Genomic DNA, 57,671 nt, shown 5'->3' with positions numbered 1-57,671 from the left:
GCGAGGAACCCGGTACTGCTGTCGCTCGCGACCTTCGGCATCTCGTACGTCGCCCGCCCGGTCGGCGCGGTCGTCCTGGGCCACTTCGGTGACCGCGCAGGCCGCAAGAAGGTGATGATGTTCTGCCTGGTGCTGATGGGCCTGGCGACCTTCATGATCGGCTGCCTCCCGTCCTCGGCCACCGCCGGATCCGTCGGCCCGGCGCTGCTCGTGCTGCTCCGCGTGGCCCAGGGCATCTCCGCGGCCGGCGAACAGTCCGGGGCCGGATCCCTGACCCTCGAACATTCCCCCGCGCACCGCCGCGGCTTCTTCTGCAGCTGGACCCTGACCGGCACACAGGCCGGTTTCATCATCGCAAGCCTTGCCTTCATCCCGGTCGCCGCGCTTCCGGACGAGACCCTGTACTCGTGGGGTTGGCGAATCCCGTTCTGGTGCAGCCTGATCGTCCTCGTCGTCGCATACATCGTCCGACGGAAGCTCGAAGAGCCGGAGATCTTCGTCGCCACCAAGGAGGCGATCGACGAGGCCGAGATCACGCCGCCGCTACCCGTCGTCGACCTGTTCCGCACCCACTGGCGCGATGTGCTCCGAGTCGTCCTCTGCGCGTTCATCGCGGTCGTGAGCACCGTGTTCGCCGTCTTCGGTCTGGCGTACGCCACCACCCCAGAGATCGGAATGAGCCGCACCACGATGCTGTGGGTCGCGATCGCCGCAAACGCCGTCGCCCTGGTGTCCCAGCCGCTTTTCGGCATCCTCTCCGACCGGATCGGCCGCAAACCGGTCTTCATCGGAGGTGCGATCGGCTCGGCCGCAGGCATCTTCGGGTACTTCGCCGCGATCGGCAGCGGCAACGTGATCGCCGTCTTCGCCGCCGGGATCGCCCTGATGGGCGGTGTCTACGCCGCCACCAACGCGATCTGGCCCGCGTTCTACGCGGAGATGTTCTCGTCCCGGGTTCGCTACTCGGGCATGGCGATCGGCACCCAGGTCGGTTTCGCCCTGGCCGGGTTCGCCCCGACGATCGCGCAGGCCCTGCGCGGCGGCGACCCCCGCAACTGGATCCCGGTCGCGGCGTTCACCGCGGTCTGTGCGCTCGTCGCGGCGGGGTCCGCGGCCACCGCACGCGAGAACTCCCGCACCCCGCTCACGGAGCTGGACCGGAAGCTTCCACACCGGACCCTCGCCGAGGTCTGACCCGGCGGGACGAGAAGCGGCCCCGACCGTCCGGTCGGGGCCGCTTCTCGTCCCGCCCGCGCTCAGGTCGCGCGCAACTGTGCCGCGAGACGCACCGCGGCGTTCGCGTCGCCGTATCCCCGGTAGCCCCCGACCCGCTGCACCACCTCGAAGAAGAAGTCGGCGCCGACCGTGGGCGTGAACAGATGGAAGAACTCGCCGTCGCTGTCGGCGTCGTACAGGATGCCCGAGTCGGCCATCCGGTCGAGCAGCTCGCGCGAGAGCCCGAACCGCGCATCGAGATCATCGTAGTAGTTCGCCGGGATCGGCAGCGGCTCGAACCCCCGGGCCCGCATCGATGCGGCCGTGGTGAAGATGTCGGTGCAGGCGAACGCCACGTGACCGATCCCGCCGCGACGGGCGGCCCCGAGGTGCGACGAGACCGATCCGGGCACCATGCTCAGGGTCAGGCGCAGCGCCCCCGGGCCGCCGTCGGGCGCGGGTCGCTCGAGTGCCCGGTTGCGCAGCATGCCGACCGCATCGGTGACGTCGAGTCCCTCGCGCGGGGTCATCGCGAGCACCGAACGCAGCAGCAACATCACGCCGTCCCAGTTGTCGGCCGGGATCGCGAGTCCGACGTGGTCGACTCCGGTGAACAGGGACACGTCGTCCTCCCAGCCGCGTTCGCCGGGGTACAGCTCGAACGCCGCCTCCCAGGCCGCCGCGCTGGCGGGGCCGCGCACGTCCAGCGAGGTCGCGTCCGTCATGTCGAGCCGTACCACGTCGGAGGCGGATCCCCGCTCCGGCGTCGAGGCGCCCTCGGCGCCCGGCAGCCCGACCTCGCGCGCCCGCACCTCGAACGCCCGCGCCCGCTCCTCCCAGGACTCCGGGTCGGAGGACCGCACGCCGATCTGGGTGAGCACCGGCAGGTGCGCGGGCAGCCCGGGCGCCGTCCAGACCGTGCCCGCACTCGCGTCCACGACGACGGTGAGACCCCCGTGCCGCCACAGCTGCAGATCGTGCGCGCGGTGCACACCGGCGAGCCGGAACCCGAGTCGGCCGAGCACGGTGCGCAGGGCGTCGCTCTTGCCCGGACCCGCGGCAAGGCGCAGGGAGACAACGCCTTCGAGCGGCGAGGCCGACGGCGCGTCGAACAGTCGGGCCCGTCGGTCGTCGCGCGGCGGAGGTGCCGCCTCGGCCCGGACCCGGCGCGACACCTCGGCCTCCAGATAGCGCAGGGATCGGTGCGCATCGGCAGCGGTGCGGCCCGTGTCCGACCCCCGGAACGTGTCGTTGAAGATCTCCAGCGACCACGGGCCGCGGTACCCCGCCGCCTCCACGTGCGCACCGAACCCGGCGAGATCGAAGCTGCCCTGCCCGGGGAAGTTCCGGTAGTGCCTGCTCCACTGCAGCACGTCCATCGACATCGCCGGCGCGTCCGCGAGCTGCAGGAAGAAGATCTTCTCCCCGGGGATGTCACGGATCCCGGACGGGTCGTCGCCGCGCGAGAGGATGTGGAAGCTGTCCAGGCACACCCCGAGCGCCGGATGGTCCGCGGCCTCGACCACCCGCCAGGAGTGCCGGTAGGTGTTCACGTGGGCGCCCCACGCGAGCGCCTCGTACGCGATCCGGAGTCCGCGCCGGTGCGCGGCATCGGCGAGCACCGCCAGCTGCTCGGCCAGCCGGTCGTCCGCGCGCACCGCCTGCGGCAGGGTCGACGAGCAGACGAGCAGGGTGTCACACCCGAGGCGCTCCATCACGTCGAACTTGCGTTCGGCGCGAACGAGGTTGCGCGCGAACTCCTCCGGGTCCACGGAGTCGACGTCGCGGAACGGTTGGTACAGGTCCAGCGAGAGCCCGAGGTCGGCCGCCCTCCGGGCGAGTTCCTCCGCCGACCACGGCGAACTCACGAAGTCGGGTTCGAACACCTCGAGACCGTCGAATCCCGCGGCGGCGATCGCGGGCAGCTTGTCTTCCAGCGTGCCGCTCAGACACACCGTGGCGATGGACGTACGCACCCTGTCCACGGTCACCCCCTGCCGCAGACGTACTCGACGGCCAGGCCGTATCCCTCGATGCCCAGTCCGGCGATCACGCCGGTCGCGACCGGCGAGACCAACGAATGATCGCGGAACCCCTCACGGGCGTGGACGTTGCTGATGTGCACCTCGACGACGGGGACCTCGAGAGTGACCAGCGCGTCGCGGAGCGCGACGGAGGTGTGGGTGTAGCCACCCGGGTTGACCACCACCCCCGACGCCTCGGTCCTGGCCTCGTGCACCCAGTCGATCAGATCGCCCTCGTGGTTGGACTGCCGGGCCTGCACGGTACGGCCGAACCGCTCGGCGACGCCGGCACACAGGGTCACCACGTCGTCGAGCGTCTGGTGCCCGTAGACCTCTGGCTGACGCTGTCCCAGCAGGTTGAGATTCGGTCCGTTCAGGACGTAGACGGGTCCGGGGGTCGTCACGCTCGCCTCCACTAATGTACGAAATGGTGAGTTAATAGTTTGAGGATAGCGCCACCCCTTCCCCGCCACCAGGACCGGCCGAGGCCCACACACGACGAAGGCGCCCCCACCGATTCGGTGGGGGCGCCTTCACGGCGATCGTTCTCGCTACGCCGACTTGTCGCGACGCTCGCGATCGGCCTTGCGGGGCACGATCGTCGGCAGCACGTTGTCGTTGACGGTCTCCGCGGTCACGACCACCTTGGCGACGTCGTCGCGGCTCGGAATGTCGTACATGACCGGCAGCAGAACCTCTTCCATGATCGCGCGGAGGCCACGGGCACCGGTGCCCCGCAGAATCGCCTGGTCCGCGACCGCCTCGAGCGCGTCCGGGGTGAACTCGAGCTCCACCCCGTCCATCTCGAACAACCGGGTGTACTGCTTGACGAGGGCGTTCTTCGGCTCGGACAGGATCTGGACCAGGGAGTCCTTGTCCAGGTTCGTCACCGACGCCACGACCGGCAGCCGGCCGATGAACTCGGGGATCAGACCGAACTTGATCAGATCCTCCGGCATCACCTCGGCGAAGTGGTCCTGGGTGTCGATCTCGGCCTTCGACCGGACCTCCGCGCCGAAGCCGATCCCGCGCTTGCCGACCCGGTCCGAGACGATCTTCTCGAGCCCCGCGAACGCGCCGGCCACGATGAACAGCACGTTGGTGGTGTCGATCTGGATGAACTCCTGGTGCGGGTGCTTGCGTCCGCCCTGCGGCGGCACACTCGCCTGCGTGCCCTCGAGGATCTTCAGCAGCGCCTGCTGCACGCCCTCGCCGGAGACGTCGCGGGTGATCGACGGGTTCTCCGACTTCCGGGCGATCTTGTCGACCTCGTCGATGTAGATGATGCCGGTCTCGGCACGCTTGACGTCGTAGTCGGCGGCCTGGATCAGCTTCAGAAGGATGTTCTCGACGTCCTCGCCGACGTAACCGGCCTCGGTCAGGGCGGTGGCGTCGGCGATCGCGAACGGCACGTTGAGCATCTTCGCGAGGGTCTGGGCCAGGTACGTCTTGCCGCACCCCGTGGGCCCGAGCATCAGGATGTTCGACTTCGCGAGCTCGACGGTCTCACCGCGCACGTCGCGGCCCTTGTCGCCGGCCTGGATGCGCTTGTAGTGGTTGTAGACCGCGACCGCGAGGGTCCGCTTCGCGGCGTCCTGACCGATCACGTAGTTCTCGAGGAACTCGCGGATCTCCGCCGGCTTCGGCAGCTCGTCGAGCTTGACCTCGCTCGACTCGGCGAGCTCCTCCTCGATGATCTCGTTGCACAGGTCGATGCACTCGTCGCAGATGTAGACGCCGGGGCCCGCGATGAGCTTCTTCACCTGCTTCTGACTCTTGCCACAGAACGAGCACTTCAGCAGGTCTCCGCCGTCACCGATGCGTGCCATGTCGTCAGGTCCTACTTCCTTCTCAGCTGCACTCGCTACGGGTGCTGACCGTTCCGCGTGGGCTGGTGTCACGTGAACCTCGCCCGGCGGGCGACATCCCTGACTGTGACCGTACCCGCTGTCTCGGAACATGGTCGACTTGTTGAGCGTGTTTCACGCACAACCCGCCCGGACCGTCGAGGGTACGGGCGGGTTGCCGCGACCGCCACGCGAACCGCGTCACGCGGACCGCACGGCGGTCACCACGAGCCCGGCGTCACTTCTGGGCGGAGAGCTTCCGGTACGCGAGCACGTCGTCGATGATCCCGTACTCCTTGGCCTCGTCGGCCGTGAGGATCTTGTCGCGATCGGTGTCCTTGCGGATCGTGTCGGTGTCCTTGCCGGTGTGCTTGCTCAGCGTCGACTCCATCAACCGCCGCATGCGCTCGATCTCCGCGGCCTGGATCTCGAGGTCCGACACCTGGCCCTGGATGCCGCCGGTGGCGGGCTGATGGATCAGCACCCGGGCGTTCGGGAGGGCGAGCCGCTTGCCGGGCGTACCGGCCGCCAGCAGCACCGCCGCCGCCGACGCCGCCTGGCCGAGGCACACGGTGGTGATGTCGGCGCGCACGTACTGCATGGTGTCGTAGATCGCCATCAGCGCCGTGAACGAGCCACCCGGCGAGTTGATGTACATCGTGATGTCCCGGTCCGGATCCTGCGACTCGAGCACCAGCAGCTGCGCCATCAGGTCGTTCGCGGAGACGTCGTCGACCTGGTTGCCGAGGAAGATGATGCGCTCCTCGAACAGCTTGTTGTACGGGTCGGACGTCTTGACGCCGTAGCTGGTCTGCTCGGTGAACTGCGGCAGGATGTAACGCGCCTGCGGGGCACCGGCCGGGGCCAAGCCGCCGAGCGCACGGGGATCGATAAGGTTTGTCATCTGCTTCTCCATGAAGGGTAGGGGCGTCGGGGCGGGGCGTCGGCTAGTTGTTGCCGGTTCCGCCGGCCTGCCGGGCGCGCGAGATGACGTGGTCGACGAAGCCGTAGTCCTTGGCCTCGGTCGCGGTGAACCAACGGTCGCGGTCCGAGTCGGCCGTGATCTGCTCGACGGTCTGACCGGTGTGCTCGGCGATCAGCTCGGCCATCTCACGCTTGGTGTGCGCGAACTGCTCGGCCATGATCGCGATGTCGGAGGCGGTGCCGCCGATGCCCGCGGACGGCTGGTGCATCATGATCCGCGCGTGCGGGAGGGCGTACCGCTTGCCCCGGGTGCCCGCCGACAGCAGGAACTGGCCCATCGAGGCGGCCAGACCCATGCCGAAGGTCGCGATGTCGCACTCGGCGAACTGCATGGTGTCGAAGATGGCCATGCCTGCCGTCACCGAGCCGCCGGGCGAGTTGATGTAGAGAGAGATGTCGCGCGTCGGATCCTCGGCCGAGAGCAGCAGGATCTGGGCGCACAGCTTGTTCGCGATGTCGTCGTCGACCTGGGTACCGAGGAAGATGATGCGCTCGCGGAGCAGACGCTCGTACACCGAGTCGCTCAGGTTCAGACCTGACGTGGCCGAAGTCATGGCGGGGCCCTGCGAAGCCGCCGGGTTCTGTGAAGTCACGGTACCTGCCTTCTCCATCACTGATTCGTTGGTTCTCGACACAGACACTAACGAACAGGGACGGCCCCGGAGTCCCGGTGCCGTCCCTGTTCGCTGATGGCGTGAAAAACTAGCTCTCGTCGGACTCCGACGCCTCGGCCTCGGCGTCGGCCTCGCCGTTGCCGAACATCTCGTCGGTGTCGACCGCGGCACCGGTGGTGTCGGTGACCGTGAACCGGCCGACCACGGTGGCCAGCGCCTTGCCGCGCCGCACGTCGGCGAACACCGCGCCGAGCTGCCCGGCCTGCTGGATCTGCTGGATGAACTGATCCGGCGACATGCCGTACTGCTGCGCCTGGAACAGGATCCGCTCGGTCAGCTCCTGCTGGCCGACGTTGGTGCCCTCGGCCTCGGCGATCGCGTCGAGCAGCAGCTGCGTCTTGACGGACTTCTCGGCCGCCGCCTTGGCGTCCTTGTCGAACTCCTCACGCGAGGAGCCCTGCTCCTCGAGCAGCTCACCGAGCTTGTCCTCGTCGTGGTCGAGCCCGTGGATCGCGTCGTGCAGCGCGGCGTCGACCTCGGCCTTGACGACGGCCTCGGGCAGCGGGACCTCGACGGTCTCGAGCAGCGTCTCGAGAACCTTGTCGCGGATCTGGCCGGCCTGCTCGACCTTCTTCACGCGGGAAACCCGCTCGCGCAGGTCGGCGTTGAGCTCGTCGAGCGTGTCGAACTCGCTGGCCATCTGGGCGAACTCGTCGTCGGCCTCGGGCAGCTCACGCTTCTTGACGGTGTCGACCTTCACGGTCACGACCGCGTCCTTGTCGGCGTGCTCACCGGCGACCAGCTTGGTGGTGAACTCCTTCGACTCGCCGGCCTTCAGCCCGACGATCGCCTCGTCGAGGCCCTCGATCAGCTGACCGGAGCCGACCTCGTGCGACAGGCCGGTGGTGGAGGCCTCGGGCACGTCCTCGCCGTCGACGGTGGCGGACAGGTCGATCGAGACGAAGTCGCCCTCCTCGACGGCCCGGTCGACACCGACCAGGGTGCCGAAACGCTGACGCAGCGACAGCAGCTGCTCCTCGACGGCCTCGTCGGTGATCTCGATCGGATCGACCTCGACCGCGAGCGACGCGAAGTCGGGCAGGGTGATCTCCGGGCGGACGTCGACCTCGGCGGTGAACTCGAGGACGTCGCCGTCCTCGATCTTCGTGATCTCGATCTCGGGCTGGCCGATGACCTTGACCTCACCGGTGGTGACGGCCTCCTGGTAGCGGCCCGGCAGTGCGTCGTTGACGACCTGCTCGAGCACGGCGCCGCGGCCGACACGGGCCTCGAGCAGCTTGGCGGGGGCCTTGCCCGGGCGGAAGCCGGGAAGACGGATCTGCTGCGCGAGGGCCTTGTACGCCTTGTCGAAGTCGGGCTTGAGCTCCTCGAAGGGCACCTCGACGTTGATACGGACCCGCGTCGGGCTCAGCTGCTCGACGGTGCTCTTCACGGACATGCTCCTTCGTTGGTCTATCCGGGCGCGGGCACCTGACCTTCAGATGCCCGCTCTTCTTACGTTGTCCCTGGTCGGGGTGACAGGATTTGAACCTGCGACCCTCCGCTCCCAAAGCGGATGCGCTACCAAGCTGCGCCACACCCCGTCCCGTTCGCCCAGCACCGAACACCACGGCAATCGTCGCGGCATCAGCACCGAGTGGGAATCCTACGACCACCCGATTGGCGAATCCAAAGCGAGGTTATGTACAGTCTCCATCGCAGACGGCAGTCGTGGCGATCCCTCGATGTCGTGTGCGCGGGGATGTAGCTCAATGGTAGAGCCCTAGTCTTCCAAACTAGCTACGCGGGTTCGATTCCCGTCATCCCCTCCGACGTGGCGGAGCACCGCCATTCCAGGCCTCTCACCTGCAGCAGCGGGTGAGGGGCCTGTTCGCGTTCCGCGGCCCCGTCCGCGGCCGGAACCGCGGCGATGCCGACGGCCACCGACCGCCTCGCCGGTTCGACGCGAATTCACCGACCGACCCCTCTTCGAACGTGGACCGACCTAGGGTGAACGTGTTACAGAATCTGCCACCGCCCCAGTGAAGGAGTCCGCATGCACACCCCGCTCTGCGACGAACTCGGCATCGAGTTCCCCATCTTCGCGTTCACCCATTGCCGCGACGTCGTCGTCGCCGTCAGCAAGGCGGGCGGATTCGGGGTCCTCGGCGCGGTCGGATTCACGCCGGAGGAGCTCGAGATCGAGCTGAAGTGGATCGACGAGCACATCGGCGACCACCCGTACGGTGTCGACATCGTCATCCCGAACAAGTACGAGGGCATGGACTCGAACCTGTCCGCCGACGAGCTCACGAAGATGTTGCAGTCGATGGTGCCGCAGTCGACCCTCGACTTCGGCCGCAAGATCCTCACCGACCACGGTGTGCCCCTGCCCGACGACGGCAGCGAGAACGCGTTGCAACTTCTCGGCTGGACCGAGGCCACCGCCACCCCGCAGGTCGAGGTCGCGCTGCAGCATCCGAAGGTCACCCTGATCGCGAACGCCCTCGGCACCCCGCCGGCGGACATGATCGCGCACATCCACGACGCCGGCCGCAAGGTCGCGGCACTGTGCGGCTCGCCCTACCAGGCCCGCAAGCACGCCGACGCCGGCGTCGACATCATCATCGCCCAGGGCGGCGAGGGCGGCGGCCACTGCGGCGAGGTCGGTTCGATCGTGCTGTGGCCGCAGGTCGTCAAGGAGGTCGCACCGGTGCCGGTGCTCGCCGCCGGCGGCATCGGCAGCGGTCAGCAGATTGCGGCGGCGCTGGCCATGGGCGCCCAGGGCGCATGGTCGGGCTCGCAGTGGCTGATGGTCGAGGAAGCCGAGAACACCCCCGTGCAGCAGGCCGCGTACGCGAACGCGTCCAGCCGCGACACCGTGCGCAGCCGCTCGTTCACCGGCAAGCCGTGCCGCATGCTGCGCAACGACTGGACCGAGGCGTGGGAGCAGGAGGGCAACCCGGAACCGCTCGGCATGCCGCTGCAGTACATGGTCTCCGGGATGGCCGTCGCCGCCACCCACAAGTACCCGGACGAGACCGTGGACGTCGCGTTCAACCCGGTCGGTCAGGTTGTCGGCCAGTTCACCAAGGTCGAGAAGACGTCCGCCGTCATCGAACGGTGGGTGCAGGAGTACCTCGAGGCCACCGGCACCCTCGAGCGGCTGAACGAGGCCGCGAACGCCTGACCGGGCACGCACGTCAGTCGGGCAGGATCGGGACGCTCACCCCGCGGTCACGGCCGAGCGACGCGGCCCGCGTGATCGCGACCGACCCGAACCTGTCCCGCACCGTGTCCACCGCGGTGTCGAGCGCCGCGGCGTCACGGGCGGTGGCGTCGACCGTCCCGGACCCGGGATCGAACGGCAACGCCAACTGCTCGGCACCCTCGCGGTCGAGGTTGGTCAGCGCGACTCCGAGCAGGGTCAGCCCCTGCCCGAGGATCAGCGGCCGCGCCTCGACGAGCAGGGCACGAACCGCGGACAGGACCGTCTCGGTGCGTGCGGTCGCCTGCCCGAGCGTGTGCGAGCGCGTCGCACGGGTGAAGTCCGCGAACCGCATCCGCAGCAACACGGTGCGGCACACGCGGTCGCCGGCGCGCAAGCGCCGCACCACCCGGTCCACGAGGGCACAGGCGGTGGCGTCGATCTCGTCGAGGGATCGGGGCCGCCGCCCGAGCGCGTGCTGCGCCCCGATGGACCGCCGCCGCCGTCCGGTCTGCACCCGGCGCGGATCCCGCGCCCACGCCAGGGCGTGGAGGTGTCGACCCGACGCCCCTCCGACCACGGCGACGAGTTCGCGTTCGGGCAGCACCGCCATCTGCCCCACCGTCTCGATGCCGTAGTCGCGGAGCTTGCGGGACGTCACCGCGCCGACACCCCAGAGCCGCTCGACCGGTAACGGGTGCAGGAATTCGAGTTCGCGATCCGGGGGCACGAACAGCAGTCCGTCGGGCTTCCCGACGGCGCTGGCGACCTTGGCGAGGAACTTGGTGCGCGCGACGCCGACGGTGATCGGCAGTCCGACCCGCTCGCGGACCTCGCGGCGCAGCCGGGTCGCGATCTCGAGCGGTGTGCCCGACACCCGGCGCAGTCCCCCGACGTCGAGGAACGCCTCGTCGATCGAGATGCCCTCGACGAGCGGGGTGGTGTCGCGGAACACCTCGAACACCGCCTTGCTCGCCGCCGCGTACGCCGACATGCGCGGCGGCACCACCACCGCCTGCGGGCACAATCGCAGCGCCTGGGCGCCGCCGCCGGCGGTCCGCACCCCGTAGGCCTTGGCCTCGTAGCTGGCGGCGAGCACCACCCCGCCGCCGACGATCACCGGCCGGCCACGCAGCGACGGGTCGTCCCGCTGCTCGACCGATGCGTAGAACGCGTCGAGGTCGGCGTGGAGGATCGTCGCCTCACCCGATTCACTGGACACGAACACATGTTCGCATCGGCCACCGACAGGTTTCGCGATCGGCGAACGACGGCACCGTCCCGCACGCCGGTATCCTGTGGGTGTCCGATTTGTCCCCGTGTTTTTGTCCCTGCGTTCGAACCGCGGTCCGCACGACCAGGTTCGTCGGGAAGGTTTCGTGTGGAACTCCTTCTGATCGTTGTCGTCATCGGCGCCGTCGTCTTCCTGGTCATGAAAAGCCAGAAGAAGTCCGCCGGACACACCGCCGGCCAACTCGAGGACGCCAAGGCCGACGCCCGCCAGGCCATCGAGCGGCTCGGCGGCCAGGTCTACAACCTGACCGGCACGGACGACGCCTCCAAGCAGGCGCTCGCCGACGCGTCCGAGCGGTACACCGCCGCCGGATCGCAGATCGAGCAGGCCAACACCCCCGCCCAGGCGCGACTCGCCAAGCAGACCGCCCTGGAGGGTCTGTACTACATCCGCGCGGCCCGCACCGCGATGGGCATGGATCCCGGCCCGGAGGTCCCCAGCATCGACGGCCAGGCCGCGGCAGGCCGCGTCACCGAGGATCGGGACATCGACTTCGAGGGCAGGCAGGTCTCGGCGTCGCCCAACCCGTCGGCGCGGACCCCGAACTACTACCCCGGCGGCCGCGTCGCCGGCCGTCCGGTCCCGGCCGGCTGGTACTCCGAGCCGTGGTGGAAGCCGGCCCTGGTCGCGGGAGCGTGGGGCGTCGGCTCGATGGTGCTCTTCTCGGCGATGTTCGGCGGCATGTCCGGGGTTCCCTACAACGCAAACGAATTCGCCGACGGATACGGCGACGGCTACCAGGACGGCCTCGACGCCGCGAACGCGGGTGACGGCGGCGACATGGGCGGCGACACCGGTGACATGGGCGACGCCGGATTCGACGGGGGCGGATTCGACGGGGGCGGATTCGATTTCGGCGGCGGCGACTTCGACTTCTGAGTTACCTCCACGGCGAGCGGCCCGGGTCGTCCGACCCGGGCCGCTCGCTGCGTTCCTCGGTCAGCTCGGCTGACAGGTGGGGCACCAGAAGAGGTTGCGGCCCTTCATGACCGTGTGCAGCACCGGTGTGCCGCACACGCGGCACGGCTCCCCCGCACGCCGGTAGACGTATGTCCGCGGCCGGTCCGCCGCGTACGACGGTGCACCGTGATCGTGCTCCGGTCGGACGACGTGCATCACGCCGGCCCGGGCGCCGACGGCCATCAACTCGACCAGGTCCGCCCACACGGCGTCCCATTCCGCCCGACTGATCCGCGCACCGAGCCGGTCCGGGTGGATGCCGTGCCGGTACAGCACCTCCGCGCGGTACACGTTGCCGACACCCGCGAGCACGGCCTGATCCATCAGCAGCGCCCCGATCGCGCTCTGCGACTTGGCGATTCGACGCCAGGCCCGGTCCGGGTCGGCGTCGGCACGCAGCGGGTCCGGGCCGAGCCTCCGGGCCAGCGCCGCCACCTGCGTCGAGTCGTAGATTTCGCAGGCGGTCGGCCCCCGCAGGTCGGTGCCGACCGTCGTGCCGGTCATCCGCATCCGCACCTGCCCGACCGGATCGCCCATCGGCAGCGGCGACTCGGTGAACTTGCCGTACAGGCCGAGGTGCACGTGCACGATCCGGCCGCCCTCGTAGTGGTGGAGCAGGTGCTTGCCGTACGCCTCGGCGCGTTCGAGGACACGGCCGTCGACGGTGGCCGCGCCCGCGTCGAACCGACCCTGCGGGCTGGACACACGCACGGGAGCACCGGCGAAGTGACGCTGGTGCTCCCGTGCGAGGCGGTGGAGGGTGTGCCCCTCAGGCATTCGTGACGCTCAGATCGCGAGGTTCAGTTCGCGGCGCCGGGGACGGCGGGGGCGACACCGGTGCGCTCGTACTCGGCGAGGATGTCGATCCGGCGCTGGTGCCGCTCCTCCTCCGACCACGGGGTCGCGAGGAACGCGTCGACGATCGCGAGCGCCTCCTCGACCGAGTGCATGCGGCCGCCGATGCCGATCAGCTGCGCGTTGTTGTGCTGCCGGGCGAGCTGCGCGGTCTCGACGCTCCATGCCAGTGCGCAGCGGGCGCCGGGCACCTTGTTCGCGGCGATCTGCTCGCCGTTGCCGCTGCCACCGAGGACGATGCCGAGGCTGCCCTCGTCCTCGACGACGCGGCGTGCGGCGTCGATGCAGAACGCCGGGTAGTCGTCGAGCGCATCGTATTCGTGCGCCCCGCAATCGACGGCCTCGTGCCCGTTCGCGACGAGGTGGTCCTTGATCGTGTTCTTGAGCTCGAAGCCGGCGTGGTCGGCACCCAGGTATACGCGCATGGGTCGATTCTGACAGGTCGGACGGGAGTGGCCGGAGCCGCCCACACCTACGGTCGGAACGCGTGGAGCCGTTCACCCCCGCACCGGGGCACCACTCCCCGCTCCCGGCCGGACCGGGATTCCCTCTCCGGCCCGCGCTGCTGACGGTGTCTCGCCGGCGGTCTCCGGCCTGGGAGATGCCGGCCGGCGCGAGGTTGACGTCACGCCGGCCGGCTGCCTATGCGTGGGATGTGAGGTAGGAGAGGCGGCGGCCGGTGACTGCCGGCGGCGGAGCCTCGTGCCTCGGTGCCACGTACTCTGCCATGACCGTTCTCCCTGTTCGCTGCCGACATTCCGGGCCCGCACGGGCGGATGCATCGACCATCCTGTGTGCCGCGCCCCACGGCCGGCCTCGCCCGATCCGGGTGAAATGAGTGGGCGCATCGTCGAAAATCGGTGCGGATCGATGCCGCAGGAATACACGGCCGGCAACCACGGGCTGTGTTACCGCCCGGCCGACGCGCTGCGCGACCGCCCCCGGCACGGCCGGATCTTCTTCCGACCGTGGTGCCGGACACCGAGGGAACCCACGTCGCAGGATCCACGGGCCGTGGCCGAATCGATCCCCGGTCCGGCGCCCCGTCCGCCGCGTCGCCAGGGCGGAGTCAGGAATCGGACTTCCGACTCTGCACCCAGGCGGCGACCTGGGTCCGGGACGCGAATCCGAGTTTGGCGAGGACGTGTTCGACGTGACCGTCGACCGTGCGTTTGGAGATCACGAGTTTGTCGGCGATCGCCTTGTTGCTCAGCCCCTCGGCAACGAGTTCCGCCACCTGTTGCTCCCGCCGGGTCAGTGCGACAACCCCGCCACCGGGTGGCGGCGAGGCGGCGCGTGGCTGCTCGCCGAGGGCGTAGGCGATTGCCTCGTCGACGCGCAGCGCCCTGCCCCGTTTGAGTGCTGCTGTGAATGCCTTCTCACCGAGTGCAATTCGGGCCCGCTTCGCGAACTCTGCGCGTGTGGTGGCCATGCCCGCAATGGTGAGGGCGTTGTCGGTTCCGGTGAGCACGGCGTCCGCGGCACCCATCAGTACCGCGGCACGCTCAGGCAGTGCCTCGACGCTCGTCCAGGCGAGCTGCAGGAGACCCCAGCCGTAGCCGGGCCGGCTGCCCACCTCCCGGGACAGTCGCAGCGCCTGTTCCAGGAACTCGACGCCGCGCCGGCGATCGCCCTGTTGCCAGATCGCGAAACCGTAGTCCGACAACGCCATTGCCCGCCACACCACCTCGCCACGCGCCTGGGTGAGCGCGACCAGTTGCTGATACGCGGCGGTCGCTCGGGTCATGTCTCCGAGCAACTCGAGTCCGAACGCGAGCCAGGCCAGCGTCGGGACCAGGTGTGGGAGATCGGATTCGCCCCGGAACGCCGCCGCGGCCCGCTCGAGGTTCGCAACGCCACTGCGAACATCGCCGATGGTCACCTCGAGACACCCCTGTGTCTTCGTCACCAGAGCACTCGCGTGGGCGGACCCGAGCCGGGCGGCGAGGTCACTTGCCCGTTCCGTCAACGCCGCTCCCGCGGTGATGTCGTTGTGCCAGAAGGCCAGCATCCCGGCGACGCACAGAGCGTCGACCCGGTCGACGGTGGGGTGATCGCCCCCGGCAGCAAGGGCACGATCGATCCAGTGCCACCCCTCGCGGGACATGCCACGCAGGATCCAGAAGTCGTACAACGCGGTCGCGATTCGCATGCCGGCCTCGGCCTCGTCGGCTTCGGTGAGGCAGAACTCCAGCGCGTCACGCAGGTTCGGCTGTTCGCGCTCGAGCCGGGCGATCCACTCCACCTGCCGAGCACCGATCCACTCGGCTCGGGCCCGGAGCACCAACTGCTCGTACCAATCCCGATGCCGGCGCCGCAACTGTGCGTATTCACCGGTCTCGTGCAGCTTCTCCCGCCCGTAGTCCCGGATGGTGTCCAGGAGCCGATATCGCACATCCGCGCCGGCGTCTTCACGAACCAGGATCGACTTGTCGACCAGCGAGGCGACGACGTCGAGCACCTCCCCCTGCGTCGGCGCGCCGCCGAGGATGCCCTCGGCGGCATCGAGCTCGAAACCACCGGAGAAGACCGCCAGCCGCACCCACAACCACCGTTCCTCCGCGGTGCACAGGTCGTAGCTCCAGTCGATGCTCAATCTCAGTGTCTGCTGGCGGGATGGGGTGGTGCGGTTGCCCAGGGTCAGCAGCCGGAGCTTGTCGTCGAGGCGCTGCACGATCTGCTCGATCGACATCGCCCGGAGCCGCGCCGCCGCCAGCTCGATCGGCAACGGCAGCCCCTCCAGGCGTCGGCAGATCTGGGCCACCGCCGCGGCGTTGCCCTCGGTGAGCGTGAATCCGGGAAGTGCGGCGAGCGCCCGTTGCTCGAACAGGGCCACCGCGTGAGAGCCGGCCACCTCGCCCGGCGCCGCGGCCGGTCGCGACGGTTCCGGCACCGACAACGGCGGCACCCGCATCACGACCTCCCCCCGGATTCCGAGTGGTTCGCGACTCGTCGCCAGGATCCGGACCCCCGGACAACTCCGCAACAGCGACTCCGCGAGCACCGCGACCCCCTCCACGAGATGCTCGCAGTTGTCCAGCACCAGCAGGAGCCGGCTTTCGGCCAGATGGTCGGTCAACACCGCCAACGGTGGCCGGACGGAGCGATCCTGCAGACCGAGCGTCCCCGAAATCGCCTGCACGAGCAGCCCGGGTTCATGCAGTTCACCCAACTCGACGAACCACACTCCGTCCTCGAACGCCCGCCGCGAGTCGTCGGCGACCTGCAACGCGAGCCGGGTCTTGCCGACCCCACCCACCCCGGTCAGCGTCACCAGTCGCGACTGGGCCAGCGATCCCCGTACCTCCGCCGTCTCGTGCCTGCGGTCGACGAAACTGGAGAGGTTCAGAGGCAGGTTTCCGGCCTTGCCGCGGCGCGGACCGGTGCGTGACGGCGCCGGCATCGGGACCGACGAATCGTCGGAGTCCCCCGCCCGGGACCCCTGGCCGCCCGACACCGCACCGGGGCGGTGCCCTGCCGTCGCGTCCGGCCGATCCGCCGGTTCCGACCGCAGCGGCATCACATCGACCGGGCACCCGTGACGTCCCTCGGACCCGCGCAGGGCGTCACCGAACTCCGCGGCGGATGCCGGGCGCGCGTCCGGGCTCGGGCTCATCGCGCGTTCGACGGTCGCGCACACGTCGTCGGGGATGCCCCGGTCGCGAAGATCCGGGATCGGATGTGTGGTGATCCGAACAAAGTGCGCGAGAACCTTTTCGCCACTGCGTCGTTCGAAAGCGGCGTGACCGGTCATCGCGCAGAACAGCGTCGCGCCGAGACTGTAGACGTCCGATGCGGGGCCGGGCGGTTCGCCCCGGAGCACCTCGGGCGCGGTGAAGGCCGGAGAACCGGTGACGATGCCCGCGGAGGTGTGGAACCCTCCCGTCATGTGCGCGATTCCGAAATCGGTCAACTGCGGCTCCCCGTATTCGGTGAGCAGGATGTTCGCCGGCTTCACATCACGGTGGAGCACTCCGAACCGGTGGGCGGTCTCCAGCGCGCCGGCCAGTTTCACGCCCACCTGAAGACACTCCTGCCACGGGAGCGGTCCGTCACGCCGGATCCGATCGTCCAGCGAACCGTGGGGGTGATAGTCCATCACGATGAAGGGTGAACCGCCGTCGGTGACGCCGACCTGGAGAACGTGCACGATGTTCGGATGGCCGGTCAGTCGGCCCATCGCGCGCTGCTCGCGCAGGAAACGCTCGAGATTCTCGGCGTCACAGGCAGAGGTGAGGACCTTGACGGCGACCGTGCGATCCAAAGACGGCTGACGACACCGGAAGACGACACCGAAACCGCCCTGACCAATCTCCACGGCGCCCTCGAATCCGGCCGCATGCAACTCGTCGGCGATCGAGGAACCGACGTCGCGCCGAGTCGCCGAGGGATCGAATTCGGCCATCAGCGACACCACCAGGACGATTCCGGCGGCGTCGACAACGGGTCGCGGACCCCATCCGGTGCGCACGGCGGATCGACGAGTCCGGAAACTCCCGACCGGCGAATCATGCGGCCACCACCTCACGAGGGTGCATCACCAGTATAGGCAGCCCGGACGGCCGGTCACGGTCGCCGGCGCACCGCCGACCGACACCGGAACCGACCCGCGGACCCGACGCTCGCGCCGTGCCGAATACCTTCGCCCGCAGGGTCTTCCGCCCCGCAGTTTCATCCACGACGCCCGTTGTGCAGACAACTCACCGGAGGGTGCGACAGCCCCCTCCTGCGGCACTCACGACCGGCGCGTCGGCGCCCCCACGGCCGCTCGTGGATCACCTCATGCGACGCTCGGGGGCGCGGCGATCAGCGCGAACGCGGCGTCGACGAGTTCCCCGACTCGGCTCGGGGTGAACCGCTCGGGTTCGAGCGGGAACAGCAACGCCCACCCGTCACCCATGGCGCTGAGCTGGTCGGCGAGGAGGTCGGCGCGGATGTCGTCGCGGATCAGACCGCGCTCCTGCCCGCTCGCGAGGATCGCGGTGTACACGTCGCGGTAGTGCGCGTAGCGCCGCCTGATGACGTCGCCGAGGTCCGGTTCGTGCCGCCCTCGGGCGAGCAGCTCGGACATCACCGGCGGGAACCCGGGATCGCCCGTGGACAGCCGCAGCCAGTGCTCGATGTGCGCTTTGATGTCCTCCAGGTTGGTGTCCACCTCCGCGAGCATCGCGTCATAGCGGTCGAACCGACTCTCGGCCAACGCGATGACCAGTTCCTTCTTGTTCGCGAAGTAGTAGGTCACCGCCCCGGTCGTGTAGCCGGCACGCTGCGCCACCTTGCGCAACGACGCGTTGACGTAGCCCTCCTCCGCGATCACCGCGGTCGCCGCCCGAAGCAACTCGGCACGCTTCGCCTCGTGATCGCCGGTCGGCCGACCACGCTGGGCCAGCGGCTCGACGACGCCGTCGTCGACCGCTTGTCGGGCCTCCCGTTTCAACACCTGCCGATTCTGTCACACGATTCACATGACAATCGTTGCGTCAAAGAACGATTCCGGTTTCGACACACCCCGTCGCCCCGACCCCCTTGGCGAACCGGGGACGAAAGAGTCGGTGCGCGAAGCGTTCCGACGGGCAGCGCAACCGGAGCGGGCCTCGTCGCGGCGAGGTCTTCACGCCGACGACGAGAGCGGCTGACACGACGCGGCCGGCCGGGCAGTCCGACCCTCGGATGGTCGTCCACGCACGCCGCCGTCTCCGGCCGGGGGGCGGCGGCCGAGCCTTCTCCTACGCGACGTGCGCGCGCACCCGGCCCGAATCGACCCAGCCCTTCGTCTCCGCGTAGTCGATCATCGACACGAAGCAGGCCAGCCAGTCGTCGGCGCGATCCGGGTTCGCCCGCAGCGCCTCCTCGAGTCGGCCGATGTCGAGCCAGGCGTGCGCACCGTCTAGGGTGCCCCAGCCCGCCAGCGCCGCGGCCAGACGAGTCGGCGCGGGTTCACCGCTGACCGCGACCGCCAGACGCGTGAACTCGTCGTGCCCCGTCAGCCGCACCGACGCCTCGGACCCGGTGAGATCCACCTCGAGCTGCATGTGCCGTCTCCGTCCCTGTTCTGGATCAGTTGTTTCAATTCTGTGCACCATTTGATGTCATGCCGCCCGGGCCCGTCAAGGTGTGACATGCTCGCGCCCATGTCCACGGCAACACAGAACCGGCAGGGCACTGCCACCCGGCACCGCCTCGTGAAGACCGCCGAACGACTCTTCGCGACGCACGGCGTCGGCGCGGTCTCGGTCCGGGCCGTCAACGCGGCCGCGGGACTCGGTCCCGCCTCGGTCCACTACCACTTCGGGTCGAAGGACGAACTGCTCTCGGCGGTCCTGGTCGACCTCGGTGCCGCCGTGCGCGACGAGATCCTCGCCAACGTCGACACGCTGGCCCGCACCGACGAACCGCCCACCGCGCACACGCTGGTGCACGCCCTCACCGACCCCTACCTGCAACTACTGCTGCGACACCGGACCCGCGGCATGCGCTGGGTCAAGATCATCGCGCAGCTGTCGCCGGAGGGACACCCGGCGTTGCACGCGGCCGGACGGCAGGTGTCGGAGTCGTTGATGACCGAGGTCCGGCGGGCATTCCCCGGATCCGATCCCGATCGGATCGAGCGGCGCTGGGCGATCTCCGTCACCGGCTACCTTCAGGCCCTCGGCCGGGCCGACGAGTGGAGCCGTGACGGCGACCGCCTGACGCCGGAGGAACTGACCGACTTCCACGACGACCTCGTCGCCTTCGCGGTCGGCGGTGTCGGACGCCTGCTGGGGAGCTGACGGCACCCCGGGAGTACAGCGGCAGTTCTGGATCGTTCGATCCAGGAAACACCGCGTCGTCCCACTCGATACCACCTGGTGAGCATGCATACGGCGCCACCGACTCCCCCAACTGCCGCGCCTCCGCCGGAGACGGGAGCACCGGCCGGCACCGGCCGGCACCGGCCGGATCATGCCGTTCCACACGGTGATTCACCGTGAGCGACGCGTGCCGCATACCGCAACCCGGGTTCGGATCCCGAGAATTTCTTGGATCATCTGATCCAACTATGTGATACAAAACAGGGCAGAGCGGATGTGACGCCGCCCACTATCACCTCTCGGCATGCCGCGAACAACAGGAGATGACGCCCGTGTGGACCCCCGAATCGATGAAGTTCGGCGCCTTCCTCGCGCCCTATCACCCGCTCGACGCCGATCCCGCACTGCAGCTGCGCCGGGACATCGACCTCATGGAGCACCTCGACCACCTCGGTTTCGACGAGGCGTGGATGGGTGAACACCACTCCACCGGCGCCGAGATCGTGCCGGCCCCCGATCTGTTCATCGCCGCCGCCGCCGAACGCACGCAGCGCATCCGGTTCGGCACCGGCGTGACGTCGCTGCCGTACCACCACCCGCTCGTCACCGCCGACCGGATCACCCAGCTGGACCTGCAGACCCGGGGCCGGCTGATCTTCGGCACCGGCCCCGGCAAGATCCCGCTCGACGCACACATGATGGGCATCAACCCGTCCGACCAGCGGCGCCGCCAGGGCGAGGCCCTCGAGGCGATCCTGCCGCTGCTGCGCGGCGAGGTCGTCAACATGGAGACCGACTGGTTCACCCTCCGCGACGCCCGCGCCCAGCTGCCCACCTACGACCCCGCCGGCCTCGAGACCGTCACCGCGTCCACCATCTCGCCGAACGGGTCGGTGCTCGCCGGCACCCACGGGCTGTCGCTGCTGTCGCTGGCGGCCAGCTCCCCGACCGGGTTCGACGCCCTCGACCGGAACTGGGGCGTCTACGAGACCGTCTGCGCCGAGAACGGCCACGTGGCGGACCGCTCGACCTGGCGCCTGGTCAACCCGATGTTCCTCGCCGAGACCCAGGCCGACGCCGAGAAGGCCGTCAGCCGGCGGATCGGCTCGATGGCCGCGTACGTGAACCGGCAGACCGGGGTGAACCCCGACTGGGCGCAGACCCCCGCCGGCATCATCGACTTCTGGCGCAACGATTCGCTCGGTGAGTTCGGGCAGGCCATCATCGGCACCCCGGACCAGGCCATCGCCCAGATCGAGCGGCTGATCGAGAAGACCGGCGGATTCGGCACCATGCTGATCCTGCACGTCGACATGGCCAACTGGGAGGACACCAAGCGCAGCTACGAGCTGTTCGCCTCCGAGGTCGTCCCCCACTTCAAGAACCGCAACGCCGGCCGCCAGGCCAGCCTCCAGTTCGCCGAGGACAACCGCGACTACCTGATCGGCGGCCTCGTCACCGCGATCACCAAGGCCCACACCGACTACTACGGGCAGCCCGTCCAGACCGAAGGAGCACCGGCATGAAGGCGGCACAGTTCCACGACGGCACCTTCACGGTGACCGACGTCCCGGCCGCGCCCGCGCTGGGACCGGGACAGATCCGGATCGAGGTCGCGGCCTGCGGCATCTGCGGCAGCGACCTGAGCATGTCGAAGGACCCGTGCCGGTTCGTGCACGTCGCGGAGAACGCGGGATATCCGCTGGCGACCTTCGACACCGACCGCCCGGTGGTCCTCGGCCACGAGTACGCGGGCACGGTCGCCGAGGTCGGTTCGGACGTCACCGATTTCGCCGTCGGCGACCGGGTCGCGGGCATCGGTCTGGCAACCGACACGAGCACCGGCATCCCGAAGATCATCGGCTACTCGAACGAGTACCACGGCGCGTTCGGCGAACACATCGTCGTCGACGCGTTCTGGGTCCGGCACGTCCCGGACGGGCTGTCACTCGAGCACGCGACGCTCGCCGAGCCGCTGCACGTCGGCGAGATGCACATGCAGCAGTCGGGGCTCACGTCGGCGGACTCGGCGCTGGTGATCGGCTGCGGCACGATCGGTCTCGGCGCCATCGTGGCGGCGAAGGCCCGTGGCGCCCAGGTGGTGATCGCGTCCGAGCCGTCGCCGAAGCGGCGCGAGCTGGCCAAGCTGATGGGCGCCGACATCGTCGTCGACCCGAACGAGCAGGACCCGATCGAGCTGTGGAACCGGATGGTCGCCGAGGGCAACACCCTCGTCGGCCAGGCCGGCGCCGGCATCCTGATCGCGTACGAGTGCAGCGGCCGCGCCGGGATCATCGGCACGCTGATGCACACGCTGCCGTTCAACTCCCGCATCCAGGTGCTGGCGGCGCCGTTCGGGGACGAGGTCGTCATTCCGGTCGTCGGCCAGTTCCGCCGGATCGCGATCAACTTCGGGCACGGCCCGTACGAGAACCCGTACGACATCACGCTGCAGCGCCTCGCCGACGGCGAGATCGACGCCGAGGCGATCATCACCGGCCGCGTCGACCTGGACGGCGTCGCGGACGCGTTCACCGCACTGCGCAACCCCGACGAGCACGTGAAGATCCTGGTGCTGCCGCAGACGTAGGCGGCCCGCCGCCCGTGAGTGGATGCCACCCCGGTCGGGGGTGACATCCACTCACGGGCGCGAAGCGCCTACTCGAACGAGGGATCCTCGGTGCGGGTGCGCTTGAGCTCGAAGAAGTGCGGATAGGAGGCCAGCGCGACGGTGCCGTCCCAGACCCGGCCGGCGTCCTCGCCGCGCGGGATCCGGGAGAGCACCGGGCCGAAGAAGGCCACCCCGTTGACGTGAATGGTCGGGGTCCCGACGTCGGGGCCGACGGCGTCCATGCCGGCCTTGTGGCTGCGGCGCAGGTCCTCGTCGTGGATGTCGGTGTCGGCGGCCGACGCCAGATCGGCGGGCAGACCGACCTCGGCGAGCGCCTCGGCGATCACCGCCGGGAAGTCCTTGTTGCCCTGGTCGTGGATCCGGGTGCCCATCGCGGTGTACAGCGGCAACAGCACCTCGTCGCCGTGCTCCTTCGCCGCGGCGATCGCGACCCGCACCGGCCCCCAGGCCTTGTCCATCATCTCCCGGTACTGCTCGGGCAGCTCACGACCCTCGTTCAGCACGGCCAGGCTCATCACGTGGAAGCTCGCGTCGATGTCACGCACCTTCTCGACCTCGAGAATCCACCGCGACGTGATCCAGCACCACGGGCACAGCGGGTCGAACCAGAAATCGGCGGTGTCCTTCTGCGCGGCGTTCTGCACTGTCTCGCTCACTCGCAACTCCATCGTTCGTCGGGTGGGACACTTGTCCTCTCAACTCAACGACCACGGTGCGCGAATGCTTCCCGCACCCCCGCGGCGGGCAGTACCGTCGACGGTACGGATGAATCCCCGGACCCGGAGTGTGGCCGATGTCAGCTACCCGGACCTTCGTCGTCGTCGGTGGTGGACTCGCCGGCGCAAAACTGGCGGAGGCGTTGCGCGCGAAGGATTTCGACGGCCAGATCGTGTTGTTCTGCGAGGAGGAGCACCTCCCGTACGAGCGGCCGCCGCTGTCGAAGGAACACCTGATCGGCGGCAAGCCGCTCGCGGACTTCACCGTCCACCCCGGCGACTGGTACCGCGACCATCACGTCGACCTGCGCCTGGGCACGACGGTGACCTCGCTCGACCCGGCGGCGCACACCGTCACCCTGCCCGACGGGTCCACCGTGTCGTACGACAAGGCGGCCCTGGCGACCGGTTCGCGACCGCGGCGGCCACCGATTCCCGGCGCCGACGCGGGCGGCGTCCACTACCTGCGCACCGTGGACCAGTCCGACGCGCTGCTCGCGACCCTGCACCACGGCGCGCACCTGGTGATCGTCGGCGCCGGCTGGATCGGCCTGGAGGTCGCGGCCGCCGCCCGCGGACACGGCGTCACGGTCACCGTCGTCGAGACCGCACCCCTGCCGTTGCTCGCCGCCCTGGGCCCCGAGATGGGCACCGTGTTCGCCGAGCTGCACCGCGAGCACGGCGTGGACCTGCGACTCGAGACCGCGGTGGAGTCGATCACCGGCGAGGACGGCCGCGCGACCGGCGTGCGCCTGGCCGGCGGCGACACCGTGCCCGCCGACGCGGTCCTCGTCGCGGTCGGGGCGGCACCGAACCTCGAGCTCGCGCAGCAGGCGGGTCTGGCCGTGGACGGGGGTGTCCTCGTCGACGCCTCCCTGACCACCAGCGACCCCGACATCGTCGCGGTGGGCGACATCGCCGCGGCGATGCACCCGGTGCTCGGGACCCGCATCCGGGTCGAACACTGGGCGAATGCACTGAACCAGCCTGCGGTGGCCGCGGCGACGATGCTCGGGCACCCGGCCGAGTACACGAACCTGCCGTACTTCTTCACCGACCAGTACGAGCTCGGGATGGAGTACGTCGGGTACGCCCCGCACGGCTACGCCCGGGTGGTGGTCCGCGGCGACGCCGCCCGGCACGAGTTCGTCGCGTTCTGGCTCGACGAGGGCGACCGGGTGCTCGCGGGCATGAACGTGAACGTCTGGGACGTCACCGACGCGGTCAAGGCGCTGATCGCCTCGGGCCGGGCGGTCGACGCGAACCGACTCGCGGATCCGGCGGTGCCTCTGGGCGACGCGTACGCGTGAGCGGTCGAACCCGCCGCCCTCGCGTGATGGGATAGGGGCGTTCGTCACCGAACCCCGACCGAAGAGGAGCGCGAAACGTGGCCCCACCGAACCTGACCCGCGAGCAGGCAGCAGAGCGCGCGGCGTTGCTGACCGTCGACAACTATGCGATCGAGCTGGACCTGACCGACGGAGCCGGGGCCCCGGGCGAGCACACCTTCCGTTCCCGCACCACGATCACGTTCGACGCCACCGCGGGCGGCTCGACCTTCGTCGACCTGATCGCGAAGACCGTGCACTCGGCCACCCTCAACGGCGCGCCGGTCGACGTGTCCGGCTACAGCGAGGAGACCGGGATCACGCTGACGGGTCTGGCCGCCCGCAACGAACTCGTCGTCGACGCGGACTGCATCTACACCAACACCGGCGAGGGCCTGCACCGGTTCGTCGATCCCACCGACCAGTCGGTGTACCTGTACTCGCAGTTCGAGACCGCGGACGCCAAGCGCATGTTCGCGTGCTTCGACCAGCCCGACCTCAAGGCCACCTTCGACATCTCGGTCACCGCGCCGCAGGACTGGCAGGTGATCTCGAACGCCGCGACCGTGGAGACCCTCGCCGCGACGCCGGGTGAGCACCGCTTCCGCACCACCCCGCGGATGAGCACCTACCTGGTCGCGCTGATCGCCGGGCCGTATGCGCAGTGGACCGACTCGTACTCCGACGAACACGGCCACATCCCGCTGGGCATCTACTGCCGTGCCTCGCTGGCCGAGCACATGGACGCCGACCGGCTGTTCACCGAGACCAAGCAGGGCTTCGACTTCTATCACCGCAACTTCGGGGTGCCGTACGCGTTCGGCAAGTACGACCAGCTGTTCGTGCCCGAGTTCAACGCCGGTGCGATGGAGAACGCCGGTGCGGTGACGTTCCTCGAGGACTACGTCTTCCGGTCCAAGGTCACCCGCTACTCGTACGAGCGGCGTGCCGAAACCGTGCTGCACGAGATGGCCCACATGTGGTTCGGCGACCTGGTCACGATGAAGTGGTGGGACGACCTGTGGCTCAACGAGTCGTTCGCGACGTTCGCGTCGGTGCTGTGCCAGACCGAGGCGACCGAGTACACCAACGCCTGGACGACGTTCGCGAACGTCGAGAAGTCGTGGGCGTACCGGCAGGACCAGCTGCCGTCCACGCACCCGATCGCCGCGGACATCCCGGACCTCGCCGCGGTCGAGGTGAACTTCGACGGCATCACCTACGCCAAGGGCGCATCGGTGCTCAAGCAGCTCGTCGCGTACGTCGGGCTGGAGCCGTTCCTGGCGGGCCTGCGCGCCTACTTCGCCGAGCACGCCTACGGCAACGCGACGTTCGACGACCTGCTCGCCGCTCTGGAGAAGGCGTCCGGCCGCGACCTGTCCGGCTGGGGTGCGCAGTGGCTCAAGACCACGGGCCTGAACATCATGCGACCCGAGTTCGAGGTGGATGCCGACGGGAGGTTCACCTCGTTCGCGGTCCTGCAGGACGGCGCCGCGCCCGGTGCCGGCGAGACCCGCGTGCACCGGCTGGCGATCGGTGTCTACGACGACGGCCCGCACGGCAAGCTGGTCCGCACCGACCGCATCGAACTCGACGTCGAAGGCCCCCGCACCGACGTCCCGGAACTGGTCGGCATCGCGCGCGGCAAGCTGGTCCTGATCAACGACGACGACCTGACGTACTGCTCGGTGCGCCTGGACCCGGAGTCGCTCGCCACCGCGATCGACCGGATCGGCGACATCGTCGATCCCCTGCCTCGCACGCTGGTGTGGTCGGCGGCCTGGGAAATGACCCGGCAGGCCGAGCTCAAGGCACGCGACTTCGTGGCCCTGGTGCAGCGCGGCATCGGTTCGGAGACCGAGGTCGGCGTCGTCCAGCGGCTGCTGATGCAGGCGCACACCGCGCTGTCCAGCTATGCCGAGCCCGGTTGGGCCGCCACGACCGGCTGGCCGGACTTCGCGAACCGCCTGCTGGAACTGGCCCGCGAGGCGGAGGCCGGCTCCGACCATCAGCTCGCGTTCGTGAACGCGCTGACCGGCGCCCAGCTGTCACCGTGGCACACCGAGGTCCTCGCCGAGCTGCTCGACGCGGCACCCGACACGGTCGGGCTACCCGGTCTGCTCGTCGACACCGACCTGCGATGGCGGCTGGTGACGGCCCTCGCAGTGGCCGGGGAGATCGACGCCGACGGCCCCGAGTCGCCGTTCATCGACGCCGAGGCGGAGCGGGACCCGACCGCGGCCGGCGCCCGGGCGGCATCCGCGGCCCGCGCCGCCCGACCACAGGCCGCGGTCAAGGAGCAGGCGTGGGCGACGGTCGTGCACGACGACACGGTCGCGAACATCACGGCCCGCTCGATCATCGGCGGATTCGCCGGACCGGGCCAGGGCGAGCTGCTCGAACCGTTCGTCGCCCGCTACTTCGCCGACATCTCCGGAGTCTGGGAGCGGAGGTCGAGCGAGGTCGCGCAGACCGTGGTCGTCGGGCTGTACCCGGCGTGGTCGATCAGCGAGGTGTCGGTCGCGGCCGCGGACGCGTTCCTGAGCGGTGAGCATCCGCCGGCGCTGCGGCGGCTCGTCGTCGAAGGCAAGGCCGGCGTCGTGCGGGCACTGGCCGCCCGCGCGTTCGACGCCACCACCGACTGACCCCGGAAACAGAAGTTCCCCGATGTCGCACCGGTTCGGTGCGGCATCGGGGAACCCGGAATGCCTTGTTACGGCTTGGCGATCGCCGCGCTCATCACACGGATCGCGCTGACCAGACCGTCGATCAGGTCGGCGTCAGCGAACGACGCCACCGCGGCCGTCACGCCGAGCTGCGCGACCCGGTCGGTGACCCGGTCCGCGACGTCCTTGCCGGAACGCACCTCGATGACCCGCTGGTTCGGGGACACCGCGATCAGCACCGAACGCTCGGGCTCGGGCGTCGTCGGGAACAGCTCGGCGACACCGGCCGCCGGGTCCTCGCCGAGCGGGCCGATGTACGCGTTGAAGCGAACCTTCGTCGCGCGGGTCGCGTCGGTCAGCGCGTCGTCCAGTGCCACCAGCTCGTCGACGCTGAACGGGAGGTCGTCGACGTAGGGCTCACCCACCCGGTGCACCCGCGAGACGCGACCGCTGGCGGTCACCACCGACCCCACCGGGAGATCGGCCTCGATCACTGCCGGGAAACGGTTACCACCTGCCACTTGCCGAACCTCCGATCAGATCTGCCGAACCGGCTTCGATCGCCGCGTGCCCACCGTGGTGGCCGGGGCGGGTCGTCACCTCGTCGACCGCGGACCACAGCACCGGCTTGTGGGTCCACTCCTTGTCGAGCGAGTAGTGCTCGGGCGTGTCACCGGCGACAGGCTTGGCCAGGTAGCTCAGCCCCGCGATGATCGCCGTCACGACGACGGGAATCCCGACGAAGATCAGCGTTGTCTCGAGAATGCTCACCCGCCAAAGGTAGCCCAGCCGCCCCCGAAATGTGCCGTTGGGGCCGGTGCCGACCCACCGCGGCCGGGCCGGGTCAGGCGGCGCCCTCGCCGAGGTAACGCAACCAGATCGGATCGAGTTCCTTCGTGGCGGCGAGCAGCCGCCAGTGCTGCCCCTTCGGCGGGACCAGCGACGCGCGCAGCGTCCACCCGAGTTCGCTGAGCAGTTTGTCCGCCTTGCGGTGGTTGCACGGCGCGCAGCAGGCGACGCAGTTCTCCCACGAGTGGTCACCACCGCGACTGCGTGGGATCACGTGGTCGATCGTCTCGGCCTTGTCTCCGCAGTACGCACAGCGGAACCGGTCGCGGTGCATCAGGGCGGCCCGGGTCATCGGGATCCGGGCGCGATACGGCACGCGGACGTAGTTGCGCAGCCGGATCACCGACGGCACCTGCACGGAGCAGCCGGCGGAGTGGATGACCTGCCCGAGCGGGTCCTCGTGCACGGAGTCCGCCTTGTCGCAGACCAGCAGCACGACCGCGCGGCGCACGGGAAGTGCGGTGAGAGGTTCGTAGGTGGCGTTGAGCAGCAGCACCCGGCGTTTCACCCAGGCCGGCACCGCCCCGTCGCCCGGGTGCGAGGGTCTGGCGCCCTCGTCGATCATGTGCAATGTGGATGCCCCCGGCCCGCGCATCTCGCTGGGGTCGGTGGGCTGGAGTTGTCGGTGCGCTCGCGCGCCGTGCCGGTGCTTCATGCCACCTCCGGAAATGACCTCACCCAGTGGACCACGGATGACGCGAGGACGCACGCCCATTTCGGGACGAATCTGCAGGACAGTCGGTGAACAGGGGGCGTACGGCCGGCGACGTCGCTCCCGCGGGCACGACACCGACGCGCCCGCGGGAGCGACGTCGACGCCTCGTCGTCGGTACGGGCACAATGGGACACGCCATGAGTGATGCCGAGATCAGCTTCTACGACGCAGTGGGCGGAGCCGACACGTTCCGCGCCCTGACCGCGCGGTTCTACGAGGAAGTCGCGAAGGACGAGATCGTCCGCCCGCTCTACCCGGAGGAGGATCTGGCGCCGGCCGAGCGCCGGATGCGGATGTTCCTCGAACAGTACTGGGGCGGTCCCCGCACCTACTCCGACGAACGCGGGCACCCGCGGCTGCGGATGCGGCACCAGCCGTTCAAGATCGGCCCGCTCGAACGCGACGCGTGGCTGCGGTGCATGCACATCGCGATCGACTCGATCGACGAGCAGACCCTCGACGCCGAGCACCGGCGCGCACTCGTCGAGTACATGGACATGGCCGCGGCGTCGATGATGAACTCCCCCATCTGACCGAGGACCTGACCGGGGCCCCGCCGGCGAGCGTCCACGACTCGTCGCGGCGGCCGGGGTGTGGCACTGTGACCGTCGTGAGGAGTCAGGAGACCAGGCCGGTCGCGGCCGCCCCGACAGCGGTGGAGCACGGGGCCGGTGACCAGTGGTGGACGAACGCGGTCTTCTACCAGATCTATCCGCGTTCGTTCTCCGATGCGAGCGGTGACGGTGTCGGCGACCTGGACGGGGTGCGCGAACGGCTCGGCTACCTGGAGCTGCTCGGCGTCGACGCCCTCTGGTTGAGCCCGGTGATGCGCTCCCCGATGGCCGACCACGGCTACGACGTCTCCGACCCCCGCGACATCGACCCGCTCTTCGGCAGCCTCGAGACGATGGATGCACTGGTCGCCGAGGCCCACGCGCGGCGCATCAAGGTCACGATGGACCTGGTGCCCAACCACACCAGCGACCGGCACCCCTGGTTCGTCGCGGCACTGGCCGCCGCACCGGGGAGCCCGGAGCGGGGCCGCTACATCTTCCGGGACGGCCGCGGTGTGAACGGCGACGAGCCGCCGAACAACTGGCCGTCGATCTTCGGCGGCCCCGCCTGGACCCGGGTCACCGAACCGGACGGCTCCCCCGGCCAGTGGTACCTGCACATCTTCGCCCGCGAACAGCCCGACCTGAACTGGGACAACCCGGAGGTCGCGGAGGACCTGTACGCGACGTTGCGGTTCTGGCTCGATCGCGGCGTCGACGGGTTCCGCATCGACGTCGCGCACGGCATGGCCAAGCCGGAGGGTCTGCCCGACCACGACTGGGACCGGAACGAGCTGATGCGCAACGACGACGACGATCCGCGGTTCAACAATCCCGGGGTGCACGAGATCCACCGCGGCATCCGGAAGGTGATGAACGAGTACCCGGGCACGATGGCGGTCGGCGAGATCTGGGTGCGCGACAACGAGCGGTTCGGCGAGTACATCCGCCCCGACGAACTGCATCTCGGGTTCAACTTCCGGCTCGCCCAGGCCGAGTTCGGGGCCGAACCGGTGCGTGCCGCGATCGACAATTCCCTCGCCGCGGTCGCCGCGGTCGGCGGCACCCCGACGTGGACGTTGTCGAACCACGACGTCGAACGCGAGGTCACGCGCTACGGCGGCGGCGCCGTCGGCTGGGCGCGGGCCCGCGCGATGGCGCTGGTCGAGTTCGCGCTGCCCGGCGCGGTGTTCGTCTACAACGGCGCCGAACTGGGACTGCCGAACGTCGACCTGCCCGACGAGGTGTTGCAGGACCCGGCGTGGGAGCGGTCCGGCCACACCGAACGCGGCCGCGACGGCTGCCGCGTCCCGATCCCCTGGCAGGGCGACGCGCCGCCGTTCGGGTTCACCTCCGCCGGAACGAGTTGGCTGCCGATGCCGGCGGAGTGGGCGCCGCTGACGGTCGAGGCACAGCTCGAGGACGTCGGATCGATGCTGTCGCTGTACCGTGCGGCGATCGACCTGCGGACGCAGCGTCCGGAATTCTCGGGAACCGAGATCGACTGGTACGGAAGCCCTCCCGGCTGCCTGGCGTTCCGCCGCCGGGGCGGCCTGATCTGCGCGCTCAACGCCGCCGACACCCCGGTGCCGCTGCCGCCCGGGCAGCTGCTGCTCGTCAGTGCACCACTGGCGGACGGGCTGCTGCCCGCGAACGCGGCCGCCTGGCTCGTGTGAATCCCGACAGGGATGACCACCGATCGTGCGCGAAACGTAACGATTTCGACCCCCCCATCGTGAATCGGGCAATCCGGATCCGTCTCCACCTAGACTGCGCCCCATGCTGATTCACCCGACTCTGCGGATGCAATCATGGGGATTCACCATCGGCGCGCTGCTTTTCGCGCTCGGATCCGCACCTTGGATCTCCACGGCGATGGGCACCGCCGGCGCCAACACCGTCTTCTTCGTCGGATCCTGGTTCTTCACCGCCGCAGCGTTCGTTCAACTGGTGTTGAGTGGCCCGGCAACCACGACCGACCAGGGCAAGCCGGCCATTCGAGCGGAGTGGCTCTCCGCGGCAATTCAATTCCTCGGGACCCTGCTGTTCAACATCAGCACGGGTGCCGCACTGCATGCTCACACCGTCAAGGGCGAAGAGCACCTCGTGTGGAACCCGAATGCCGAGGGGTCGGTCGCCTTCCTGCTGAGTAGCGCCCTGGCCATCCTGATGTTGCTGCGCGCCAACCAGATCTGGGAACCCGGGTCGAGGGACTGGCAGAGCGTGTGGCTGAACATGCTCGGATCGATCGCGTTCGGCATCTCCGCTGTCGGCTCGTTCATCACCCGGGACGGTACCTCGCTGGACGCCGCGGTCGCCATGGGCGGCACCTTCATCGGAGCACTGTGCTTCTTCGCCGCCTCTGCCATTCAGCTCGGTGAGGACGACCGACCCGCCGAGGAGTTGGCCGGCATCGGCTGACCGGGCGCCGGTCGTCGGCGGCGGACCCGGACGGTGCCGGGACGCCGGCCGAGCAGCTCCGCCGGCGACCTGTTGGCCCGAATCGTCAAGGAGCAACACCAATTCCGGTCGAGTATCGAGAGGGGCCACCCGACCGCCCACCGCGGTGATCGTGGCCAGCCCCCCTGCTGGACGCCGAGAGCCGGGGTCGGTGATCGTCAGGTGGCGCCCCGCACGGCGCGCACCGGACATTCCACGGTCCAGGTCACCACAGCCGCCAACTGCACGGGCAGGGGAGGTACCGGCGCTCACCCGCACCGGTACCTCCCCTCGAGTCGGCTCAGTGCGCGAAACCACTCGCGGTGTGCTCGGTACCGGCCTTCAGCCGTGCCACCACGTCCTTGATCGCCAGCACGAGTTTGTACGCCATGTCCCGACTGAATCCCTCCCGCAGCACGATTCGCAGTACCGCGACGTCTTCCGCGTCGGCCGGCATCGTGTAGGCGGGGACCTGGAACCCGCGGGCCCGTAGTTCGTGCGAGATGTCGAACACCGTGAATCCCGGGTCGCCGACCACTTCGAACGACAGGACGGGAATCGCGGTGCCGTCCGTGATGACGTGCATGTGGTCCATCGTGGACAGCTCCGACGAGATCATCAGTGCGGTGTCGCGTAGCGACTCCATGATCTGGGTGTACCCCGCGACACCCAGCCTGATGAAGTTGTAGTACTGGCCGACCACCTGATTACCCGGACGGGAGAAGTTCAGCGTGAAGGTCGGCATGTCACCACCCAGATAGTTGACCCGGAAGACCAGGTCCTCCGGCAGGTACTCCTTCGAACGCCACACCACGAAGCCGATGCCCGGATACGTCATGCCGTACTTGTGGCCGCTCACGTTGATCGAGACCACGCGAGGAAGACGGAAGTCCCACTTCAGTTCCGGATGCAGGAAGGGAACCACGAACCCACCGCTCGCCGCGTCGACGTGCAGCGGCACGTCGGGTCCACCCTTCGCGGCGATCTCGTCGAGAACGTCGGAGATCTCGGCGACCGGTTCGAGCTCACCGGTGAAGGTGGTGCCGAGGATCGCGACGACACCGATGGTGTTCTCGTCGACGGCTTCCCGGACCTGCTCCGGTGTGATGACGTAGCGTCCCTTCGCCATCGGCAGGTACTTCGGCTCGACGTCGAAGTAGCGACAGAACTTCTCCCACACCACCTGGACATTGCTGCCGAGAATGAGATTCGGTCGCGCCGTGTCCTTGCCCGCCGCTTGTCTCTCCGCGCGCCACCGCCACTTCAGGGCGAGCCCGGCGAGCATGACCGCCTCCGAGGAGCCGACCGTGGACACCCCGGTGGCCGAGGAGGGATCGGCCTCGTCGAGGTCGACCGCGTTGAACAGCGCCGCGACCATGTTCACACACCGGGTCTCGATCTCCGCGGTCTGCGGGTACTCGTCCTTGTCGATCATGTTCTTGTCGAAGGTCTCGGCCATCAGCCGATCGGCCTGTGGATCCATCCAGGTGGTCACGAAGGTCGCCAGGTTCAACCGTGAGCTGCCGTCGAGCATCAGTTCGTCGTGGATGAACCGGTAGGCGGCGTCCGGGTCCGTTTCGGACTTCGGCATCCGCAGCGCCGGAATCGCATCGGTGCCGAGCCGTCCGGTGTAAGCGGGGGCGAGCGTTTCGGCCGGAGCCGCGAAGGAATCAGACATCTTCTCTCCAATACTCGGTGTCAGAGATCTGCTCGGTGTCAGAGGTCACGGGGGCGAGGGGAGATTCTCGGGGGTGAGCCACGCACCGCCCCTCGACGAGTGGTTTGTCCTGGTCACACCTCCAGGGGTGGGTAGAGCCGCTCCATGGTGTACTGGCGGTTGCGGCGGACGGAGAGTGCGCTGGCGGTCAGGCTCACGACCAGTATCCCGACCAGTACCGCGATTGCGATCCACAGCCGCGAGTCGACGTGCTCACCGATGGTGAGTTGGCGCAGCCCGTTGACGGTGTAGGTCATCGGATCGAACGGGTGGATGTATTGGAAGGGTTTGGCGGTGGTCGGCACCGGGTAGATGCCGCCGGCGGAGACCAACTGGAGCATCAGGAAGGCGAGGGTCACCACTCGTCCGACCGCGATCCCGAACACCGCATTGAACGCCTGGATCATCGCCAGGTATGTCGCGGAGATCAGCATCAGGAACGCGATCGTGCCGAGCACGTGCTTGACGTCGAGACCTACGCCGAAGTGGACGACGGTGTACATGACGATCACCTGCAGGATCCCCACGAACAGCGCCGGCCAGTACGACGCGAGCACCGTTCGGTACATGCCGACTCCGCCGACCGTGGGTCGCGACTGCAACGGGGTCAGCAGCATCCAGGTGATGATGCCGCCGACGAACAGCGCCAGCGACAGGAAGAACGGCGCGAAACCGGTACCGAAGGTTGGCGCCATGTTCGTGTAGTCCTGCTTGAGGCCGACCGGAGTCGAAAGGGTCTCCGCCGTCGCGGTCTTCTGCTCGTCCGTCCAGCTCGGAACCTGCCCGGCGCCCTCGCTGAGCGCACTGGCGAGTCGATGCGATCCGGACTGCAGTTCGACCATCCCGGAGGCGAGCTGACCTGCACCGCCGGCGAGCCGGCTGCTGCCGTCGGTCAACTGGACCATCCCCGAGCTGAGCGTGGCCGCACCAGCGCTGAGTTCGTTCGCACCAATGCGCAGCTGCTGCAGATCCGACGCGATCCCACCGTTCTGCAGCATCGCCAGACCGGATTGCAGTGGGCTGCTCGGGTCCGTGAGCTGGTACTCGACCGCGCGGGCGTCCTCGCTGAGTCGACTGATCTCCGCCTGCAGCTCCGCGGTGTCACCACGCACCTGCTGGGCGGTGAGCGGCGACAGCGCCACCACGGCTCGCTGAACCAGGGGATCCGAGCTCTGCCCGAGAATCTCGAGTGCCTGCGAGACCGCGGTGACGGGTGCGGGCGTTGCTTCGGGTAGTCGGCTCCCTAGTGCCTCGAGCGACTGCCGGAGCTCGGACACCTGGCCGCTGACATTCGGGACGGCACCACTGCCCAGGGCATTGATCAACGGGGTCGTGGCGCCGTCGATCGCTGTCGCGAGTTGCGCTGCGCCACTGGCCAGTTGCGCCGATCCGGATTCCGCGGTGACCATGTTCGTCGCCAGTTCGTTCGCACCCGAACTGAGCTGGTCCGCCCCGCTCTTGGCGGTGTCGATCCCGGAGGCCAGCTGGTCGGCGCCGTCGGCGGCCTGCTTCAGGCCCGAGCCCGCGCTCTGCAGGCCGGTGAGCACCTGCCCGACGCCCTGCGCGCCGATGGTCGAGTTGACCTGGTTGACGACCTGTTCCGAGGCGTCCTGCCCGATGATCGTGGCGAGGTAGTTGTTGGCGTCGTTGAACGTGAAGATCAGCTCCGCCTTCTCGGGGTTGTCTCCGTTCGGCGATTCGACCGCCGCGCTGAAGTTCTCGGGCAGGGTGATCGTGTAGTAGTACTTCCCGGACGACAGTCCCTGGGCGGCCTCCTCGTCGGAGACCTCGGCCAGGTCCAGCTGTCCGGATGCGATGAGCGAAGTGACCACCTGGTCACCGGCATCGAGTTGCTGTCCGTCCGCGGTACGGCCGGTGTCGTTGTTGACGATCGCGGCGGGGATCTTGTCGACCGCGCCGAACGGGTTCCAGAACGCCCACAGGTACATCGCTCCGTAGAGCAGCGGCATGAGGATGATGGTGATGATCGCGATCCGCGGCATCGTGCCGCGGAAGTACCGCTTCGAATCGCTCCCGAGAGAGACTCCTGCAAGCACGACGTCACCGCCCCTCGGTCATGACGCCGATGTCGCCGGCACCGAGCGCTCCGTGCATGTCGACCACCGCCCGCACCCCGGTGTCCAGCGGCAACGGGTTGACGTCGGCTGTGATCACCGACTGCCGCTCCCCCAGCGCCACAAGGCGTTCGAGCAGGGTGTGGCGCTCGTCGTCGTCGGCGATCCTGTCCAGCCGCCCGACGACGAGCAACGGTGGACGGCGGGTGTTCGCCACCGCGATCCGGAGCAACAGTTGCTGGAGCTCGGGGAGATCGTCGACGAATGCATTGAGCGCGGGGAGCGGAACATCACCGAAGACCTCGCCGCACATGCGTGCCACGCCGTCCTCATGCACCCTGGAAACCATTTTGTACCAGGGTGATTCCCACCGCAATTGCTCGGTGACGAGGTCACGAACGGTCACCGACGGACTGACGTCGTCGAGTTCGTTCAGGCAGGAGATCGCCGACTGCGCAAACACCGTGGCGGGCCGGTCCGTGTGGCCGAGGACGGTCAGCGACCCGCCGGACAGGCGCATCCTGCCACACAAGGCCATCAGGAGCGCGGTCCGCGCCGCACCGGCCTGAGCGGCGAGCACCGTCACCCCACCCTCGTCGATGTCCAGGTCGAGGGGGCCGAACACGTGCCCCCACGGACCGTCGAGCTCGATCGCCCTCGCGGACACGAGCGAACCGGGTATCGGCTCCCAGAAGTTCTCCGGTTCCGCCGTGGTTGTTTCGACCAACTCACACCTCTCCTCCCGGGCCGTCCGACGGGATCGACGGCGCACGTGTTCGGCAGTGCTGTTCGTGTTCGAAGAAATCGCTCGACGGGGATGGGTCAGAGTGCGTTCTTGACGATCTCGCCGTCCTTGACGATGACCGGCAGGTTCTTTCCAGGATCCGCGAGCAGGTCCAGGTCCTCGAGCGGGTTGCCGTCGACGAGCAGCAGATCAGCCCACGCGCCCTTCGCGACGACACCGAACGGCGCCTGCCGGTAGGGGTCGCGTTCACCGGCGAGCCGGAAGAGTTCGGCATTGCCGGATGTCAGCATCCGCAGCGCGTCGACATTGCTGTAGTGGTCGCCCAGCCGGGCCGCCATCTCGCTCTGCCTGGCGGCGAGCTGCGGCTCCAGTAGAAGGTCGGTGCCCCATGCAACCTTCACACCGTGCTTCTTCGCCCACTCGTACACGCTGTCGGTGCCGGTGCAGATCTCCCGGTCCTTCCCGGCGCGGTCGGCGTCCGGGTAGTGGTGGTCACCGAGGGCGAACGGTTGCATCGACAGCCAGACCTCCCGCTCGGCCAGCATGGCGATCGTCGGCTCGTCGGCGAGGTGACCGTGCTCAATGGACTTGACACCGGCCTCGACCGCCCGGTGTATGCCGGTGACGTTGTACACGTGCGTGGCGACGTAGGTGCCGTAGTCGGTCGCCGCATCGACCGCGGCCCGCAACTCGGCGGGAGTGAACTGCACCGTGTACAGCGGGTCGTACATCGATGCGGCGCCGCCACCGACCATCACCTTGATCTGGGAGGCACCCTTCTTCAACTGTTCGCGAACGGAGGCCAGCACCTGCGCCTCGCCGTTCGCGACCCGCATGAAACCGATACTCTCCGCGCGCGACTCCACGCCGGCCAGTGCGGTCGGGGTGTCGTAGACGAACCCGAAGTCGCCGTGTCCGCTGGTCTGCGAGATCGCGGCCTGCGACGGATAGATGCGCGGCCCCTGGAACTGCCCGCGATCGATGGCCGACTTGATGCTGCTGGTGTCGCCGGCCATGTCCCTGACCGCGGTGAAGCCACGAAGCAGCATGTTCCTGGCCTCGGCGAGACCGTTGACCGCGATGTGACTCTCCGAGCCCGTCACCATGTCGACGTAGGTGTTGGCATTGCCCACCAGGTGCACATGTGCGTCGCTCATGCCGGGCATGAGGACCCGGCCGCGACCCTCGATCACCTGTGTCTCACGACCCGGTTCGTCACCGACCGGGGACTCCGAGACCCCGACCACCCGGTCCCCGTCGATCAGAACGTCGCCGCCAACGAGATTGCCGGAAACGCCGTCGAACACCCGAACATCACGAAAAACAATGCGCAGCTTTGCTTTCGAAGAAGTCGTCATGCCAGCGAATGGTAAGCAACATCCAAAGACACGTCCCCGGGAGACTGGACGGTTGTCCGGAACGTTAGAGCTTCGAAATACACCACGCAGGCGCTGCGTAAATCACCGATGAGTTACGTTCCATACTTGAATTGAAACGGAATCCTCGAGCCGATCCGGAAATTGCATTCAAGAATGGGCATCACAGACTTCCGGCGACGTACTCGAATTCCCGAGCTCAGCGGACGGCGGCCCTGTCCATGGGTGAGCAGACTCCGCACACCGCCCACCGACACGCACGCCGATGTCCCCGCTCGCATCACACCACCGACAACGGGATCTCGCCGCCGCGACGGGCGAAGACGGACCCGTGGCGCGCGTCGAGGCGCAGCCAGGCCGGGACACCGATCGCGCCCCTGCCGTGCCGTGCTTCTGACTACCATGGGGCGTGGACTTGCCCACGGCGTGAGCGTGCCGGGACCGGCGCAGCACCCTGCCGTCACGTGCGGTCGACCGCAGGAACGGGAAAGGAGCGACCCGTGAACGACGTAGTCCCCCAGCAACCCCCTCCACCGAGCCCCGCCGACTTCGACGCGCTCTACCGCGGCGACTTCGACGCGCTGGGCAGCAACCCGCAGCCGAGCGAGGCCGCTCCGCTCCCGATCAGGTTCGATCGCGTGCCGTGGGACATCGGCGAGGCCCAACCGGTGGTCCGCGATCTCGAGGCCGATGGTCAGATCACGAGCGAGGTACTCGACATCGGTTGCGGCCCAGGCGAGAATGCGCTGTACCTCGCCGAGCGCGGATATCGGGTGTGTGGACTCGACGCGGCGCCGACCGCCGTCGACATCGCCCGTGAACGCGCCCGGAACAGGGGACTCGAGGAGGCTGTCGAGTTCGCAGTGGCCGATGCGACCGACCTGTCCGGGTACGTCGGCCGATTCACGACCGTCCTCGACAGCGCGCTCTACCACTGTTTCGCCGAGGACCAGCGCCCGCGCTACGTCGCGGCTCTGTACGGGGCGTGTGCCCCGAACGCCCGGCTGCACGTGGTGTGTTTCTCCGACCTCGTCCCGGAGCGGTTCCCGGGACCGTTCCGGATCAGCGAGGACAATCTCCGCGGCACGCTCGCCGACGCGGGGTGGGTCGTGCGCCGCATCGAGCGCACCACCTACACGACCGCGATCACCCGTGGCGACCTGCAGACACCCACCTACGCGCCGCTGTCGGAGATCGTCGCCGGACTCGATTTCGACGGACAGGACCGCATGCTGGCACCGGCCTGGCTGGCCACCGCCGAACGTCCTTGACCGCCATGAACACGGTGGCGTTGGAGCTCGCCCCACCGAAGTTGCCCGCGGCGGCGAGCCAAGCCACCGAGGAGGCCGGCGCGGCCGCGGAACTGTGCCGACGGAGCGGACTCCGCGACCGCGTGCGACACGTGATGATCCCCGGCATCATCGCGGAAGACCGAGACCGGCCCGCGCCGTTCACCCCGCGAATGCCCGTGCTGGACTACTGGGAGCCGGTTCGGCGAGCGTTCGGCACCGTCGCGGGCCTGTGCACGCAGGTCACGGTTTTCCACGACGCCCGGCATCTCGACCAGCGGGTGCACCGGCTGCGCGACGCCGGCATGGACGGCGTGATCTTCGTCGGAAAACCCCGCGGCCTACCGTCCTCCGACGCGCCCGGCGTCCGACCGGAGGAGGCACTCGCACGTTTCCGGGAGCTCGTCCCCCACCGCGGCGTGGTGCTGATCCCCACACGCCGAGACGAACTCGACAGACTGGACGTCAAGTGCAGATCCGGCGCGACGTTCGCACTCACCCAGTTGCTGTACTCCGACCGGATCGCCGATTTCCTGCGCGAGTTCGGCGCGCGAACCGAGCACCACCCGGAGATCCTGTTGTCGTTCGGGTTCGTCCCCGGTATCGAGCAGCGGGTGCGCCTGATCGACTGGCTCATCCACGACCGCGGGAACGACCTGGCCCGACAGGACCAGGAGTTCGTCGCGCGCGTGGCAGCCGGATCCTTCCGGCAGCGACGCGACGCGCTCGTGGACCTGTACCGCCGCATCGTCGACGGCGTGCACGACCTCGGCTTCCCGCTCAGCGTGCACCTCGAGGCGCCCTACGGCCTCTCCGGCGCCGCGTGCGAGACGTTCGCCGCGATGCTCGACCACTGGACGCCGCAGCCACCCTGACCCGACCACTCGGATGTCGACGAACACCGTCCCAACGGCGCCGTCGGGCCTGGCCGCCTGCACGGAGACACCTGCCGTCAGATCACCGACAGCGGGATCTCGCCGCCGCGGCGGGCGAAGACCGACCCGTAGCGCGCGTCGAGGCGCAGCCAGGTGCGCGCGGCGCGGACCCGGACCAGCTCGGCCGGATCGACGACCGCTGACTCCACGTCACCGCCGGGAACGAAACCCATTGCGGTGAGCGCGAAGACGGCGCGCATGCTGACGCCGACCCGTTCACCGCCGCCGTCGACGGTGAGCACCTCCTGGTCGAGCAGGGACGCCGGCGGCCCGTGACCGCCGTGGTCGGCGGCGACCTGTGTGCCCTGCCGCGCCAGGTCGATCAGGATGTGCGCCGGCACGTCGTCGACGTGGACGAAACCCTGATCCGGCGGGAGCGCGCCGCGCCAGGCGGAGTCCATCGCGAAGCCGGGGTCGATCTCCGCACCCTCGGCCGCGTCGAGCGCGTGCAGCACCCCGTCCGCGGCGGCGGTGATGTCGTCGGGACGCATCCGCCCGGTCACCACACGTGCCGCGAGAACCTCGAATCCCGTTGTCGCCCAGGCGACCAGGTGATCGTCACCGCGGCGACGCAACCGGACGACGGAGGCCTCGTCGAGCCGGACCGCCCGCCCGAGGAAGGCGGCGAGGTTCGCCCGCTCCCCCGGCTCGGGGACGATCAGGACGCGGTCAGCCACGCTGCCAGCTCTCCAGGTACTCGCGCTCGGCCGTGGTGAGGCGGCGCAGCCGCTGGGTGCCGATGTCGAACGCCGCGATCTGGGTCGACGCCACGATCGACGGGGCGGAACTCGGGTCGGCACCACCGGCGCGCACCTCGTAGCCGATCGTGAAGTCGACGGCCCGCACCTGTTCGATCCACATCAGCACGTCCAGCGGTCCGTCGTCGTGGCGCAGCTGACCCTGGTAGCGCACGTGCAGGTCGGCGATCACGGCCCCGTCGCGCAGCGCCACCGTCGGTTTCCCGTCCTCGAACAGCCACGGGATGCGGGCCTCCTCGAGCAGCGTCACCATCCTGGCGTGGTTGATGTGCTGGAAGACGTCCATGTCCGACCAGCGAACCCCCACCTTCGTGTGGAAGCCGACCCCCGTCGCCACCGTCCCTGCCTGCTCGCCGCTCACCGCGTTCCCTCCGATCGGGTGCCCGCACCGCGCACCATGCTCCGTACCTGACGCGCCGCCACGGACAGCGTCGCGAGGTCCAGGGTCCCAGACGCCCCGATCTCCGCGAGCGCCGCCCGGGCGCGTGCCAGCCGGGAGGCGTTCGTCGACTCCCAGTCGGCGATCTTCTCCGCGGCGCTCTCGTGCGGTTCTCCGCCGAACAGGACGTCCATGGTCAGCGACCGCAGCGACCCGTACAGGTCCTCGCGCAGCGCCAGCCGGGCCAGCGAGTGCCATCGGTCGCCGCGTTCGAGTCCCGAGATGGCGGTGAGGAATTCGTCGATCCCGAGGTGCGAGTCGAGCGCGTAGTACAGCGAGCCCACCTCCTCGTGGTCGCGGTCGGTGATGTCGGAGATGTCGATGATGTCGAGGACCGGGAACGCGTCGAGCAGACCGAACACCCGCAGCGCCAGCGCCCGCGGGCAGCCCCGGTCGAGCACGGAGGCCATCCGGGCGTCGAGCTCGGTGAGGTGGTGGCCCCGCAGCCAGCCGTGCACCCGCGGCATCAGCTCACGCACCCGCGTCGCGTACCGGTTGATCTCGGCGCCCACCGCGATCGGTTGCGGCCGGTTGGTCAGCAGCCAGCGTGACACCCGGTCGAGCATGCGCCGCGACTCGAGCACCAGGTCGTCGCCGACCGAGGCCGGGACGGCGGCCTGCGCGATGTCCGCCCACAGGGTCCGCAGGTCGCAGATCTCGGTCGCGGCCGTGAACGCGCGGATCGCGTCGGTGCTGCTCGCACCGGCCTCCTCGGCGAGGCGGTAGACGTAGGTGATGCCGCCGATGTCGACGGCCTCGTTCGCGAGCATCGTGGCGACGATCTGCCGGCGCAACCGATGGGCGCGGATCTGCGGCGCGAACCGCTGCCGCACCGGCCGGGGAAAATACCGTGGCAGCCGGGTCGCGTAGGTGTCGCTGTCGGGCAGTTCGCTGGCCAGCAGGTCGTCCTTGAGGGCGAGTTTCACGTGCGCTAGCAGCGTCGCCAGCTCCGGCGAGGTCAACCCGATTCCCGCCTGCTCGCGGTGCACGATCTCGTCGTCGGTGGGCAGCACCTCGAGTTCCCGGTCCAGGCCGCGGTCCCGCTCGAGATCGGCGATCAGCCGGGCGTGCACCCCCAGCATCCCGGGGGCGTCGGCCCGGGCGGTCCCCATCAGCAGGTTCTGGTCGATGTTGTCGCGCAACACCAGTCGCGCCACCTCGTCGGTCATCGACGCGAGCAGCTCGTTGCGTTCGGTGCGCTCGAGCGCACCGCCGCTGACCGCCGTGTCGAGCAGGATCTTGATGTTCACCTCGTGGTCCGAGCAGTCGACCCCGGCGGAGTTGTCGAGCGCGTCGGTGTTGATGCGGCCGCCGGACAGGTCGTACTCGACCCGGCCCCGCGGCGTGACCCCGAGGTTGCCGCCCTCGCCGATCACCTTGGCGCGCACCTCGTTCCCGTTCACCCGGACCGTGTCGTTGGACTTGTCGCCGACGTCCGCGTTCGACTCGGTCGACGCCTTGACGTAGGTGCCGATGCCGCCGTTCCACAACAGGTCGACCGGGGCGCGCAGGATCGCGCGCACCACCTCCGGCGGCGACAGCTCGGTGACGGACTCGTCCAGACCGAGCGCCGCCCGCACCGAGGCGCCGATCGGCACCGCCTTCACGGACCGTTCCCACACACCGCCACCCGGCGCGATCAGGGCGCGGTCGTAGTCGGCCCACGACGACCGCGGCAGGTGGAACAGCCGCTCCCGCTCGGCGAACGAGCGCTGCGCGTCCGGATCCGGGTCGAGGAACACGTGCCGGTGGTCGAACGCCGCGACCAGCCGCAGGTGCCGGCTGAGCAGCATTCCGTTGCCGAAGACGTCCCCGCTCATGTCGCCGATCCCGACCGCGGTGAAGGCGTCCCGCTGCACGTCCACCCCGAGCTCGCGGAAGTGTCGTTTGACGGACTCCCACGCGCCGCGGGCGGTGATGCCCATCGCCTTGTGGTCGTAGCCGACCGAGCCACCGGACGCGAACGCGTCGCCGAGCCAGTAGCCGTACTCGGCCGCCACCTCGTTCGCCAGGTCCGAGAACGTGGCCGTGCCCTTGTCTGCGGCGACGACCAGGTAGCTGTCGTCGCCGTCGCGGCGCACCACCCGCGCGGGCGGCAGCACGCGGCCGGTGGTCACGTCGACGTTGTCGGTGACGTCGAGGAGTCCGGACACGAACAGCCGGTAGCAGGCCTGACCCTCGGCGAGCGCGGCCTGCCGGTCGACGGCCGGGTCACCGGTCACGGCGGGTGGCCGTTTCACGACGAACCCGCCCTTCGCGCCGACCGGGACGATCACCGCGTTCTTGACGGCCTGCGCCTTGACCAGCCCGAGGATCTCGGTGCGGAAGTCCTCCCGCCGGTCCGACCACCGCAGTCCGCCGCGCGCCACCGGGCCGAAGCGCAGATGCACGCCCTCCACCCGCGGCGAGTAGACGAACACCTCGAAACGAGGTCGGGGCCTGGGGAGTTCGGCGATCTGCCCGGGGTCGAGTTTGAACACCAACAGGTCGCGGCGCCGGCCCTCCGAATCCCGGACGTACACGTTGGTGCGCAGCGTCGCGAGGATCAGCGAGAGCATCCCGCGCAGGATCCGGTCCGCGTCGAGGCTGACGACGTCCTTGATCCGGGCCCGCAGTTCGGCCGCCAACTCGTCGGCCCGCGACGGCCCGCCCCGTCCGCGGGGCGCGTCCGGGTCGAACATCGCGCGGAACAGCTCCACCATCAGCCGGGTGGTGTGGGCGTGCTCGAGCAGCACCGACTCGATGCGGAACTGGCTGTACGGGAAACCGGTCTGGCGCAGGTATTTCGCGTACGCCCGCAGCGCAGCGGCGTGCCGCCATTCCAGGCGTGCGCGCAGCACCAGTTCGTTGAACCGGTCCGGTTCGGACCGGCCGTACCACACCGCGGTGAAGGCGTCGGTGAACCGGCGCTGCAGCGCCCGCGCGTCCGCGGACTCCCCGACACTCTCCGCCTCGTCGAGCTCGCGCTCCAGGTTCTCCTCGACCGCGGAGTCGATCAGCTCCGGCGCCGCAGCGAGTCCGAAATCGTATATCCAGCAACCGATTCCGTCGGGTCGAACGACCTGATAGGGACGCTCGTCGACCACCTCGACACCGAGGGACTGCAGCACCGGGAGCACCTGGCTCAGCGACACCCCGTCGGACGCGATGTAGAGGGTGAACCGCCACCGGCCGCGCTGCTCGCCGCGCCTGCGGTACAGCTCGAGGTCGATCTCGCCGACCCGCAGTCGCTCCAGCCGGGCGATGTCCCGGGTCGCGCGGCCGGCACCGAAGTCCTCCTTGTAGCTTTCCGGGAAGGCGGCCGCATAGCGTTGCGCGGTCAGCGAACTGACCAGCGGCTCGTCCGCGGTCGCGTCCATCAGGTCGTCGTCCCAGGCCCGGGACGCCGCGGCGAGCAACGCCTCGATACGCTCCCGGTTCGCCGCGCCGGTGTCCACGTGCGGCGCCGGCTCCTCGGGACCGGTCCGGATCGTGAAGTGCACCATCGCCAGATGCGACTCGGTGACGCGGGCGCTGTATTCCAGCGTGCCACCGCCGAGTTCGCGCAGCAGGATCGACTGCATCGCCAGCCGCGTGCGGGTGTTGTAGCGGTCCCGGGGCATGTACACCAGCGCGGAGACGAACCGTCCGTCGTGATCGTCCCGCAGGAACAACCGCGCCTGGCGGCGCACCCCGATCGCCAGCACCGCGGTCACCGTCTGGAACAGCGACTCGGCGTCGATCGAGAACAGTTCGGTCCGCGGGAGCGACTGGATGACCTCGAGCATCGCCTGCCCGGAGAAGGAGTGCAATTCGAAGCCCGCGCGGGCGATCACGGCCCGGGCCCGGCCCGAGATGACCGGGATGTCGAGGATGTTCTCGTGCACCGCCGTCACCGTCAGCACCCCGAGGAACCGGTGTTCGCCCACGATCCGGCCGGTGCCGTCGACGTCCGCGACCCGCACGAACGACGGGTACACCGATCGGTGGACGGTCGCGGGAAGCGGGCCCTGCGCGAACGTCAGCAGGGATCGTTCCGGATCGAACTCGGGTGCGGGAAGGTCGATTCGATGATCCGTGCGGGTGGCGGGCCCGAGCACGCCGAGACCACTGCCGGAGACGATGCCGGCGGTCGGGACGCCGTGCACCGCCGGGTCGCCGAATGCGTAGCGACGGTAGCCCAGCAGGGCGAAGTTGCCGGACGCGAACCACCGCAGCAGCGCCGCGCTGTCGCGCACCTCCCGCTCCGGATACCCGGTCGGGCCGGCGTCGGCGAGCTCCTCGAGGTGCTCGGCGAGGTCACGCTGCGCGCCCCGCATCGCGTCGGTGTCGGAGATGACCTGGCGGACATCGATCAGGACGTCCCGGACGGCGACCGCGATCGCGTCGAACTGTGCCGGATCGGTCGCCAGATGCAACTGCAGGTGCATCCACGACTCGGAGTGCGTGGACCGCTCGTGGTGCGCACCGTCGACGAGCACGTCGACGAGGGCGCCGTCCGCGTGCCGCCGCACCCGCAGGACGGGATGCACGATCTCGACGACCGTCACGCCGAGCCGTGACAGCATCGCGGTCACGGACTCGACGAGCATCGGCATGTCGTCGGTGACCACCTGCACCGCCGGCGCACCGGGGGTCGGTACCACCACGCGGGCCAGCGACTCGCCCGGCTCCCGCTGCGACGCGAACTCGAGATGCGAACGGAAGGCCGCCATCGCGTCGTCGCTGATCACCCCGCCGGTCCACGCGAACTCGGTGTTGCGGAAGTAGGCGCCCGCCACCTCGGGCAGGTGTTCGGTGACCGCGGTGGGCAGTCCCTCCGCCCACCGCGGTCCGAATCGGTCTGCGGACACGGTCATCTCGCGGTCACCCCCTGGTCGCTGGGACAGGTGTGTACCGCTGAGCCTATCCCGGTCGCAGCGACTAGGAGACGACCTCGATCGGCGCGTACTCCCGCAGCAGTTCCCGGGTGCGGTCGGGCAGCGGAACCGACTTCTCGGTCTCCGGATCGAACCCGACCATCACCCCCTCGACCTCCACGCAGACCTCGCCGTGCCGGTTCCGCACCACCTGCCGGACCGCGAACGAGGACGTCCCGACCCGCGGAATGGTGACCTCGACCGTGACCGGACCGGTCTCGTCGGTCACCGGGCGCAGGTAGTCGAACGCCATCTTCCGCACGACCATCGGGGCGGGGCGCACCCCGTATGCGGTCAGCTCACGGAAGAACCGGGTCCGGGCCTCCTGCGCGTACTCCGCGTACAGGACGTTGTTCACGTGGCCGAGGCGATCGGAATCGCCCCAGCGCACCTGAACCTCACACGTGAAGGTCTTGGGCATACTCCTAGTCCCGGGTCAGCTTGCGGTGCGTGACCCGGTGCGGGCGGGCGGCCTCGGCCCCGAGCCGCTCGACCTTGTTCGCCTCGTACGCCTCGAAGTTGCCCTCGAACCAGAACCACTTGCCCTCCTCCACGTTGCCCTCCCACGCGAGGATGTGGGTGCAGGTGCGGTCGAGGAACCAACGGTCGTGGGAGATCACGACGGCGCAGCCCGGGAACTGCTGCAGCGCGTTCTCCAGCGAGCTCAGGGTCTCGACGTCGAGGTCGTTGGTCGGCTCGTCGAGCAGGATCAGGTTGCCGCCCTCCTTGAGGGTCAGCGCCAGGTTCAGGCGGTTGCGCTCACCACCGGAGAGCACCTCGGACGGCTTCTGCTGGTCCGGGCCCTTGAAGCCGAACGCGCTGACGTACGCGCGCGACGGCATCTCGTTCTGGCCGACCTCGATGAAGTCGTTGCCACCCGAGACGACCTCCCAGACCGACTTCTTCGGGTCGATGTTGGCGCGGTTCTGGTCGACGTAGCTGAGCTTGACGGTCTCGCCGACCTTCACGGTGCCCGAGTCCGGATCCTCGAGGCCGACGATCGTCTTGAACAGCGTGGTCTTGCCGACGCCGTTCGGGCCGATCACGCCGACGATGCCGTTGCGCGGCAGCGTGAACGACAGGTCCTTGATCAGGACCCGGCCGTCGAATCCCTTGTCGAGGTTGTCGACCTCGACCACGACGTTGCCCAGGCGCGGCGGCGTCGGGATCTGGATCTCCTCGAAGTCGAGCTTGCGGTGCTTCTCGGCCTCCGCGGCCATCTCCTCGTAGCGGTCGAGGCGGGCCTTGTTCTTGGTCTGGCGGGCCTTGGCGCCGGACCGGACCCAGGCGAGCTCCTCCTTGAGGCGCTTCTGCAGCTTCTGGTCCTTCTTGCCCTGCACCTCGAGCCGCTCGGCCTTCTTCTCCAGGTAGGTGGAGTAGTTGCCCTCGTACGGGTGCAGCTTGCCGCGGTCGACCTCGCAGATCCACTGCGCGACGTGGTCGAGGAAGTAGCGGTCGTGGGTGACGGCGAGCACGGCGCCCGGGTAGGAGGCGAGGTGCTGTTCGAGCCACAGCACCGACTCGGCGTCGAGGTGGTTGGTGGGCTCGTCGAGGAGCAGCAGGTCGGGCTTGCTCAGCAGCAGCTTGCACAGCGCGACACGGCGACGCTCACCACCGGAGAGGTTCGTGACGGGCGCGTCGCCGGGCGGGCAGCGCAGCGCGTCCATCGCCTGCTCGAGCTGGGAATCGAGGTCCCACGCGTCGGCGTGGTCGAGCTCCTCCTGGAGCTTTCCCATCTCCTCCATCAGCTCGTCGGAGTAGTCGGTGGCCATCAGCTCGGCGATCTCGTTGAAGCGGTCGAGCTTGACCTTGATCTCGCCGAGGCCTTCCTCGACGTTCGCCTTGACGGTCTTCTCCTCGTTCAGCGGAGGTTCCTGCAACAGGATGCCGACGGTCGCCTCGGGGTCGAGGAACGCCTCACCGTTGGACGGCTGGTCCAGACCGGCCATGATCTTCAGGATGCTGGACTTGCCGGCACCGTTGGGGCCGACCACACCGATCTTGGCGCCCGGGTAGAAGCTCATCGTGACGTCATCGAGGATGACCTTGTCGCCGTGCGCCTTGCGCACCTTCTTCATCGTGTAAATGAACTCCGCCATGGCGTCCAGGGTATCGGCACCGTGGCCGGTGCCCCAATCCGGACCGGCGACCCGTTCGCGCAGGTCACACGCGACGGTCACAGGTGTGCGCGGGCGAACGCGATCGCGTCCGGCAGCGACTGCATCGCGGAGGCCCCGTGCGCACCCGGATACGCGCGGAACGTCACGTCCTGCCGGTTCGTGGCCAGGTCGGCCGCGAGCTTCGCCCCGAGCGGAAACGGAACCGTCTGGTCCGTGACCCCGTGCCCGACGAACACCGGCCGGTCGTAGCCGCTCGTCGGCACCGCGAGGTGGTCGCGGATCGCGTCCCGCAACCGGGGCTCGTCCAGTGGGCGGGCGAGCATGTCCCCGACCCCGACGTCGCCGACCCGGTCGCGGAGCTGCGTGAAGCACATCGTCGTGGAGTCGTCGACGAGCGCGGCCCCGGCCGGTGTGAGGTAGTCGCCGATCGGCAGGTCGGGGTGGGACACCCGCAGTCCGTCGACGATGTAGGCGGCGAACACCGTCAGCCCGTTGAGTCCGAGGTTCGGGAATCCCGGCCCGCCGAACGGGAGCAGCAGTTCGAGATTCGCGGGTGTGCCGGTCGCGATCGCACCGCGGTAGTCGAGGTCGGGCGCGTAGCGGGTGCCCTCGTGTGCGGCGAACATCGCCGCGTGCCCGCCCTGCGAATGGCCCGCCACGACCCAGGTGCGGGCCAGTTCCGGGGTGACGGACGTCGCGGCCCGCACCATGTCGACGACCGCCCGGCCCTCGCTGCGTCCGTGCAGGTACGCGTGCACCCCCTCGGTGCCGAGGCCGACGTAGTCGGTGGCGACGACCGCGAACCCGGCCCCGAGCCACGCGTCGAGATAGTCGCGGGTGGCGTCCGAGACGTCCCCGGCGGACGGCGCACACGCATCCGCGACCCCGGTGGTGCCGTGGGCCCACGACACCACCGGCCAGCCGCCGTCTGGCGGCGGGCCCGGTGGCAGGTAGACCGCTCCGGTGCTGCGGGCCGGCCGCCCGGTCGGGCCCTCGGTCCAGTAGGTCAGCCGCCGCTGCGTGGCCGCGCCGGGCAGGTGCGCCGCGGACGGCAACGCCGCGGTCCCGATCACCGTGCCGTGTGGCGGCGGCGCTGCGGCGAGCGCGGGTGACCCGCCGGCGGCCGCCGCCGCGACGACCAGTGCCGAGGCGACCGCCGCCGCGGGAAGAACACCGCGGAGACGTCGCACGAGATGAACACCGACACCACACCCCCGGCCATGGCTCATGACCTCTGCCTACTCCGCGCCGATGGCGGTGGAGCCGACTTGCGGCCGGTGGGTGCGGATCGTTACCGCGCCGCAGCCAGCCCGCGATCGGCGAAGGCCGCGGCGTCGTCGAACGCGGCCGCCAGGGTGCCGATGTGGTCGGCGTCCGGGTACGTGCGGAAGGTGAGGTCGGTCTGCGACGCGGTGAGCTGCCCGACGAACGCGAGCGTGAGCGGGATCGGCACGACCAGGTCGACGACCCCCTGACCGAGGAACAGCGGCCTGTCGTACCCGGTGGTCGGCACTCCGAGGTAGTCCGCCATCGCCGGCCGCAGGTCGTCGAGCGGGCGGGAGAACAGGTCGCCGACCGACGCGTTCCCCACGTGGTCGTTGAACTCGACGGTGCACACCTGCGTCGCGATCCGGGCGAGTTCGCGACCGCGCGGCGACAGGTAGGAGTCGATGTTCAGGTCGGGTCGCGCGTCCCGCATCCCGACCATCGTGAACAACACGAACTTCGTCAGACCGGCGAGCCCGAGGTTCGGGATGCCGGGCCGCCCGAGGGCGAACACCTGGTCCAGGTTGGTCGGCGCCCCCAGCGCCACGGCTCCCCGATAGTCGAGGTCGGGCGCGTACGCGGTGGCGACGTGTGCGGTGTTCAGGGCCGCGTGCCCGCCCTGCGACAGCCCGGCCGCGATCCACCGCGACGAGAGGGCGGGGTCGACCGCGCGGGCCGCCCGCACCATGTCGATCACGTTGTGCGCCGCGGCGAGGCCGTCCAGGTACGTCAGCTCGCCGGGGGTGCCGAGGCCGGCGTAGTCGGTGGCGACGACCGCATACCCCCGACGGAGCCACCGCGCCGTGAAATCGGACTCCTGGGGGATGTTGCCGGCCGCGGACGGTGCGCACTGGTCGGCGAGGCCGATCGTGCCGTGCGCGTACGAGACCACCGGCCAGCCGCCGGGCGGCGGCGGACCGGACGGCACGTGGACGGCGCCGGTGCTCAGCCGGGGCGCACCCGAGTGGTCGGCGGTCCAGTACGTGAGCCGGTACTCGGCGCCGGCTCCGGGGACCGATGCGGCGGCCGGCAACGCCTCGACCGTCGCCACCGTGCCTGGCGCATCGTTCGCGGCGGCCGCGAGCGGAGGAAGACCCGCCGAGACGACCACCGCGGCCACCGCGCCGAGAAGCAACCGTGTCCATCGTCGCGGTGTCGATCGTCGCGGATTCACCGTGCCCACTCCTCCCACCCGGGCCGACGTTCCCACGCTAGGCCCGCCGCCACCGCCACCGTGGCGGTTTCGGGCGACCCACAGGATTCGCCATCGCCGCACTCAGAACGGCGGTTCGCCGCCGCCGGTGCCCGTGCCCACGGTCGCGGGCACCGCCGTCCACGGGTCGTCGGCCGGGGTCTCGGCCGCCGCCGGTGGCCCCTGCCGCGTCGTCTTGGTCACCGACGCGACCGCGAAGCGCAGTGACGGGCCGATCTCGTCGACCTCGAGCTCGACGACGGTGCGCCGCTCCCCCTCCGGGGTTTCGTAGGTGCGCTGGCGCAGTCGGCCCTGGGCGATCACCCGCGTGCCGCGGGCCAACGTCTCCGCCACGTGTTCGGCGGCCTCCCGCCAGACGTTGCACCGCAGGAACAGTGGTTCGCCGTCACGCCATTCGTTGGTCTGACGGTCGACGTGGCGCGGCGTGGCCGCGATCGTGAACTTCGCAACGGCGGTGCCGGCCGGTGTGAATCGCACCTCCGGATCGGCCGTCAGGTTGCCGACGACGGTGACGACGGTCTCGCTTGCCATGGATCCCCCTTGGTAGCCCTCGCTGTCCCGGGGACCGGTGGCCCCCGCGGTGACGAGCCTGCCGCGCCCCTGGGCGATCCGGGCGGGCCGCGACGGTTCTGGGGACGACCCGGGGATTCGTCCACACCGCGCCCGAATCACGGCGTCCGGGAGAGGTTTTCGTCAGCCCGGCGTGCTAGTGGACGCGGGGGCAGGGATCAGGTTCGCGAGCGCGTGGGCGTAGGTCGCGAGACGGTCGCTGGTGTACCTCTCCGGGTCGGCCACCGCGAGTCTGCCGAGCATCTCGGCGAAGGACATCATCGTGTGCGCGAGCAGTTCCGGGTCCAGCCCGGTCAGCGCAGGCTCGAGGGCGATCCCGGCCCGGGCCAGGTCCACCGCACGCGCGAGCACCGCCGACCGGGCGGCGCGCAGGTGGTCGCGGTACTCGATCGGCGCGGTGTCGGGGGCGGTCAGGATCAGCCGCCACCGGGTCGGGTTCGCGAGGACCACGTCGACGAACGCCGTCACCGTGCCGGTGTAGGCGGCGGTCGGCCCAGCCACGGTCAGGTCGGTGGGCATGGTGTCGAGAACCTGGGCCACCGCACGCCGGTGCTCGCGTTCGAGAAGGCCGGCGACGAGGTCGGCGCGGGTACGGAACACGGTGTACAGCACCGGTTTTCCGACACCGGCCTCGACGGCGACGGACTCCATGCTCAAGTCGTGGAGACCGGATCGGCGGGTGACCTCGAACGCGGCGTCGAGCAGCTGTTCCCGGCGCTGCTCGGGAGGCAGCCGCGGCGCGTACTTGCGGCGCGGGCGCACTGCGCTCGTCGCATCGGCTCTCGTCACGTGGGTCCACCTCCTTCGCCAACCCTACGGGCCGGGTCCTGCGCCACGGCATCCGCACACCAATTTTACGCAACCGTTGCATTCGCTGCCGCGACATTGCTACGGTCGCGTTGTATTCATCGGTGGCGGGCTCCCCGAAGCGCCACCCGACCGAGGAGGCGCACGCGATGACGCAGGTGTCCGACACGTTGTTGCTCGACCCGAACCACTACTCCGCGGACCGGTTCGATCCGGAGACGCGGCGACTGCTGCGCGCGACGATCGACTGGTTCGAGAGCCGCGGAAAGCAGCGTCTGCTCGCCGACTACCACGGCAAGGTCTTCTACGCCGACTTCCTGGCGTTCGCGGCCCGCGAGAAACTCTTCGCGACGATGCTGACCCCGGCCGCGAACGCCGCCGGCGACCCGGACAAGCGGTGGGACACCGCCCGCATCGCCGCGATGTCGGAGGTCCTCGGCTTCTACGGCCTGAACCACTGGTATCCGTGGCAGGTGACCGTGCTCGGTCTCGGCCCGGTCTGGCAGTCCGCCAACGCCGACGCGCGCGTCCGCGCGGCGGGGCTCCTCGACGGCGGCGCGGTCGCCGCGTTCGGGCTGTCGGAGCGGGCGCACGGCGCCGACATCTACTCCACCGACCTGGTGCTCACGCCGGACGGAAGGGGCGGCTTCGCCGCGTCGGGCCGCAAGTACTACATCGGCAACGGGAACTGCGCGCGGATCGTGTCCGTCTTCGGCCGCGTCGCGGGCGCCGACGGACCCGACGCGTACGTCTTCTTCCTCGCCGACAGCGAGCATCCCGACTACCGCGTGATCAGGAACGTCGTGCCGTCGCAGATGTACGTCGCCGAGTTCGAACTCGACGGCTACCCCGTCCACGCGGACGACATCCTGCACACCGGCGCCGACGCGTTCAGCGCCGCGCTGAACACCGTGAACATCGGGAAGTTCAACCTGTGCTTCGGCGGGATCGGGGTGTGCACGCACGCGCTGTACGAGGCGATCAACCATGCCCACAACCGGATTCTGTTCGGGCACCCGGTCACCGACTTCGCCCACGTGCGCCGGGAGTTCGTCGACGCGTACGCCCGGCTGATCGCGATGCGCCTGTTCTCCGACCGCGCCGTCGACTACTTCCGGTCCGCGACCCCGGACGACCGCCGCTACCTGCTGTTCAACCCGGTGACCAAGATGAAGGTCACCACCGAGGCGCAGCGGGTGATCACCCTGCTGTCGGACATCGTGGCCGCCAAGGGGTTCGAGGCGGACTCGTTCCTGCCGGTCGCGAAGGTCGACGTCGACGGTCTGCCGAAACTCGAGGGCACCGTCGCGGTGAACCTCGCGCTGATCCTCAAGTTCATGCCGGCGTACCTCCTCGACCCGCGCGACTTCGATGTCGTGCCCACTCGCGGCGACGGGGCGGACGACGAGTTCCTGTTCCGGCAGGGTCCGGCCAGCGGCCTCGGCAGGATTCGCTTCCACGACTGGCGGCGGGCGTACCGCGAGTTCGCGGCGGTGCCGAACGTCGCGGCGTTCACCGAACTCGCGGAGTCCCTCGCCGGGCTGGTCGCCGCCGATCCGGCCTCGACGACGGGCGCCGACCTCGACCTGCAGCTCGCGATCGGGGAACTGTTCACCCTCGTCGTCTACGGCGGGCTGGTCCTCGAACAGGCGAAGATCGTCGGCCTCGACACCGACCTGCTCGATCAGATCTTCGACATCCTCGTCCGGGACTTCGCGGCCGGTGCGACCGATCTGCTGGGCAAGTCGGCCGCCACCGACACCCAGGCCGAGTGGGCGAGGACCGCGATCCGCCGCCCGGTGGTGGACACGAACCGATTCGACCGGGTCTGGCAGCGGGTGGCCGCACTGTCCGGCGCCTACGAGATGACCCCGTGACGGCCGCACGGCGACAGGAGCACACGATGCCCGACACCCGCGTGATGTCCGGCCGCGGCTGGCCGTTCGACCCGGACCGCGGCCGCGAGGACCACGGCTTCTTCGGACCCGACTCGCCGACCTGGAAGGTGTGGACGCATCCGACCGCACTGATCGGGTTCCAGCGCGCGGTGACGCTCGAACACTTCGACCCGATGCTCGCCGCGGCGGTCGCCGACGCCGACGGCATCTACACCGATCCGCGCGGCCGGATGGACGGCACGTTGTCGTACTTCCTGATCGTCGCGGTCGGCGACGGCCGGACCGCGGTCGAGACGTCGGACCTGCTGATGCGGGTGCACGCGAAGGCCACCGGCATCGAGCCGATCACCGGCAGGCGGTACAGCGCGAACGATCCGGCCGGCCAGTTGTGGATCCACGTCACGGGCTGGCACTCGGTGCTCAAGTGCTACGAGATGTACGGCCCCGGTCCGCTCACGCCGGCCGAGGAGGCACGTTACTGGGCCGACTGCGTCGTCGCGGCCGAGTTGCAGACCTGCGCGCCCGAGGACGTGCCGCGGTCGCGTGACGAGGTGCGGGCGTACTTCGCTCGGGTCCGGCCGACGCTGTGCACCTCCGAACGCGCGCTGCGGGGAATGCACTACCTGCTGCGCACCGAGGGCGGGAAGGGGCGGTGGCCGCTGTGGGCCGGCAGCCGGGTCATGGCGCCCGCGACGATCGCGTCCCTGCCGACGTGGATGCGCAGGCTCGGTGACGTCGATCAGCCGGCGGTCGTGGACCGGGCCGTGGCGGCGGTCGCCCGCCGGGTGGTCCGCCGCCTCAGCTCCGCGAAGGTCGAGCAGGCGATCGTCGAGCGGGACCTCCCGCTGACGCACGCGGTCCTGAAATGGCACTTCGACAACCCGACCGCGCTGCGGCCGGAGACCGTGACCCCGGCGCAGGCACGGGAGCGGATGCACGCGGCGCAGGCCTGAGCGGACCAGGGGGTCACGCGCGGCGTGACCCCCTCGAGCGACGTGCTACTGCTGCCAGCCCTCGCGGTCGCGGCGGGCGAGCTCGGCGAACATCGCGTTGTGCGCGGCGAGCTCGGCGTCGTTGTCGCGGTCGGCGGCACGGTCGATCCGTTTGGCGGTCTTCTGGTCCGACCGCGACCACTGCACCAGCAGCGCCAGCATCACGAGCACGAGGGGGATCTCGCCGGTCGCCCAGGCGATGCCGCCGCCGATCTTCTGGTCGCCGAACAGGTCGTTGTTCCAGCCGAGACCGAGGGCGCTGTAATACCAGCCGCCGATGACCTCGACGGTGCTCATCAACGCGATTCCGAAGAACGCGTGGAACGGCAGCGACCCGAACACCATCGCCAGCTTGGTGACCGGGGACAGCTGCCTCGGCGCCGGGTCGATCCCGATGACGACCCAGTAGAAGAGGTAGCCACTGAGGATGAAGTGCACGTTCATCAGCAGGTGCGCGCCGTGCGAGTCGAGGGTGGCGCCGAAGATGCCGCCCAGGTACAGGGCGTAGAAGCCGCCGACGAACAGCACCGACGCGACCAGCGGGTGCGTGACGAACCGCGAGAACCGGCTGTGCAGGGCCGCGAGCAGCCATTCGCGCGGCCCCGGCGGACCGTCCGGCCCGGCCGGCTTGAGGGCGCGCAGGGCGAGGGTCATCGGGCCGCCGAGGACCAGCAGCACCGGCGCCAGCATCGACAACGCCATGTGCGCGCCCATGTGGACGCTGAACACCGCAGGCGCGTAGCGGCCGAGGCCCGACGACGTGCCGATCAGCAGGGTCAGACAGCCCAGCAGCCAGGCGACGCTGCGCCCGACGGGCCAGGCGTCGCCGCGGGCCCGGAGCCGGCGCACCCCGAGCATGTACCAGACCGCGGCGATGATCGCGGCAGTGCCGAAGATCAGGTCGAATCGCCAGTCGAACGCCAGCCGCGCGAGTGTCGGCGGACCGTCCAGGTTGTAGCCGAGCTGCACCTCCGCCGGGGTCGGGCGGATGTCCTCCGGCGGCGGCGGGGTCCGGCCGAGACCGACGGCGAGGCCGATGGTCGCGGCGAAGACGATCGCCTCACCGCCCGCGAACCGGATCAGGGCGCCCCGCGACGTCGGGTCCGCCGCGAGCGCCGGCAGCGACCGGCGACGCTGGAGGTATCCGAACCCGCCGAGGATGACCAGCGCGACCGTCTTCGCGACGAGGAGCCACCCGTAGGTGCTGGAGAACAGCTCGTCGACCGGCAACCGCACCGCGCCGTTGACGACACCGGAGATCGCCATGATCACGAACGCGGCCGTCGCGACAGTCGAGAACCGTCGGGCGGCGAGGTCGGTGTGCGCGCCGCCGCGACGGGCGTGGACCAGCAGCGCGAACAGGCCGCCGGCCCACAGCGACGCCGCGATCAGGTGCCACAGCAGGCTGTTGGTCGCGAGGTCGTGGGAGCCGCCGGCCGAGGAGTGCCCGGTCAGGGCGAGCGGGATCAGCGTCGCGATGCCGAGGACCAGCACGATCGGCGTCCAGCTCCACCGCAGCAGCATCCGGGAACAGATCGCGAGGACGATCGCGAGGATCGCGGTGTTGCGCCACGCCCCCGCGAGTTCGATCTGCGGGATCGCCTTCCACAGGTTCTCCGGCTTCAGCGACTCGCCGAGCGGCTGCCCCGAGGTGTCGGACACGGTCAGCGGGACCAGCACCAGCGCGCACGCCGCCCACACGATCGCCGCGTTCGATGCCGTCCGCACCGCCCGATAGCCGGCGACGTCGAGCACCCCGCTCTTCTGCGGGGGCACCAGGAACGCCGCCAGCAGCAGCGACCCGATCGCGATCACCGCCGCCACCTCGCCGATCGCCTTCACCGCAGGCAGGCCGTAGGTCGTGAGCGGGCCCGGGTCGGGGATGCCGAGCCGAACCAGCGCCTCGGACGCCGACAGCCCGACGATGATCGCGGCGACCAACCCGGCGATCAGACCGAGGGTGACGAAGATCGGGACCGCGCCCTCCCCCGTCCTGCGGGTCGGTGGTGCGTCGGGGCGGGCGAGCTCGGGTGATGCCATGACTACCAGGGTAGGAGGCGGCCGAGTGTGAACCACGCCCAGGTTGCGGGCACCCCGCGTGCCGAACGAGCACCCGCGCCGGCAGCCGGTAGACTGCTGAGCCGATCCCCCACCGGGGATCACGCCTCCGTAGCTCAGTTGGATAGAGCAAGAGCCTTCTAATCTCTAGGTCGCAGGTTCGATTCCTGCCGGGGGCACAGAGATCGTGCTGGTCACAGGAATTTTTGCACGCCAACCAGCACGATCGTGCAGAACTCGTGCAGAACAACCCTCCGGATTGCCGAAAACAGATCGGCCCTCGTCGGTGCTACCAACACCGCTCGAGGGCCTCGGCACAACGGAGAGGCCTCCGATGCACCGTGCTACGAGAGTAGCCACCTCAATCGACACGCGACCCACCCCGACGCATAGCTGCGCCACGAATGCGCACTCCCTGTCGCCGTCAGCGCGTCGTGCAGCCTCCTTCAGGAGACTTTCGGCCAGCTAGGCGCCCCCACCAAGGGGAGCGCCTACAGGTCGTTCTCGGGCTGTCCGACCAAAACCAACAACCCCCGGTGTCCTACATCCCGTGTACCGGCACGGGCGCTCTCACGGTGATGTCTGCGCAGGCATCGTGAGGGTCCAGTCGAAGCTCGCCCACCATCGGTGGACGGGCTACTAGTGCTGGCCTGACGCGATACGGGGACGTGGTTCGTGGGAGTTCCGGGGAGGGGTTCAGGACTTCTGCCCGCCGTAGGCGGTCCGCGCCCCTGACCGTCCACGCAACGACGCCGGAGCAATGATCAGAACCTGTGGATCCCCGGGAGGGCGTGCCTTCCCGGAAGATGATCTGCGAGGAATCC

Annotated in this window: 45 protein-coding genes and 3 tRNA genes (1 of these 48 running past the window's edge); 17 read left to right on the top strand and 31 right to left on the bottom strand. The window is 69.5% G+C overall.

Translation table 11 applies throughout. From position 1 onward, the window contains the following. On the top strand, window positions 1–1,194 hold the 3' portion of the coding sequence (locus ABD951_RS06755; protein ID WP_345342996.1) for an MFS transporter. The gene continues 186 nt to the left of window position 1, outside the view; the window shows 1,194 of its 1,380 coding nt (coding positions 187–1,380); its start codon lies off the left edge, out of view; it ends in the stop codon at window positions 1,192–1,194. 62 nt (window positions 1,195–1,256) lie between these two features. Here the strand turns inward: ABD951_RS06755 and ABD951_RS06750 are convergent, their stop codons facing one another. The 7 genes from ABD951_RS06750 to ABD951_RS06720 all read right to left on the bottom strand — a co-directional run bounded on the left by ABD951_RS06750 (window position 1,257) and on the right by ABD951_RS06720 (window position 8,288). Then, complete coding sequence (locus ABD951_RS06750; protein ID WP_345342995.1) at window positions 1,257–3,200, bottom strand: sugar phosphate isomerase/epimerase and 4-hydroxyphenylpyruvate domain-containing protein; 1,944 nt, start codon at window positions 3,198–3,200, stop codon at window positions 1,257–1,259. A gap of 2 nt (window positions 3,201–3,202) precedes the next feature. Beyond that, a complete protein-coding gene (gene aroQ / locus ABD951_RS06745) occupies window positions 3,203–3,643 on the bottom strand; it encodes a type II 3-dehydroquinate dehydratase (RefSeq protein WP_345342994.1) in 441 nt (146 codons plus the stop codon). A 147-nt stretch (window positions 3,644–3,790) separates the two neighbouring features. Further along, window positions 3,791–5,068, bottom strand: coding sequence for an ATP-dependent Clp protease ATP-binding subunit ClpX (gene clpX, locus ABD951_RS06740; RefSeq protein WP_345342993.1), 1,278 nt, complete (start codon window positions 5,066–5,068; stop codon window positions 3,791–3,793). Window positions 5,069–5,324: 256 nt separating this feature from the next. Then, window positions 5,325–5,990: an ATP-dependent Clp protease proteolytic subunit gene (locus ABD951_RS06735; protein ID WP_345342992.1), complete on the bottom strand. Its 666-nt coding sequence runs from the start codon at window positions 5,988–5,990 to the stop codon at window positions 5,325–5,327. 43 nt (window positions 5,991–6,033) lie between these two features. Continuing rightward, window positions 6,034–6,624: an ATP-dependent Clp protease proteolytic subunit gene (locus ABD951_RS06730; protein WP_345342991.1), complete on the bottom strand. Its 591-nt coding sequence runs from the start codon at window positions 6,622–6,624 to the stop codon at window positions 6,034–6,036. A 148-nt stretch (window positions 6,625–6,772) separates the two neighbouring features. Then, window positions 6,773–8,137 (bottom strand): trigger factor, encoded by a 1,365-nt coding sequence (tig, locus tag ABD951_RS06725; protein WP_345342990.1) that lies wholly within the window; start codon window positions 8,135–8,137, stop codon window positions 6,773–6,775. 74 nt (window positions 8,138–8,211) lie between these two features. Continuing rightward, window positions 8,212–8,288, bottom strand: a tRNA-Pro gene (locus ABD951_RS06720). Between the two features lie 154 nt (window positions 8,289–8,442). Between ABD951_RS06720 and ABD951_RS06715 the strand changes: the two genes are divergently transcribed. Both ABD951_RS06715 and ABD951_RS06710 read left to right on the top strand, forming a co-directional pair. Then, window positions 8,443–8,513: transfer RNA gene (locus ABD951_RS06715), tRNA-Gly, on the top strand. Between the two features lie 227 nt (window positions 8,514–8,740). Beyond that, entirely contained in the window at window positions 8,741–9,874 is a 1,134-nt protein-coding gene (locus ABD951_RS06710) for a nitronate monooxygenase (protein ID WP_345342989.1), read from the top strand. A gap of 13 nt (window positions 9,875–9,887) precedes the next feature. On the opposite strand, the gene dinB is transcribed toward ABD951_RS06710, so the two are convergent. Beyond that, window positions 9,888–11,120 (bottom strand): DNA polymerase IV, encoded by a 1,233-nt coding sequence (gene dinB / locus ABD951_RS06705; protein WP_345342988.1) that lies wholly within the window; start codon window positions 11,118–11,120, stop codon window positions 9,888–9,890. Between the two features lie 153 nt (window positions 11,121–11,273). Here dinB and ABD951_RS06700 point away from each other — a divergent pair, with 153 nt between their 5' ends. Further along, window positions 11,274–12,065: a DUF1542 domain-containing protein gene (locus tag ABD951_RS06700; RefSeq protein ID WP_345342987.1), complete on the top strand. Its 792-nt coding sequence runs from the start codon at window positions 11,274–11,276 to the stop codon at window positions 12,063–12,065. Window positions 12,066–12,125: 60 nt separating this feature from the next. Here the strand turns inward: ABD951_RS06700 and ABD951_RS06695 are convergent, their stop codons facing one another. The 5 genes from ABD951_RS06695 to ABD951_RS06675 form a co-directional block, all read right to left on the bottom strand. Then, window positions 12,126–12,923 carry an Fpg/Nei family DNA glycosylase gene (locus ABD951_RS06695; RefSeq protein ID WP_345342986.1) on the bottom strand — a complete coding sequence of 266 codons (798 nt, stop codon included), beginning with the start codon at window positions 12,921–12,923 and terminating at the stop codon, window positions 12,126–12,128. A 23-nt stretch (window positions 12,924–12,946) separates the two neighbouring features. Beyond that, on the bottom strand, window positions 12,947–13,426 hold the full coding sequence (locus tag ABD951_RS06690; protein ID WP_345342985.1) for a ribose-5-phosphate isomerase: 480 nt from the start codon (window positions 13,424–13,426) through the stop codon (window positions 12,947–12,949). Window positions 13,427–14,070: 644 nt separating this feature from the next. Continuing rightward, a complete protein-coding gene (locus tag ABD951_RS06685) occupies window positions 14,071–17,472 on the bottom strand; it encodes a protein kinase domain-containing protein (RefSeq protein ID WP_345342984.1) in 3,402 nt (1,133 codons plus the stop codon). Between the two features lie 309 nt (window positions 17,473–17,781). Next, window positions 17,782–18,441: a TetR/AcrR family transcriptional regulator gene (locus ABD951_RS06680; protein WP_345342983.1), complete on the bottom strand. Its 660-nt coding sequence runs from the start codon at window positions 18,439–18,441 to the stop codon at window positions 17,782–17,784. Window positions 18,442–18,727: 286 nt separating this feature from the next. After that, the gene (locus ABD951_RS06675; protein ID WP_345342982.1) at window positions 18,728–19,033 is read right to left on the bottom strand and encodes a hypothetical protein; all 306 of its coding nucleotides are present in this window, start codon (window positions 19,031–19,033) and stop codon (window positions 18,728–18,730) included. A gap of 99 nt (window positions 19,034–19,132) precedes the next feature. Between ABD951_RS06675 and ABD951_RS06670 the strand changes: the two genes are divergently transcribed. The 3 genes from ABD951_RS06670 to ABD951_RS06660 all read left to right on the top strand — a co-directional run bounded on the left by ABD951_RS06670 (window position 19,133) and on the right by ABD951_RS06660 (window position 22,382). Next, entirely contained in the window at window positions 19,133–19,771 is a 639-nt protein-coding gene (locus ABD951_RS06670; protein ID WP_345342981.1) for a TetR/AcrR family transcriptional regulator, read from the top strand. 344 nt (window positions 19,772–20,115) lie between these two features. Then, on the top strand, window positions 20,116–21,318 hold the full coding sequence (locus ABD951_RS06665) for an LLM class flavin-dependent oxidoreductase (protein ID WP_345342980.1): 1,203 nt from the start codon (window positions 20,116–20,118) through the stop codon (window positions 21,316–21,318). Continuing rightward, window positions 21,315–22,382: an alcohol dehydrogenase catalytic domain-containing protein gene (locus tag ABD951_RS06660; protein ID WP_345342979.1), complete on the top strand. Its 1,068-nt coding sequence runs from the start codon at window positions 21,315–21,317 to the stop codon at window positions 22,380–22,382. Before ABD951_RS06665 ends, ABD951_RS06660 begins: the two co-directional genes overlap by 4 nt. Before the next feature lie 68 nt (window positions 22,383–22,450). On the opposite strand, the gene ABD951_RS06655 is transcribed toward ABD951_RS06660, so the two are convergent. Then, entirely contained in the window at window positions 22,451–23,092 is a 642-nt protein-coding gene (locus ABD951_RS06655) for a DsbA family oxidoreductase (RefSeq protein ID WP_425569790.1), read from the bottom strand. Window positions 23,093–23,217: 125 nt separating this feature from the next. On the opposite strand from ABD951_RS06655, the gene ABD951_RS06650 reads away from it, so the two are divergent. Both ABD951_RS06650 and pepN read left to right on the top strand, forming a co-directional pair. After that, a complete protein-coding gene (locus ABD951_RS06650) occupies window positions 23,218–24,450 on the top strand; it encodes an NAD(P)/FAD-dependent oxidoreductase (RefSeq protein ID WP_345342977.1) in 1,233 nt (410 codons plus the stop codon). A gap of 77 nt (window positions 24,451–24,527) precedes the next feature. Then, window positions 24,528–27,113, top strand: coding sequence for an aminopeptidase N (gene pepN, locus ABD951_RS06645; RefSeq protein WP_345342976.1), 2,586 nt, complete (start codon window positions 24,528–24,530; stop codon window positions 27,111–27,113). A 68-nt stretch (window positions 27,114–27,181) separates the two neighbouring features. Here the strand turns inward: pepN and ABD951_RS06640 are convergent, their stop codons facing one another. The 3 genes from ABD951_RS06640 to ABD951_RS06630 form a co-directional block, all read right to left on the bottom strand. After that, window positions 27,182–27,655 (bottom strand): DUF5130 domain-containing protein, encoded by a 474-nt coding sequence (locus ABD951_RS06640; protein ID WP_345342975.1) that lies wholly within the window; start codon window positions 27,653–27,655, stop codon window positions 27,182–27,184. Next, the gene (gene ctaJ, locus ABD951_RS06635; RefSeq protein ID WP_345342974.1) at window positions 27,642–27,905 is read right to left on the bottom strand and encodes an aa3-type cytochrome oxidase subunit CtaJ; all 264 of its coding nucleotides are present in this window, start codon (window positions 27,903–27,905) and stop codon (window positions 27,642–27,644) included. Before ctaJ ends, ABD951_RS06640 begins: the two co-directional genes overlap by 14 nt. 73 nt (window positions 27,906–27,978) lie before the next feature. Beyond that, entirely contained in the window at window positions 27,979–28,548 is a 570-nt protein-coding gene (locus ABD951_RS06630; protein WP_425569805.1) for an HNH endonuclease, read from the bottom strand. A gap of 287 nt (window positions 28,549–28,835) precedes the next feature. Between ABD951_RS06630 and ABD951_RS06625 the strand changes: the two genes are divergently transcribed. The 3 genes from ABD951_RS06625 (at window position 28,836) to ABD951_RS06615 (ending at window position 31,673) form a co-directional block, all read left to right on the top strand. Next, window positions 28,836–29,231 carry a globin gene (locus ABD951_RS06625; RefSeq protein WP_345342972.1) on the top strand — a complete coding sequence of 132 codons (396 nt, stop codon included), beginning with the start codon at window positions 28,836–28,838 and terminating at the stop codon, window positions 29,229–29,231. Between the two features lie 122 nt (window positions 29,232–29,353). Then, complete coding sequence (locus tag ABD951_RS06620; protein ID WP_345343902.1) at window positions 29,354–30,928, top strand: glycoside hydrolase family 13 protein; 1,575 nt, start codon at window positions 29,354–29,356, stop codon at window positions 30,926–30,928. Window positions 30,929–31,031: 103 nt separating this feature from the next. Then, window positions 31,032–31,673 (top strand): hypothetical protein, encoded by a 642-nt coding sequence (locus ABD951_RS06615; RefSeq protein ID WP_345342971.1) that lies wholly within the window; start codon window positions 31,032–31,034, stop codon window positions 31,671–31,673. A gap of 319 nt (window positions 31,674–31,992) precedes the next feature. Here the strand turns inward: ABD951_RS06615 and gad are convergent, their stop codons facing one another. The 4 genes from gad to ABD951_RS06595 form a co-directional block, all read right to left on the bottom strand. Then, entirely contained in the window at window positions 31,993–33,369 is a 1,377-nt protein-coding gene (gene gad, locus ABD951_RS06610) for a glutamate decarboxylase (protein WP_345342970.1), read from the bottom strand. A 113-nt stretch (window positions 33,370–33,482) separates the two neighbouring features. Beyond that, on the bottom strand, window positions 33,483–35,465 hold the full coding sequence (locus ABD951_RS06605) for a YhgE/Pip family protein (RefSeq protein ID WP_345342969.1): 1,983 nt from the start codon (window positions 35,463–35,465) through the stop codon (window positions 33,483–33,485). Window positions 35,466–35,469: 4 nt separating this feature from the next. After that, a complete protein-coding gene (locus tag ABD951_RS06600) occupies window positions 35,470–36,210 on the bottom strand; it encodes a hypothetical protein (RefSeq protein ID WP_345342968.1) in 741 nt (246 codons plus the stop codon). Between the two features lie 95 nt (window positions 36,211–36,305). Beyond that, window positions 36,306–37,586, bottom strand: a complete 1,281-nt coding sequence (locus ABD951_RS06595; protein WP_345342967.1) for a metal-dependent hydrolase family protein — start codon at window positions 37,584–37,586, stop codon at window positions 36,306–36,308. 518 nt (window positions 37,587–38,104) lie between these two features. Between ABD951_RS06595 and ABD951_RS06590 the strand changes: the two genes are divergently transcribed. Together ABD951_RS06590 and ABD951_RS06585 are read left to right on the top strand one after the other, a co-directional pair. Then, window positions 38,105–38,875: an SAM-dependent methyltransferase gene (locus ABD951_RS06590; RefSeq protein ID WP_345342966.1), complete on the top strand. Its 771-nt coding sequence runs from the start codon at window positions 38,105–38,107 to the stop codon at window positions 38,873–38,875. Window positions 38,876–38,880: 5 nt separating this feature from the next. After that, the gene (locus tag ABD951_RS06585) at window positions 38,881–39,768 is read left to right on the top strand and encodes a mycobacterial-type methylenetetrahydrofolate reductase (RefSeq protein WP_345343900.1); all 888 of its coding nucleotides are present in this window, start codon (window positions 38,881–38,883) and stop codon (window positions 39,766–39,768) included. Between the two features lie 77 nt (window positions 39,769–39,845). Here the strand turns inward: ABD951_RS06585 and ABD951_RS06580 are convergent, their stop codons facing one another. The 9 genes from ABD951_RS06580 to ABD951_RS06540 form a co-directional block, all read right to left on the bottom strand. Further along, window positions 39,846–40,505: a DUF8010 domain-containing protein gene (locus ABD951_RS06580; RefSeq protein ID WP_345342965.1), complete on the bottom strand. Its 660-nt coding sequence runs from the start codon at window positions 40,503–40,505 to the stop codon at window positions 39,846–39,848. Then, window positions 40,498–40,947 (bottom strand): acyl-CoA thioesterase, encoded by a 450-nt coding sequence (locus ABD951_RS06575; protein WP_345342964.1) that lies wholly within the window; start codon window positions 40,945–40,947, stop codon window positions 40,498–40,500. The genes ABD951_RS06580 and ABD951_RS06575 overlap by 8 nt, the downstream gene beginning before the upstream one ends. Beyond that, window positions 40,944–45,863, bottom strand: a complete 4,920-nt coding sequence (locus tag ABD951_RS06570) for an NAD-glutamate dehydrogenase (RefSeq protein WP_345342962.1) — start codon at window positions 45,861–45,863, stop codon at window positions 40,944–40,946. Before ABD951_RS06570 ends, ABD951_RS06575 begins: the two co-directional genes overlap by 4 nt. A 64-nt stretch (window positions 45,864–45,927) precedes the next feature. Further along, complete coding sequence (locus ABD951_RS06565; protein WP_345342961.1) at window positions 45,928–46,344, bottom strand: acyl-CoA thioesterase; 417 nt, start codon at window positions 46,342–46,344, stop codon at window positions 45,928–45,930. 4 nt (window positions 46,345–46,348) lie between these two features. Beyond that, on the bottom strand, window positions 46,349–48,022 hold the full coding sequence (gene ettA / locus ABD951_RS06560; RefSeq protein ID WP_345342960.1) for an energy-dependent translational throttle protein EttA: 1,674 nt from the start codon (window positions 48,020–48,022) through the stop codon (window positions 46,349–46,351). A 77-nt stretch (window positions 48,023–48,099) separates the two neighbouring features. Continuing rightward, window positions 48,100–49,233: a lipase family protein gene (locus ABD951_RS06555; protein ID WP_345342959.1), complete on the bottom strand. Its 1,134-nt coding sequence runs from the start codon at window positions 49,231–49,233 to the stop codon at window positions 48,100–48,102. A 101-nt stretch (window positions 49,234–49,334) separates the two neighbouring features. Next, the gene (locus ABD951_RS06550; protein WP_345342958.1) at window positions 49,335–50,483 is read right to left on the bottom strand and encodes a lipase family protein; all 1,149 of its coding nucleotides are present in this window, start codon (window positions 50,481–50,483) and stop codon (window positions 49,335–49,337) included. Between the two features lie 102 nt (window positions 50,484–50,585). Beyond that, on the bottom strand, window positions 50,586–51,053 hold the full coding sequence (locus tag ABD951_RS06545) for a single-stranded DNA-binding protein (RefSeq protein WP_345342957.1): 468 nt from the start codon (window positions 51,051–51,053) through the stop codon (window positions 50,586–50,588). Window positions 51,054–51,215: 162 nt separating this feature from the next. Further along, entirely contained in the window at window positions 51,216–51,881 is a 666-nt protein-coding gene (locus tag ABD951_RS06540) for a TetR/AcrR family transcriptional regulator (protein ID WP_345342956.1), read from the bottom strand. A 167-nt stretch (window positions 51,882–52,048) separates the two neighbouring features. On the opposite strand from ABD951_RS06540, the gene ABD951_RS06535 reads away from it, so the two are divergent. Next, window positions 52,049–53,776 (top strand): acyl-CoA dehydrogenase family protein, encoded by a 1,728-nt coding sequence (locus ABD951_RS06535; protein ID WP_345342955.1) that lies wholly within the window; start codon window positions 52,049–52,051, stop codon window positions 53,774–53,776. 26 nt (window positions 53,777–53,802) lie between these two features. After that, window positions 53,803–54,750 (top strand): oxygenase MpaB family protein, encoded by a 948-nt coding sequence (locus ABD951_RS06530; protein WP_345342954.1) that lies wholly within the window; start codon window positions 53,803–53,805, stop codon window positions 54,748–54,750. Window positions 54,751–54,795: 45 nt separating this feature from the next. Here the strand turns inward: ABD951_RS06530 and ABD951_RS06525 are convergent, their stop codons facing one another. Further along, the gene (locus ABD951_RS06525; protein ID WP_345342953.1) at window positions 54,796–56,829 is read right to left on the bottom strand and encodes a bifunctional copper resistance protein CopD/cytochrome c oxidase assembly protein; all 2,034 of its coding nucleotides are present in this window, start codon (window positions 56,827–56,829) and stop codon (window positions 54,796–54,798) included. A gap of 123 nt (window positions 56,830–56,952) precedes the next feature. On the opposite strand from ABD951_RS06525, the gene ABD951_RS06520 reads away from it, so the two are divergent. After that, a tRNA-Arg gene (locus ABD951_RS06520) sits at window positions 56,953–57,026 on the top strand. The last annotated feature ends 645 nt before the right edge of the window (window positions 57,027–57,671 follow it).

The sequence above is a fragment of the Rhodococcus olei genome, assembly GCF_039540555.1.
Taxonomy (GTDB): Bacteria; Actinomycetota; Actinomycetes; order Mycobacteriales; family Mycobacteriaceae; genus Rhodococcus_G; species Rhodococcus_G olei.
The sequence above is the reverse complement of the archived record's forward strand: the minus strand, read 5'-3'. Positions and strand labels throughout refer to the sequence as shown.

What these genes read in the sequence shown, in the direction of transcription:
- ABD951_RS06730 (WP_345342991.1), bottom strand. Translation starts at nt 6,624, where the DNA reads ATGACTTCGGCCACGTCAGGTCTGAACCTGAGCGACTCGGTGTACGAG.
- ettA (WP_345342960.1), bottom strand. Translation starts at nt 48,022, where the DNA reads ATGGCGGAGTTCATTTACACGATGAAGAAGGTGCGCAAGGCGCACGGC.
- ABD951_RS06650 (WP_345342977.1), top strand. Translation starts at nt 23,218, where the DNA reads ATGTCAGCTACCCGGACCTTCGTCGTCGTCGGTGGTGGACTCGCCGGC.
- ABD951_RS06585 (WP_345343900.1), top strand. Translation starts at nt 38,881, where the DNA reads ATGAACACGGTGGCGTTGGAGCTCGCCCCACCGAAGTTGCCCGCGGCG.
- ABD951_RS06530 (WP_345342954.1), top strand. Translation starts at nt 53,803, where the DNA reads ATGCCCGACACCCGCGTGATGTCCGGCCGCGGCTGGCCGTTCGACCCG.
- clpX (WP_345342993.1), bottom strand. Translation starts at nt 5,068, where the DNA reads ATGGCACGCATCGGTGACGGCGGAGACCTGCTGAAGTGCTCGTTCTGT.
- ABD951_RS06545 (WP_345342957.1), bottom strand. Translation starts at nt 51,053, where the DNA reads ATGGCAAGCGAGACCGTCGTCACCGTCGTCGGCAACCTGACGGCCGAT.
- ABD951_RS06565 (WP_345342961.1), bottom strand. Translation starts at nt 46,344, where the DNA reads ATGCCCAAGACCTTCACGTGTGAGGTTCAGGTGCGCTGGGGCGATTCC.
- ABD951_RS06710 (WP_345342989.1), top strand. Translation starts at nt 8,741, where the DNA reads ATGCACACCCCGCTCTGCGACGAACTCGGCATCGAGTTCCCCATCTTC.
- ABD951_RS06735 (WP_345342992.1), bottom strand. Translation starts at nt 5,990, where the DNA reads ATGACAAACCTTATCGATCCCCGTGCGCTCGGCGGCTTGGCCCCGGCC.
- ABD951_RS06655 (WP_425569790.1), bottom strand. Translation starts at nt 23,092, where the DNA reads ATGGAGTTGCGAGTGAGCGAGACAGTGCAGAACGCCGCGCAGAAGGAC.
- ABD951_RS06595 (WP_345342967.1), bottom strand. Translation starts at nt 37,586, where the DNA reads ATGACGACTTCTTCGAAAGCAAAGCTGCGCATTGTTTTTCGTGATGTT.
- ABD951_RS06675 (WP_345342982.1), bottom strand. Translation starts at nt 19,033, where the DNA reads ATGCAGCTCGAGGTGGATCTCACCGGGTCCGAGGCGTCGGTGCGGCTG.
- ABD951_RS06695 (WP_345342986.1), bottom strand. Translation starts at nt 12,923, where the DNA reads ATGCCTGAGGGGCACACCCTCCACCGCCTCGCACGGGAGCACCAGCGT.
- ABD951_RS06570 (WP_345342962.1), bottom strand. Translation starts at nt 45,863, where the DNA reads ATGACCGTGTCCGCAGACCGATTCGGACCGCGGTGGGCGGAGGGACTG.
- ABD951_RS06615 (WP_345342971.1), top strand. Translation starts at nt 31,032, where the DNA reads ATGCTGATTCACCCGACTCTGCGGATGCAATCATGGGGATTCACCATC.
- ABD951_RS06625 (WP_345342972.1), top strand. Translation starts at nt 28,836, where the DNA reads ATGAGTGATGCCGAGATCAGCTTCTACGACGCAGTGGGCGGAGCCGAC.
- gad (WP_345342970.1), bottom strand. Translation starts at nt 33,369, where the DNA reads ATGTCTGATTCCTTCGCGGCTCCGGCCGAAACGCTCGCCCCCGCTTAC.
- ABD951_RS06660 (WP_345342979.1), top strand. Translation starts at nt 21,315, where the DNA reads ATGAAGGCGGCACAGTTCCACGACGGCACCTTCACGGTGACCGACGTC.
- ABD951_RS06535 (WP_345342955.1), top strand. Translation starts at nt 52,049, where the DNA reads ATGACGCAGGTGTCCGACACGTTGTTGCTCGACCCGAACCACTACTCC.
- ABD951_RS06690 (WP_345342985.1), bottom strand. Translation starts at nt 13,426, where the DNA reads ATGCGCGTATACCTGGGTGCCGACCACGCCGGCTTCGAGCTCAAGAAC.
- ABD951_RS06630 (WP_425569805.1), bottom strand. Translation starts at nt 28,548, where the DNA reads ATGATCGACGAGGGCGCCAGACCCTCGCACCCGGGCGACGGGGCGGTG.
- ABD951_RS06670 (WP_345342981.1), top strand. Translation starts at nt 19,133, where the DNA reads ATGTCCACGGCAACACAGAACCGGCAGGGCACTGCCACCCGGCACCGC.
- ABD951_RS06525 (WP_345342953.1), bottom strand. Translation starts at nt 56,829, where the DNA reads ATGGCATCACCCGAGCTCGCCCGCCCCGACGCACCACCGACCCGCAGG.
- ABD951_RS06665 (WP_345342980.1), top strand. Translation starts at nt 20,116, where the DNA reads ATGACGCCCGTGTGGACCCCCGAATCGATGAAGTTCGGCGCCTTCCTC.